The organism is Methylotenera sp. 1P/1 (assembly GCF_000384355.1).
Classification (GTDB): Bacteria; Pseudomonadota; Gammaproteobacteria; order Burkholderiales; family Methylophilaceae; genus Methylophilus.
The window spans coordinates 1,959,699-2,017,369 of the sequence record NZ_ARWC01000001.1; the positions used below are offsets into that span (position 1 = coordinate 1,959,699).

General features: G+C 46.7%; 56 protein-coding genes (2 of these 56 cut by a window edge). 27 read left to right on the top strand and 29 right to left on the bottom strand.

Annotation, left to right across the window (positions count from 1 at the left end):
* The 8 genes from A3Q3_RS0109345 to A3Q3_RS0109385 form a co-directional block, all read left to right on the top strand.
* Positions 1-2,310: the 3' portion of a chemotaxis protein CheW gene (locus tag A3Q3_RS0109345; RefSeq protein ID WP_020183328.1), read on the top strand. It extends 231 nt beyond the left edge of the window; the window shows 2,310 of its 2,541 coding nt (coding positions 232-2,541); its start codon lies beyond the left edge, outside the window; the stop codon is at positions 2,308-2,310.
* A gap of 397 nt (positions 2,311-2,707) precedes the next feature.
* Complete coding sequence (locus A3Q3_RS14165) at positions 2,708-8,674, top strand: tetratricopeptide repeat protein (RefSeq protein WP_020183330.1); 5,967 nt, start codon at positions 2,708-2,710, stop codon at positions 8,672-8,674.
* Complete coding sequence (locus A3Q3_RS0109360; RefSeq protein WP_020183331.1) at positions 8,671-9,609, top strand: GNAT family N-acetyltransferase; 939 nt, start codon at positions 8,671-8,673, stop codon at positions 9,607-9,609. The genes A3Q3_RS14165 and A3Q3_RS0109360 overlap by 4 nt, the downstream gene beginning before the upstream one ends.
* Positions 9,606-10,379, top strand: a complete 774-nt coding sequence (locus tag A3Q3_RS0109365) for a bifunctional 2-polyprenyl-6-hydroxyphenol methylase/3-demethylubiquinol 3-O-methyltransferase UbiG (protein ID WP_020183332.1) — start codon at positions 9,606-9,608, stop codon at positions 10,377-10,379. Before A3Q3_RS0109360 ends, A3Q3_RS0109365 begins: the two co-directional genes overlap by 4 nt.
* Complete coding sequence (locus A3Q3_RS0109370) at positions 10,379-11,839, top strand: FAD-binding protein (RefSeq protein WP_020183333.1); 1,461 nt, start codon at positions 10,379-10,381, stop codon at positions 11,837-11,839. The genes A3Q3_RS0109365 and A3Q3_RS0109370 overlap by 1 nt, the downstream gene beginning before the upstream one ends.
* 138 nt (positions 11,840-11,977) lie before the next feature.
* The gene (locus A3Q3_RS0109375; protein ID WP_020183334.1) at positions 11,978-12,391 is read left to right on the top strand and encodes an FdtA/QdtA family cupin domain-containing protein; all 414 of its coding nucleotides are present in this window, start codon (positions 11,978-11,980) and stop codon (positions 12,389-12,391) included.
* A 29-nt stretch (positions 12,392-12,420) separates the two neighbouring features.
* Entirely contained in the window at positions 12,421-13,518 is a 1,098-nt protein-coding gene (locus A3Q3_RS0109380; RefSeq protein WP_020183335.1) for a DegT/DnrJ/EryC1/StrS aminotransferase family protein, read from the top strand.
* 95 nt (positions 13,519-13,613) lie between these two features.
* Positions 13,614-14,360, top strand: coding sequence for a hypothetical protein (locus tag A3Q3_RS0109385; protein ID WP_020183336.1), 747 nt, complete (start codon positions 13,614-13,616; stop codon positions 14,358-14,360).
* An 8-nt stretch (positions 14,361-14,368) separates the two neighbouring features.
* Here A3Q3_RS0109385 and A3Q3_RS0109390 read toward each other — a convergent pair whose 3' ends face one another.
* On the bottom strand, positions 14,369-15,241 hold the full coding sequence (locus A3Q3_RS0109390) for a DUF3034 family protein (RefSeq protein WP_020183337.1): 873 nt from the start codon (positions 15,239-15,241) through the stop codon (positions 14,369-14,371).
* 154 nt (positions 15,242-15,395) lie between these two features.
* On the opposite strand from A3Q3_RS0109390, the gene A3Q3_RS0109395 reads away from it, so the two are divergent.
* Genes A3Q3_RS0109395 through A3Q3_RS0109405 form a run of 3 tightly spaced genes read left to right on the top strand, consistent with a single transcriptional unit; the run spans position 15,396 to position 18,841 of the window.
* Positions 15,396-15,821: a group 1 truncated hemoglobin gene (locus tag A3Q3_RS0109395; RefSeq protein ID WP_020183338.1), complete on the top strand. Its 426-nt coding sequence runs from the start codon at positions 15,396-15,398 to the stop codon at positions 15,819-15,821.
* Positions 15,821-16,456, top strand: a complete 636-nt coding sequence (locus tag A3Q3_RS0109400) for a methylamine utilization protein (RefSeq protein WP_020183339.1) — start codon at positions 15,821-15,823, stop codon at positions 16,454-16,456. The genes A3Q3_RS0109395 and A3Q3_RS0109400 overlap by 1 nt, the downstream gene beginning before the upstream one ends.
* A 6-nt stretch (positions 16,457-16,462) precedes the next feature.
* Positions 16,463-18,841: an EAL domain-containing protein gene (locus tag A3Q3_RS0109405; RefSeq protein ID WP_020183340.1), complete on the top strand. Its 2,379-nt coding sequence runs from the start codon at positions 16,463-16,465 to the stop codon at positions 18,839-18,841.
* A gap of 278 nt (positions 18,842-19,119) precedes the next feature.
* Here the strand turns inward: A3Q3_RS0109405 and A3Q3_RS0109415 are convergent, their stop codons facing one another.
* From A3Q3_RS0109415 to A3Q3_RS14590, 3 genes are all read right to left on the bottom strand, one after another.
* Positions 19,120-19,284, bottom strand: a complete 165-nt coding sequence (locus tag A3Q3_RS0109415) for a rubredoxin (protein ID WP_020183342.1) — start codon at positions 19,282-19,284, stop codon at positions 19,120-19,122.
* A 137-nt stretch (positions 19,285-19,421) separates the two neighbouring features.
* Complete coding sequence (locus A3Q3_RS0109420; RefSeq protein WP_020183343.1) at positions 19,422-20,909, bottom strand: catalase; 1,488 nt, start codon at positions 20,907-20,909, stop codon at positions 19,422-19,424.
* A 45-nt stretch (positions 20,910-20,954) separates the two neighbouring features.
* Complete coding sequence (locus tag A3Q3_RS14590) at positions 20,955-21,077, bottom strand: hypothetical protein (protein ID WP_255349036.1); 123 nt, start codon at positions 21,075-21,077, stop codon at positions 20,955-20,957.
* A gap of 114 nt (positions 21,078-21,191) precedes the next feature.
* Here A3Q3_RS14590 and A3Q3_RS0109430 point away from each other — a divergent pair, with 114 nt between their 5' ends.
* Positions 21,192-22,079, top strand: a complete 888-nt coding sequence (locus A3Q3_RS0109430) for a hydrogen peroxide-inducible genes activator (RefSeq protein ID WP_020183344.1) — start codon at positions 21,192-21,194, stop codon at positions 22,077-22,079.
* A 104-nt stretch (positions 22,080-22,183) separates the two neighbouring features.
* Here A3Q3_RS0109430 and pqqA read toward each other — a convergent pair whose 3' ends face one another.
* The 9 genes from pqqA to cutA form a co-directional block, all read right to left on the bottom strand.
* Positions 22,184-22,255: a pyrroloquinoline quinone precursor peptide PqqA gene (gene pqqA / locus A3Q3_RS14595; protein WP_123236554.1), complete on the bottom strand. Its 72-nt coding sequence runs from the start codon at positions 22,253-22,255 to the stop codon at positions 22,184-22,186.
* A 163-nt stretch (positions 22,256-22,418) separates the two neighbouring features.
* A complete protein-coding gene (locus A3Q3_RS0109435; RefSeq protein WP_026361862.1) occupies positions 22,419-23,306 on the bottom strand; it encodes a zinc-ribbon and DUF3426 domain-containing protein in 888 nt (295 codons plus the stop codon).
* 1 nt (position 23,307) lies between these two features.
* The gene (prmA, locus tag A3Q3_RS0109440; RefSeq protein WP_020183346.1) at positions 23,308-24,192 is read right to left on the bottom strand and encodes a 50S ribosomal protein L11 methyltransferase; all 885 of its coding nucleotides are present in this window, start codon (positions 24,190-24,192) and stop codon (positions 23,308-23,310) included.
* 3 nt (positions 24,193-24,195) lie between these two features.
* The gene (accC, locus tag A3Q3_RS0109445; protein WP_020183347.1) at positions 24,196-25,545 is read right to left on the bottom strand and encodes an acetyl-CoA carboxylase biotin carboxylase subunit; all 1,350 of its coding nucleotides are present in this window, start codon (positions 25,543-25,545) and stop codon (positions 24,196-24,198) included.
* A gap of 6 nt (positions 25,546-25,551) precedes the next feature.
* Positions 25,552-26,001, bottom strand: a complete 450-nt coding sequence (gene accB, locus A3Q3_RS0109450) for an acetyl-CoA carboxylase biotin carboxyl carrier protein (RefSeq protein ID WP_020183348.1) — start codon at positions 25,999-26,001, stop codon at positions 25,552-25,554.
* A gap of 38 nt (positions 26,002-26,039) precedes the next feature.
* A complete protein-coding gene (gene aroQ / locus A3Q3_RS0109455; RefSeq protein WP_020183349.1) occupies positions 26,040-26,477 on the bottom strand; it encodes a type II 3-dehydroquinate dehydratase in 438 nt (145 codons plus the stop codon).
* A 145-nt stretch (positions 26,478-26,622) separates the two neighbouring features.
* Complete coding sequence (locus A3Q3_RS0109460) at positions 26,623-27,156, bottom strand: TlpA disulfide reductase family protein (protein ID WP_020183350.1); 534 nt, start codon at positions 27,154-27,156, stop codon at positions 26,623-26,625.
* A complete protein-coding gene (gene dsbD / locus A3Q3_RS0109465) occupies positions 27,157-28,980 on the bottom strand; it encodes a protein-disulfide reductase DsbD (RefSeq protein WP_020183351.1) in 1,824 nt (607 codons plus the stop codon).
* Positions 28,981-28,987: 7 nt separating this feature from the next.
* Positions 28,988-29,314 (bottom strand): divalent-cation tolerance protein CutA, encoded by a 327-nt coding sequence (gene cutA / locus A3Q3_RS0109470; RefSeq protein ID WP_020183352.1) that lies wholly within the window; start codon positions 29,312-29,314, stop codon positions 28,988-28,990.
* A gap of 36 nt (positions 29,315-29,350) precedes the next feature.
* Here cutA and A3Q3_RS0109475 point away from each other — a divergent pair, with 36 nt between their 5' ends.
* Entirely contained in the window at positions 29,351-29,791 is a 441-nt protein-coding gene (locus A3Q3_RS0109475; protein WP_020183353.1) for an FxsA family protein, read from the top strand.
* Positions 29,791-30,816 (top strand): CDP-6-deoxy-delta-3,4-glucoseen reductase, encoded by a 1,026-nt coding sequence (locus A3Q3_RS0109480; protein WP_020183354.1) that lies wholly within the window; start codon positions 29,791-29,793, stop codon positions 30,814-30,816. The genes A3Q3_RS0109475 and A3Q3_RS0109480 overlap by 1 nt, the downstream gene beginning before the upstream one ends.
* Before the next feature lie 11 nt (positions 30,817-30,827).
* Here A3Q3_RS0109480 and A3Q3_RS0109485 read toward each other — a convergent pair whose 3' ends face one another.
* Both A3Q3_RS0109485 and hemC read right to left on the bottom strand, forming a co-directional pair.
* The gene (locus tag A3Q3_RS0109485; RefSeq protein ID WP_020183355.1) at positions 30,828-31,586 is read right to left on the bottom strand and encodes a uroporphyrinogen-III synthase; all 759 of its coding nucleotides are present in this window, start codon (positions 31,584-31,586) and stop codon (positions 30,828-30,830) included.
* A 1-nt stretch (position 31,587) separates the two neighbouring features.
* Complete coding sequence (gene hemC / locus A3Q3_RS0109490; protein ID WP_020183356.1) at positions 31,588-32,526, bottom strand: hydroxymethylbilane synthase; 939 nt, start codon at positions 32,524-32,526, stop codon at positions 31,588-31,590.
* Positions 32,527-32,667: 141 nt separating this feature from the next.
* On the opposite strand from hemC, the gene A3Q3_RS0109495 reads away from it, so the two are divergent.
* Positions 32,668-33,345: a hypothetical protein gene (locus tag A3Q3_RS0109495; protein WP_020183357.1), complete on the top strand. Its 678-nt coding sequence runs from the start codon at positions 32,668-32,670 to the stop codon at positions 33,343-33,345.
* 12 nt (positions 33,346-33,357) lie between these two features.
* Here the strand turns inward: A3Q3_RS0109495 and A3Q3_RS0109500 are convergent, their stop codons facing one another.
* Together A3Q3_RS0109500 and A3Q3_RS0109505 are read right to left on the bottom strand one after the other, a co-directional pair.
* The gene (locus tag A3Q3_RS0109500) at positions 33,358-34,104 is read right to left on the bottom strand and encodes a LytTR family DNA-binding domain-containing protein (protein ID WP_020183358.1); all 747 of its coding nucleotides are present in this window, start codon (positions 34,102-34,104) and stop codon (positions 33,358-33,360) included.
* A 3-nt stretch (positions 34,105-34,107) separates the two neighbouring features.
* On the bottom strand, positions 34,108-35,094 hold the full coding sequence (locus tag A3Q3_RS0109505; protein WP_020183359.1) for a sensor histidine kinase: 987 nt from the start codon (positions 35,092-35,094) through the stop codon (positions 34,108-34,110).
* 133 nt (positions 35,095-35,227) lie between these two features.
* On the opposite strand from A3Q3_RS0109505, the gene argH reads away from it, so the two are divergent.
* Together argH and A3Q3_RS14170 are read left to right on the top strand one after the other, a co-directional pair.
* Entirely contained in the window at positions 35,228-36,643 is a 1,416-nt protein-coding gene (gene argH, locus A3Q3_RS0109510; RefSeq protein ID WP_020183360.1) for an argininosuccinate lyase, read from the top strand.
* 11 nt (positions 36,644-36,654) lie between these two features.
* Positions 36,655-37,614, top strand: coding sequence for a hypothetical protein (locus A3Q3_RS14170; RefSeq protein ID WP_157355100.1), 960 nt, complete (start codon positions 36,655-36,657; stop codon positions 37,612-37,614).
* A gap of 36 nt (positions 37,615-37,650) precedes the next feature.
* Here the strand turns inward: A3Q3_RS14170 and hemW are convergent, their stop codons facing one another.
* The 7 genes from hemW to A3Q3_RS0109550 all read right to left on the bottom strand — a co-directional run bounded on the left by hemW (position 37,651) and on the right by A3Q3_RS0109550 (position 44,218).
* Positions 37,651-38,862 carry a radical SAM family heme chaperone HemW gene (hemW, locus tag A3Q3_RS0109520; RefSeq protein ID WP_020183362.1) on the bottom strand — a complete coding sequence of 404 codons (1,212 nt, stop codon included), beginning with the start codon at positions 38,860-38,862 and terminating at the stop codon, positions 37,651-37,653.
* A 95-nt stretch (positions 38,863-38,957) separates the two neighbouring features.
* The gene (recQ, locus tag A3Q3_RS0109525; protein ID WP_020183363.1) at positions 38,958-40,784 is read right to left on the bottom strand and encodes a DNA helicase RecQ; all 1,827 of its coding nucleotides are present in this window, start codon (positions 40,782-40,784) and stop codon (positions 38,958-38,960) included.
* Positions 40,785-40,809: 25 nt separating this feature from the next.
* The gene (locus A3Q3_RS0109530; protein WP_020183364.1) at positions 40,810-41,025 is read right to left on the bottom strand and encodes a hypothetical protein; all 216 of its coding nucleotides are present in this window, start codon (positions 41,023-41,025) and stop codon (positions 40,810-40,812) included.
* Positions 41,018-41,626, bottom strand: coding sequence for an RdgB/HAM1 family non-canonical purine NTP pyrophosphatase (gene rdgB, locus A3Q3_RS0109535; protein ID WP_020183365.1), 609 nt, complete (start codon positions 41,624-41,626; stop codon positions 41,018-41,020). Before rdgB ends, A3Q3_RS0109530 begins: the two co-directional genes overlap by 8 nt.
* Positions 41,626-42,342: a ribonuclease PH gene (gene rph, locus A3Q3_RS0109540; RefSeq protein WP_020183366.1), complete on the bottom strand. Its 717-nt coding sequence runs from the start codon at positions 42,340-42,342 to the stop codon at positions 41,626-41,628. Before rph ends, rdgB begins: the two co-directional genes overlap by 1 nt.
* Before the next feature lie 14 nt (positions 42,343-42,356).
* Positions 42,357-43,277 (bottom strand): PP2C family serine/threonine-protein phosphatase, encoded by a 921-nt coding sequence (locus A3Q3_RS0109545; protein ID WP_020183367.1) that lies wholly within the window; start codon positions 43,275-43,277, stop codon positions 42,357-42,359.
* A complete protein-coding gene (locus A3Q3_RS0109550) occupies positions 43,274-44,218 on the bottom strand; it encodes a serine/threonine-protein kinase (protein ID WP_020183368.1) in 945 nt (314 codons plus the stop codon). Before A3Q3_RS0109550 ends, A3Q3_RS0109545 begins: the two co-directional genes overlap by 4 nt.
* A gap of 103 nt (positions 44,219-44,321) precedes the next feature.
* Between A3Q3_RS0109550 and A3Q3_RS0109555 the strand changes: the two genes are divergently transcribed.
* From A3Q3_RS0109555 to A3Q3_RS0109580, 5 genes are all read left to right on the top strand, one after another.
* Positions 44,322-45,185: a YicC/YloC family endoribonuclease gene (locus A3Q3_RS0109555; protein WP_026361863.1), complete on the top strand. Its 864-nt coding sequence runs from the start codon at positions 44,322-44,324 to the stop codon at positions 45,183-45,185.
* A 178-nt stretch (positions 45,186-45,363) separates the two neighbouring features.
* Complete coding sequence (locus A3Q3_RS0109565) at positions 45,364-46,851, top strand: circularly permuted type 2 ATP-grasp protein (protein ID WP_020183371.1); 1,488 nt, start codon at positions 45,364-45,366, stop codon at positions 46,849-46,851.
* On the top strand, positions 46,845-47,789 hold the full coding sequence (locus tag A3Q3_RS0109570) for an alpha-E domain-containing protein (RefSeq protein ID WP_020183372.1): 945 nt from the start codon (positions 46,845-46,847) through the stop codon (positions 47,787-47,789). The genes A3Q3_RS0109565 and A3Q3_RS0109570 overlap by 7 nt, the downstream gene beginning before the upstream one ends.
* 22 nt (positions 47,790-47,811) lie before the next feature.
* A complete protein-coding gene (locus tag A3Q3_RS0109575) occupies positions 47,812-48,648 on the top strand; it encodes a transglutaminase family protein (RefSeq protein WP_020183373.1) in 837 nt (278 codons plus the stop codon).
* Between the two features lie 139 nt (positions 48,649-48,787).
* Positions 48,788-49,489: a PEP-CTERM sorting domain-containing protein gene (locus A3Q3_RS0109580; protein ID WP_020183374.1), complete on the top strand. Its 702-nt coding sequence runs from the start codon at positions 48,788-48,790 to the stop codon at positions 49,487-49,489.
* Positions 49,490-49,605: 116 nt separating this feature from the next.
* Here A3Q3_RS0109580 and A3Q3_RS0109585 read toward each other — a convergent pair whose 3' ends face one another.
* Genes A3Q3_RS0109585 through A3Q3_RS0109605 form a run of 5 tightly spaced genes read right to left on the bottom strand, consistent with a single transcriptional unit; the run spans position 49,606 to position 52,560 of the window.
* Positions 49,606-49,935 (bottom strand): thioredoxin family protein, encoded by a 330-nt coding sequence (locus tag A3Q3_RS0109585; RefSeq protein ID WP_020183375.1) that lies wholly within the window; start codon positions 49,933-49,935, stop codon positions 49,606-49,608.
* 12 nt (positions 49,936-49,947) lie between these two features.
* On the bottom strand, positions 49,948-50,667 hold the full coding sequence (gene arsH, locus A3Q3_RS0109590) for an arsenical resistance protein ArsH (RefSeq protein WP_020183376.1): 720 nt from the start codon (positions 50,665-50,667) through the stop codon (positions 49,948-49,950).
* A complete protein-coding gene (locus tag A3Q3_RS0109595) occupies positions 50,668-51,141 on the bottom strand; it encodes an arsenate reductase ArsC (RefSeq protein WP_020183377.1) in 474 nt (157 codons plus the stop codon).
* Positions 51,142-51,157: 16 nt separating this feature from the next.
* Entirely contained in the window at positions 51,158-52,225 is a 1,068-nt protein-coding gene (gene arsB / locus A3Q3_RS0109600) for an ACR3 family arsenite efflux transporter (protein ID WP_020183378.1), read from the bottom strand.
* A gap of 8 nt (positions 52,226-52,233) precedes the next feature.
* Positions 52,234-52,560, bottom strand: a complete 327-nt coding sequence (locus A3Q3_RS0109605; RefSeq protein ID WP_020183379.1) for a helix-turn-helix transcriptional regulator — start codon at positions 52,558-52,560, stop codon at positions 52,234-52,236.
* A 261-nt stretch (positions 52,561-52,821) separates the two neighbouring features.
* On the opposite strand from A3Q3_RS0109605, the gene A3Q3_RS0109610 reads away from it, so the two are divergent.
* The 5 genes in view from A3Q3_RS0109610 to recG are tightly spaced (at most 50 nt apart) and all read left to right on the top strand, a layout consistent with a single transcriptional unit that may run on beyond the window.
* Positions 52,822-53,556 carry a proteasome-type protease gene (locus A3Q3_RS0109610; RefSeq protein WP_020183380.1) on the top strand — a complete coding sequence of 245 codons (735 nt, stop codon included), beginning with the start codon at positions 52,822-52,824 and terminating at the stop codon, positions 53,554-53,556.
* Between the two features lie 3 nt (positions 53,557-53,559).
* Positions 53,560-54,171 carry a guanylate kinase gene (gene gmk / locus A3Q3_RS0109615; protein WP_020183381.1) on the top strand — a complete coding sequence of 204 codons (612 nt, stop codon included), beginning with the start codon at positions 53,560-53,562 and terminating at the stop codon, positions 54,169-54,171.
* 50 nt (positions 54,172-54,221) lie between these two features.
* Positions 54,222-54,434, top strand: a complete 213-nt coding sequence (gene rpoZ, locus A3Q3_RS0109620; protein WP_020183382.1) for a DNA-directed RNA polymerase subunit omega — start codon at positions 54,222-54,224, stop codon at positions 54,432-54,434.
* 16 nt (positions 54,435-54,450) lie between these two features.
* Positions 54,451-56,688: a bifunctional (p)ppGpp synthetase/guanosine-3',5'-bis(diphosphate) 3'-pyrophosphohydrolase gene (locus A3Q3_RS0109625; protein ID WP_020183383.1), complete on the top strand. Its 2,238-nt coding sequence runs from the start codon at positions 54,451-54,453 to the stop codon at positions 56,686-56,688.
* 9 nt (positions 56,689-56,697) lie between these two features.
* Positions 56,698-57,671, top strand: the start of a protein-coding gene (gene recG, locus A3Q3_RS0109630) for an ATP-dependent DNA helicase RecG (RefSeq protein WP_020183384.1). Its footprint extends 1,084 nt past the window's final position; only the first 974 of its 2,058 coding nucleotides appear in the window; its start codon is at positions 56,698-56,700; its stop codon lies beyond the right edge, outside the window.

The window sequence follows — 57,671 nt, forward strand, 5'->3', positions numbered from 1 at the left end:
GTATCGACGGTGCTAGAAGAAATTGGTACCAAAGCCCATTACGTGATTGATATTCTCGTGAGGAATTTATACGAACGAACCGCGGATGTTGGGTTTCTAGCCACAGACAATGAGCTATGTGCGTTTGTTGCTGGCCTGCAAGGTAATCAAGATGCCACTCGCTTAAGATTGCGCGCCTATGCGAGTAAATATACGGTCTATGACGAGATTATATTGCTGGATACCGACGGCAATGTGCTTGTACAGATTAACAATGAAACGCCGATTGAAGGCAGTACCGACCCACTGATTAAAGCGACACTTGAAACAGAGGGTTATGTGGAAACGTACCGTGCCACTGATTTGCGGCCCAACAAAGACAAAGCGCTGATTTACTCCAAGCGCATGCATCACCCAGAAACCGGTGCGGTGATTGGTGTGCTGTGCTTGTGCTTTAATTTCACGCAAGAAATGGCTGGTATTTTTCAGTCGCATGGCGATCCTACAGGCCGCTCAGTGATGCTATTGGTGGATGCCCACAATACTGTGATTGAGTCGAGCAACCATCGGTGGATTGCCAAAGGCAGTGAGATTACGAGCTGTGACCATCAGCAAGGGGCTATTGTTGTCTATTGTGGCCGCCAGTACCTAGCGTGCTGTTTCTACGCAGAGCAATATCAAGGCTACCAAGGGCCACCCGGCTGGCGGGGCATGGTGATGTCACCTATTGATATCGCATTTACCTCGCAAGAGACGGAAGCGTTAACAGGCTTGAACCCTATTATTGCAGAGGGTTTGTTATCGCACGCCAAATCATTTTGTCCGCCATTGTATGAAATTATCAATGCGGCAGAGGCCATTAAACGCGTGGTATGGAACGGACAAGTCACCACGGCAGGCCAGGGTGAAGATTCTTCCAGATTAAAGACCATTTTGGATCAAATTAGCGAGACCGGTGTGAGAAGCAATGAGTTGTTCTCGCAATCCATCAACGAGCTTTATGAAACGGTATTGGCTTCTAAGTTACAAGAGTCGGAGTTCGTGTCTACATTGCTGGTGGATCTGCTGGATCGTAACTTATATGAGCGATCGAATGATTGCCGCTGGTGGGCGCTGACGCCAGAGTTAAAAACTGCACTTTCTTCTGAGCAGATCAATCCCGCCGAAGTTGAAAAAATCACAGACATATTGGAATACATTAACCAGCTGTATACCGTGTACACCAGAATATTTGTCTACGATAAGACCGGTACCATTATTGCCAGCACAGGCAAAGCAAAAGAACATAAGTCGGTAGTTGGCACAACAATAGACGAGCACACATTAGACAATGTGCTGATGCTGCGACAAGAACAACAATATGTGGTGACTGCGTTTGAAGCATCGGACTTATACAACCAAGCGCCCACCTATGTGTATCACGCAGCCATTCGTGCGCCAGAAAATACTGCGGTGGTGGGCGGGATTGGCATTGTGTTTGATTCCACGCCAGAGCTATTGGCAATGCTGAATTCTGGCTTTAAAAGCAGCGATGTAGTCAGGGGCTTTTACGTCGATAGCACTGGAAAAATTATTTCGAGCACAGATCCAACGCGCCCCGTCGGCAGTCAATTGGCGATGGCACCGGAACTATTGACGCTAAAAAATGGTGAGAGTGCTTCTAAAATCATTGTGCATGACGATCACTATGCCATCATGGGATGTAGCGTTTCCAATGGATACCGAGAGTTCAAAGTATCGGATGGCTATCAAGAAGATGTCATCGCCGTGGTGATTTATATGCTGGGAGAGGAAAAAGAATTTAACGAGCAGCATGCCGGGCTCATCATTCAAGGCGCAGCCTCTAAAAACCAAACCATGGAATTTGCCATTTTTACGGTAGATGGCAGCTTATTTGCATTAGAAGTGGAATATGTATTAGAGGCCATCGCCGCGTCAGAAATATCGATGGTGTCACTGGGTGCAAGTGTAGAGCGTGTAGGCCTGTTGCCCACAGATACACAATCGGAAAGCAGTTATGTATGGGTCTATGATTTGGGCTATTTACTGACAGGGGTGCCAACGCAAATTAGCACGGCCAGCCAAGTGGTGGTGGTGAAGTTTGAAGGTCAGAAAATTGGTTTGTTGGTAAATGCTTTAAACTCAGTCACTGCGTTTGATATGAGCCAAATCTCTACTTCACCGCTTATTGCCGATGGTAAGCAAGTATTGATTAAAAAGATCATTCAAGCCAATCAAGGCAATGTGCTGATTCAATGGTTGGATATGCGTGTGCTGTATACATTTTTAAGAAACCATGTCGTCAGCACGGCTGTTGAATCAAGCGATTAAACAGACTGAACTATTGGTAAGCAAAAAGGCGCAAATTGCGCCTTTTTTTGTTGCCATTACTTGATAAGCTTTGCTGCGGTAATAAGCAAAACACCAATCACCGCGCACACTAATAACAATGTCCAAATGCCCCCTGCACCTAAAAAATCCATATTAACCCTCCTAAACAGTCTGTTTGACAAGCTAATAATTGTTTCTACTGCGCTTTAAGCATAGCACTAAGTGGTTGTTGCGCAAATCATTTTCTAGCTTTGTGTGGCATGAGATAACGTTAAATTAAGCGCGTTTTATCCCTCTTATTCATCAATGATTTACCCTCAAGTTTTTTGATAATGCTATAAGCGCAGGTTTGCCTGCCATTTGCTAACCACAATACTAACCATAAGCAAGGCTGTTGATGATTACCACACAAGAGCAACCCATGACATCCAATACGATGACGCCACACACGCTGACAAATCAGCCGATGGCTGCTGCAGGCAAATCAAAAGGTATACCTTCTTCTGTGGTATTGAATCAGCTCATTCAGCACTTTAATCAAGGCGCGCAGGTAGAAGCGCAAACCTTGGCGTTAGCGCTGACACAAGAATATCCCAAGCATGGCATGGCCTGGAAAATATTAGGGGTGATATATCAACAAGTGTCGCAATTAGAGGCTGCCGAGCAAGCCTTGAAACATGCTGCAGAATTGTTGCCCAAAGACCCAGAAGCGCAATACAACTATGCCAATTGCTTGTACGACCTCCGCAAATTACAAGCGGCACAAAGTTATTATCAAAAGGCCATCAAGCTGGCACCACAATTTGTACAGGCACTGTTTAACTTGGCCGATGTGCAAAAAGAACTCAAACAATGGGCGTTGGCAGAAGCCAATTACCGCAAAGCGTTTCACTTAGCGCCGCAACATGTACACATGCATTTTAATTTTGGTGTGGTGCTGCAAGAGCAGAGCAAGCACAAAGAAGCCATTAAACAATATGAAAAAGCACTGAATGCCGATGCTGACAATGCGTCGATTCACCTCAATTTAGGCGCTGCCTACAAGGCGCTGGGTGAACTAGCGCTAGCTGAGCAACATTACCGCACGGCCATCCGTTGTAATCCAGCCCATGTCGGTGCGCATAACAACTTGGGCATTGTGCTCAAAGCATTAGAACGTAATGACGAGGCGGAACAAGCCTATTTACAAGCCATTGCCATCGATGAAAGCTATTTACCTGCCTATAAGAATTTAGGCATGTTGTACAAAGAAACCGGCCAAGTGCAAGCCGCAGAACATTGCTATATCAAGGCCTTGAGTTTAGAGCCACCTACCGCAGAAACCCTCAACAATATGGGTGTAGTGATGATGAACCAAGGGCGATATGCAGAGGCTGAGGAAGCGGTGCGTAAAGCATTAGCAATTGCACCTAAGCTGGGGGATGCTTGGAATAATTTAGGCCTGATTTTACAAGCCAAAATGGTCAATGTGGAAGCCGAACAAGCCTTTGAACAAGCTTTAAAATTTCAACCGAATGATGCAAGAACGCTGAGTAATTATAGTGTGACGCTTAAGCTGTTAGGCAAGCTTAGCCAGGCAGAGGCATGTCTGAAAAAAGCCATTAGCAAAGACCCTCATTATGCCGATGCCTATTTGAATTTAGGCAATATTTATCTCGATCAAGGCATGATTGCAGAAGCCATTGCCAGCACGCAGCGCGTATTAGCGATTGCGCCAAACAATGTGAGTGGACATGACAACTTGTTGTTTGCCATGACGTACAGTGATGACTTTACGCCAGAAGCGCGTCTAGAAATTGCGCATCAGTATGGTCAGCTGACTAAATCGCTGGCACATACCCCTTATGCACAGTGGAATGTCAGTGCCCAAGACCAACGTTTACGCGTGGGATTGGTATCGGGCGATTTGCGTCAACACCCTGTGGCCTACTTTTTAAAAGCGTGGCTAGCCCATGTAGACCCCAACAAAATCGAGTTGTTTGCTTACTCTACCGATGGGCGTGAAGATGCCACTACCGCCACACTCAAACCGTATTTCGCTCATTGGCAATCGTTGGCTGGCCACAATGATCAAGCAGCTGCAGCCATGATTCATGCCGATCAATTGCATATTTTGTTGGATTTATCCGGCCATACCGGCGGTAATAAATTGCCATTGTTTGCATGGCAACCAGCACCAGTGCAAGCCAGTTGGCTAGGCTATTGGGCCACCACAGGCATACAAGCCATGGATTATGTGCTGGTGGACGCAGTGGGTGTACCCACCGAACATCAAGCCCAGTTTACGGAAACGATTCAATACTTGCCGGATACGCGCATGTGCTTTACCGCACCGGAACAAGCGCCAGAAGTGGCAGCATTGCCAGCATTGCACAATGGCTATATCACCTTTGGTTGTTTTCAAAACATGACGAAAGTGAGCGACGACGTATTAAAAGTGTGGGCAGAGATAATGCAAGCCTTGCCTACAGCCAAATTGCGTTGGCAATCCAAATCATTTGCCGATGCGCACATTGTGGCTGCCGTGCACAAACGCTTACAACAATGTGGCATTGCACCAGCACGCGTGACTTTACTGGGTAAAGTGAGTCGCCAAGACTATTTGGCCGGTTATGCGGATGTTGATATGGTGCTCGATAGCTTTCCATTCACCGGTGGCACCACCACGTGTGAAGCTTTATGGATGGGTGTGCCTACACTGACATTAGCGGGCAGTACTTTAATTGCGAGACAAGGCGCAAGCATGATGAGCGCAGCAGGTTTGGTGGATTGGGTAGTGAGTACGCCAGCGCAGTATGTGCAGCAAGCATTACACCTTGCAAACGATACCAGCCAATTATCTCAACTCCGAGCAGGGTTGAGGGCGCAGGTACAGCATTCTCCTCTCATGGATGGCCAACGTTTTGCCCACCATATGGAGACAGTATTGCGTGGCATGTGGGAGAGCAAAGCGCCGCAGTTGGCAAAATCTGCACAGATTAGTCATGTGGCTAGCGCAGCTGCACAAGATGATAAGCAAGCACTTACTTCTAATGTACAGCTTACTGTGGAAGTGATCAGCGCAACGCGCATGACAGAACAAGCGTTTTGGCAAGCATCCGCCCTTGGACAATCACTCAAGACGCATATGGCCAATGACAGCCGCATTGCTGTGCGTGTGGCGTATGAAAATAGCCGTGGCCTACCAGAGATTTTTAACACATGCATTGCACAAGCGGACGATGATGCCGTATTGGTATTTGTACATGACGATGTCTGGCTAGATCAGCCAGATTTTGTAGAGGCCGTATTGGCAGGTCTGCAACATTTTGATGTCATTGGCGTGGCAGGTAATAAACGTAGATTACCCAAACAACCGGCATGGCCGTTTATCAATACCCAGTTTGTATGGGATGACAGCAAATACTTAAGCGGTAAAGTTGGGCATGGCCAGCATGCCAATGGTGAAGTTTCAGATTACGGAGTGGTCCCTGCGGCTTGCGAGATGATGGATGGTGTATTTTTTGCCACCAAAAAAGCAACGTTAGCTAAGCACCAAGTCGCGTTCGATACGCAGTTCGATTTCCATTTTTATGATTTAGATTTTTGCAGAAGCGCACGCAATGCAGGCATGACCTTAGGCACTTGGCATATCCAACTTACCCATCAAAGTGGCGGTGCGTTTGGCAGTGAATCTTGGCAACGCCATTACCAAGGCTACTTACAAAAATGGCAAGAGCAGGATTTGCCGGACAATGATGTGGCTGCAGCATTGGATATTCATACGTTTGAATTGACGACGGTGGATGACACGGTGAAAGCATTCAAGGCAACGCAGCTTTACCCAGCGGCGGAATACACCACGCAGATTATCCCCATATTTGGTAAACCTAGCCCCAACCCGTTGGTGCAGTCTACCCACGTGTTGCAACACCCACCCATTTATATGGCAGAAGTCACTAACTTTAAAGTGATTGGCAGTGCTGCGTTTCCGATTGTGCAAGATAAGTGCATTCAACCGCAGAACTTTACGCCAGAGACTTGGGAAACCGCAGAGCAAGGCTTGGGCTATTGCAGTGTGCGTACCGATATCAATTTAGTGGGTTATGCCAACTTGGGTGAGCTTGTTGACCATGATTGCAAAGTGATTAGTTTAATTGGCAATGGCGCTATTAATTATGCGCATTGGCTGACTGAGTTTTTGCCACAAATTGTGGTGTTGCAGCAGGCTGGTGTGGACATATCTCAATATCATATCTTAGTGGATGCACAATCGTATCCAAGCCAGCTGGAGTCATTGTATTTGTTAGGGGTCAGCCCTGAACAACTTATCATGGTGGCGCCATTTTCATTGCATCACTTTCCACAAGCGATGTGGCTTAGCCCGATTGCCAATGTGGTGTTTCAACGTCCCGAAGCTTCTCAGGGGGTGGGCAAAGACATTACTTCGGCGCCAGACCGTGCGATTTATCATCCGGCTGCTTTATTGGCATTACGCAACGCCATGCTGGATAAAGTGAGCACTGAAATACGCACTACGCAACCACAAAAAATATTCATTCGGCGTACACGCGGCAATACTATTAATGCACGCTTGCTGGTGAACGAACAAGCAATAGAAGCATTATTGGTCGCGAATGGTTTTGTGGGTATTGACCCTAGTACATTAGGGTTTTTAGAGCAAGTTACCGCATTTAGTAATGCCAAATATATTGTGGCGGCCTCTGGTGCAGCCATTTTGAATATGTTGTGGGCACCGGCCGATGCGCACGTCTTGGTGATGATGAACGACACACGCTATGCCAACTACTGGTACTTTGGCAATGTGGCCTCGCCGATTGGGCAAACACTTACGTATATCTTGGGTGAAACGTTAGAGGCGCAATTGGACGCCGATGTTGTCCACTCTAATTTTAAGATAGACCCGCAAGCCGTGCTGGATGCATTGCAATACAGAGGCCTTACCGATGTCGTCCACCCAGCACAATCCCTACACGATGCGTTGCAAGAAGTATTGGATTTGGCGATAGAGCAACAAAACGCTGGTGATCTGGTGATGGCAGAGCAGCTGTATCAAGAAGTATTAAAAGTACAACCGCATCATGCGGAAGCCAACCACAATTTGGCAATCATTGAAACACATACTGAACGTTTAGCAGAAGCTATCCCTAGATTTGAGTTAGCCATTGCAGCCAATCCAGCGCATGAGCAATATTGGGTGAGCTATGTCGATGCATTGATGCTGGCAGGCAATGTGGATAAAGCCGTCAAGACTTTAGAAATTGGTCAGCAGTTTGGATTAAGTGCTGAGACAGCACAGCAACTGGCCGCAGAATTTGTTGCACAGTTAGAAGCACAACCACCGCAAAATGATTTCGTTTCTGGCGGGCAAGCAAAACCGATATTAGCGACCTTAGTCCCGGCCTATAAACATGCGTTTATTCCACAGCTACTAGTCAGTTTAGCCACGCAAAGCTACCCGGCTGGCCAAATCATTATTTCGGATGACAGTCCTAATGGCGAAGTCAGTCAAGTGATTGCAGACCCGGCGCTTGCGCATATCGTAGAAAAATTAGACATCACCATTATACCTGGGCCTAAGCAAGGCACCATGTCTAACGTGGTGCATTTGCTAGAGCACTGGCAACAATCTAGCCAGTTAGTACATATTTTGTTTGATGATGACATTTTGTACCCTACGTTCTATGCAGAGCATGTGCAAGCGCATACGCAAGAGGCTATTGGCGCATCGGTTAGCTATCGTTGGTTTACCAATGAGCTAGGGCAGCCGTATGCCGCCAGCGCAGTACCCGCTTTTGTACAGCAAAGTACCAATCAAATTGATTTCATTGGCGCAGACCAATTGTTTGCATCGGTAGTGCCAACTTGCGATAACTGGTTAGGTGAGTTCTCGAATACCGTATTTAGTGCCGATGCCGTACAACTATACAAACGCTCCCGCCTAGAAGACATTGCATACTATGGCTTAGGAGATGTGGGTTTGCTATTGGAAATCTCGCTACATACCAAAGTAGCCGTGATTAAAAACTACCTAGGTGGTTTTAGGCAAAATGCGCAACAAAACACCGTCAATTATGATTCACCCGTGTTCAAGTGTGGCACAGTGGCTTGGGTGGCGCTGGCGCTGGCTTCTTACAAGCTAGGCAAAATCAGCGCGCAACAATTGCAACAGTCCGTGCAGTTGATTCAAGGTGCGGTCAATGCACGTTTCCAGCAATCTGCAGACATGCAAGGCTTTATCCAACTGTTTAATACCCATGCGCCAGACAGTGCAGCATTTGAGCAAAATTTCTTGCCGTTATGGCAACAATTGTTAGCATGCAAAGATTGGCTGCATGCACAACAGATAGGGCAATTTGCATGAGCTTTACATTCAAACCTTACCGCCCCGAAGACTTAGAGACCTGGAATCGTTTCAACCAAGCCAGCCGTAACGGTACGTTTTTGTTCGACCGCGGCTATATGGATTACCACGCAGACCGCTTTACTGATGCCTCTTTAATGATTGAAAAAGAAGGGCAGTTGGTCGCTATGCTGCCTGCCAGTCGCGATGGCGATACCGTGGTATCGCACGGCGGGCTCACCTTTGGCGGACTTATGTTGGCGGATAAAACTGGCGCGGCGGATGTGAAAACCATCTTCGAGCAACTCAAAGATTGGCTCATTGCCGCCGGTGTGCGTAAATTAATTTATAAACCAGTCCCGCATATTTACCACCGCGTGCCTAGCGAAGAAGACTTATATGCATTACACCGCTTAGGTGCCAACACCACGCGGGTGGATGTATCAACCACCATCCAGCAATCTGCACGTTTGCCATTGGCCAAAGGTAGAAAACACGCCATAGGCAAAGCCAAAAAAGCGGGCATTACCGTACAAAAAAGTGAGGATTACGCCAGTTTTTGGCAAATGCTCACACAGAATCTGGAAGACCGGCATGCGGTAAAACCTACGCACAGCTTGCAAGAAATGCAGCTGTTGGCGTCACGTTTTCCTCAAATCCAATTGTATTTGGCTTACCTTGCTGACCAGCCGGTAGCAGGCGTAGTGGTGTACGACTATGCCGAGGTCACGCATACCCAATACATCGGCTTAACCGATGCGGCACGTGAAAACGGTGCTTTGGATGCGTTGCTGGAGCATTTGATTTCAGACGCCTTTGCGCATAAACCCTATTTTAATTTTGGCATTTCCACCTGTAACCGCGGCTTATCTTTCAATGAAGGCTTAGCGGCACAAAAAGAAATGTTTGGCGGCAGAACCACTATTTTGCAATGGCTAGAATTGGAGTTGGCATGAGTTTGACCACCAAACAGCAAGAGATCGAGGCATACCAAAGCGCGTATTCCGCCAGCAATTTTGAGGTGATACAAGCGCAGTATCGCAAACGCTTATTGTTGGAGTTATTAGAGACACATCAACCCAAACGTATCTTAGAAGTGGGTTGCGGCTGGGATACCATTGCCAATAGCTGGCAGGGCTTTGAGCATTTATGCATTGTGGAGCCTGGTAGTGAGTTTGCCGAAAAAGCCAGACAAGACATGGCGCAAAACAACAAGGTAAAACAAAACAATAAGGTAAAAATAGTACAGCACTTTTTGGAAGAGGCTACCGAGCAGTTGCAAGGTGATTACGATTTGATTTTACTCAGTAGCTTACTGCACGAAGTACCCGACGTTGAAGCGCTAATGCTCAGTGCCAAAGCGTTATGTTCTCCACGTACGCTGGTGCATGTGAATGTACCGAATGCGAAATCCATGCACCGCCTATTGGCCTTAGAAATGGGCTTGATTGATACACTGTACGCGCCTTCAGAGTTGCAAAAAACGTTTAAACAACCCCGTATTTTTGATTTGCAAAGCCTCAAGACATTGGCTGACCTCACTGGGTTTACAGTGGTGTCAGAAGGCTCATTTTTTATGAAACCGTTTACCCATGCACAAATGCACACGCTGGCGCAAACCGGTTTTGCCAACCAAGCCATGTTGGATGGCTTATGGGCATTAACCAAGCATTTTCCGGAAAACGGCTCCGAAATTTACATTAACCTTCAACGTAAGGAATCCTAATGATGACTAACCACACAGTAATTGTAGGCAATGCATTGGCCGGCATGATTGCCGCATTAGAGCTGGCAGAGCAGGGCAAACAAGTGACGCTGGTGAACCCGGGCGGCCCATTGGGTGGCTACTTTGCTGGTTTGCAGATTGATGGCGTGATGTTTGATGCCGGTTTGGTTAAGTTTGAGTTGGATGGGTATTTGAACCAAGCCAAATGGTCTGAGCTGGCAACCTACGATGCTACGGTACGCAACGATGTGGGCCGCTTTTTAAATATCGTGCATGAGTGGGCACTCAAGTACAGCACGCTCAATCAATTCAGCATGCCCAAAATGATGGTGGATGGCGCCGTGTACGACGACGTGATTTTGAGCAACGCTTACAACAGCTTTAGCCAGTTTCCTTTTGCAAAAGATTGTATTGCCGAATTACAGCAAGCGCAGCCAGAAGCCTCTATCCATGCGCGTCAAAAATCGAATGGCGATGCCTATGAAACCTTGGATTATGCCACGGCTTCCATCGCCAACCATGGTAAAACCATGCATGAAAAAATCATTGCGCCTTACTTGCTGAAAGCACAAGGCGTAACGGCAGATCGTATGCTGGCACGTTATCATCGTGTGGCATGGTTGCCCTTGTTTTATCCGGAAACCCTGTTGGAGAGCTACCAAGGTAAACCAGTGAACTTGGCACCTACCAAATTCCATTATCCAAAATTAAGCAGTGTGGGTGCGATTGTGACCCAAGTAAAAGCAGAAGTGCTGGCACACAAAAACATTCATTACGTGACGCAAGCCGTGCAACAAGTGACTAAAACAGAAACCGGCTGGCAAGTGCGTTGTGCTGACTCTGAACTCAATGCAACGGATTTGGTATGGACCTATCAGCCATCGCAGCTATTGAAATGCTTAGGCTTGCAACCTACACCAGTGCAGGAAACAAAGTCTGCCATTGCCGTGTCATTCTTCCGCATTAAAAAAGCCGATATCCGCAATGTGTACACGCTACTCAATGTGGTGGACTTGAATTGCAGCTTGTACCGCATCACCAACCAAACCGCTTGCGCGGAAGACCATGGCGACTTTATGAATATCGCGGCTGAATTTAATAGCGACTATTTCCGCAAGTTGTATGGTGATTCAACCGATGATGCATTCATCATTGAGAAACTATTGGCTGAGTTAGCGCATATGGGACTAATTGCAGCAGATACCGTACCTGTCATCGCCGCCATCAAACGTATTCCCGGTGGCTTTTTGGTGCCGGATGCTGCAGCACGTGACGCTTGGGAGCTCGACCAACGCACGATTATCCAGCACTACCCAGAGATTGCGTTGCTGGCCATGTCGAGTGGTTTCTTTGCGACTTCACTCAATGACCAAGTGGTGCAAGGCCTGCATTATGCTGCAACGAAACAGCATATCTTGCCAGTCGATATTTCTGAACAAGCATTGGCCATAAGTGCATAAATGCAAAAGCGAAATTTGACGGGATAAACGCCTTCTGATTACTAAAAAGTAGCGCTTGCACGTATGGCATGATGCAAACATAAGCCAAAGCCTATTGATATGTTGAGAAAGCGCGTTACACGCTGAGATGGAGTACCTATGCCACTAGAAGATTGCAGAATTATTGAATTGCCTAAAATTCATGACCCACATGGGAATTTAACCTTTGTGGAAAACAGCTCGCAAATTCCGTTTGAAATGCAGCGTGTCTATTACGTCTACGATGTACCAGGTGGCGCAGAACGTGGCGGTCATGCGCACAAAGGCTTGCACCAGTTTATTGTCGCCATGTCTGGTAGTTTTGACATCACCTTGGATGATGGCAAAAACAAACGCAAATTTCATTTAGCGCGCTCTTATTACGGCTTATATGTATGCCCGATGATTTGGCGCGAAATTGATAATTTCTCTTCCGGCTCTGTGCTCATGTGCCTAGCCTCTAACAAATACAGCGAAGAAGACTACTACCGTAATTACGATGATTTTATGCGTGCACGTTGGGCTGCAGCTTAATTCCGCACTATTGATTAGATATTACTGAAGTGATTCCCTTTTTAGATTTAAAAGCCGCTTATCATGCGCTGGCCAAAGAGCTGGATGAAGCGGTATTACGTGCCAGCCGCTCCGGTTGGTATATTGGCGGCCCTGAGGTTGAAGCCTTTGAAGCTGCCTTTGCACAATACACACATACGCAACATTGTGTAGGCGTGGGCAATGGCCTAGATGCGTTAACTCTGGCTTTGCGTGCGCTCGATATTGGGCCAGGCGATGAAGTGATTGTGCCTTCGCACACCTTTATTGCAACTTGGCTGGCAGTGAGTGCAGTAGGCGCCACGCCCGTCCCGGTAGAGCCTGCCTCTGGACAATATATTATTACCGCCACAGATATCGCGCCATATATTACCAGCCGTACCAAAGCCATTATGCCGGTGCACTTGTACGGCATGCCCGCAGACATGCCAGCCATTTGTGACTTGGCAAAACAACACGGTTTGTATGTGGTAGAAGATGCCGCACAAGCACATGGTGCAGCAATTCAAGGCCAACGTATTGGCAGCCATGGTGACGTAGTGGCATGGAGTTTTTACCCAGGTAAGAATTTAGGTGCCTTGGGTGATGGCGGTGCGGTGACTACACAAAACCCAGCTATAGCCAAACGTATCCGCCAATTAGGTAACTACGGATCCGCAGTCAAGTATTACAACGATGAGTTGGGTGTGAACAGTCGCTTAGATTCCATCCAAGCAGCCGTATTAACAGTTAAGTTGAAATACTTAGACGCATGGAATGCACGCAGACAAACCATTGCCGCACGTTACCAAGCTGCATTGGCTGATTTGCCGTTAACATTACCGATAACACCAACCGGCGCAAACCCAGTGTGGCACTTATATGTGGTGGCGACTGCGCAACGCGCTGCCTTACAACAACATCTCACACAATCTGGCGTACAAACCTTGATTCATTATCCAGTACCGCCACATAAGCAACAGGCATATCAACATAGCCCAGTGGCGCAAACCAATTACCCTTTGGCTGAGCAATATGCACAGCAAACACTCAGCTTACCTATCGGCCCTCAACTATCAGATGCCGAAGTAGAAACTACCATTGCTGCAGTCCGCGCTTTTTTCGCTTAAATAAGCACGTTTCACCCCTACTGTTTTTGTAATCGTATAGAACTCGCACCTATAGGCTTTGTCACATACGCAATTCTTTATAAGTGAGCTGATAAATGCGTATCAAACGTAGTATTTGGGTAGTACTGTTCAGTGGTTTATCGCAATTATCAGATGCCGCTTGTTTAAGTGCCTCTCAATTAAATTTGCTCGCTCAAAACGAGCAGACATTTTTGCTTAACCGTATTCCACCTGCATTTGCTCATGCCGTGAGTGATCAGCAAGTCAAATTCAACGTCACCGAGGTAAGCGCAGACTCATGCACCGCCGTGTTGGCATTGAGCGTACCGGCTCAACATCTGGATGAAGCCAACGCTATATTAGATGCCGACCCTGCAAAAAAAATCATGTTATCTGCGCAGGGCTATGTGATACCCAGAACTACCAATATAGAAGCAACGTTCAAAGTAGATCCTGCTACCTTGCATATTCCGGCAACAGAAACGCTGCAAACTTCAGCTTTAGGGCAGTTGCGTGCAAGTGTGGAAATGTTGTATTCGCTGATTACACAATCGCGAGCCAACATCACAGACAGCACAAAAAATACAACGCCATGGAGCGCTACCTATCAGCAAGCAAGTGTAAATCGTTGTACAGAAAAGTTGGTTGCACAAGCTGGTCAAGAGATTGCAACAGCTTGTGCCTGCCGTGTAAATCAATTGTCAGCGCAAGTGAGTGAGCGGCAAATGGCTTATATTGATTATGTGAGATCGAATCCGTATGCAGTCGCTACGGGTAGCAGTCAACGGTATGCCAGTTTAGAAAACCAAGCTAACGCGGCTTGCGGTTTAACTGCTAAATAAAGTGTTGATTAATAGCTGAATTGGCCAGATAAATACCAGGCCGTTTGATTGGTTTTATCTGCCACATCGCCCAAATCCACTGCCGCAGCTGTGATAGATAGGCGCTTGTGCGGAAACCAAGTCACAAACACATCTTTGGCATCATTTTCATTGAATGCAGATAAATTGTCGGGTTTGTAGCGGTACTCCAAGCCTAGCAGCAAGTTATCCGTCAGCATCACTGCAGCTGAGTACGAAGGCTTGATTTGATAGTCATCGCGTAAGTCGCCACCAAACCCTAGCAAGCCAAATTGATTGGCTTTGGTGGCAATCAGCGTGGTGCCTAAAATAATATTCCTACCAAACAGCGCATCTAAATACAGTTTAGACGCTGCTAAATAGTAATCCACGCCAGTGGCATCTTTTGCCCCAATCAGCTGGGGTACAAAATCAAAATCTTCATTGTGTTTAATCAGCGCGCCTACTGCCACTTGCGGCACCCAGCTATCTTGCTCATAAATAGCATCGCCAAACAAACGCAGCTTGATGCCCAGTGTGTTCAAGCGAATCGATTCATGTGGAATCGTGTTGCCTAGCTCAAATTTGGTTTGGCTCACGCTGAGTTCGATGCGATTGTAAAATCCCACCGCAACGCCGCCGGTATTCAATTCAAAAGCATCTTGTGTTCTGGCATGGGTATAAAAGGCGGAGCCGCCAATTTGGTCATCGGTACCATAGCCCGCAATTAGCGCCCAAGGCGTTAAACCACCGCCACCTGCACCTTCAATTTGCGATACGCCACCTGTTGCCAGTAAGCGATCGCCCGCATGTGCAGTCAATGCGCTTAAGCCAAGTATGCAGCTCAGCACGAATGCAGGTGATGTTAAATAAAAAATTCTCATGACAAATATCCTAAACCGATGCTATGTTTCAATTGTGAATGATTAATGCGCAAACTATTTGTAAGAGCTAAGCAATTATTAGGCCTTAGTTTGCGTCAATGAATTGCAGCTAATAGGCATAAGATGCCAATATCAGAAAAGTCTGGAGCACCAAATGAAAGCACATTGGTTATGGTTAAGCCTGTTACTTTGCATCACTGCCTGTAAAACAACCCATACGCAGGATGCCAGTTTGTACAGCCGCATTGGCGGTAAAGAAGTGTTGTATAAAATCTCTGCGCAAACGCTAGACATTGTGGCGACAAACCCAGCAACCAAGCGCTCTTTCGACGGTATTAAGATGCCTGCATTGAAACAATCATTGGCTGATTTTTTGTGCGTAAAAACCGGTGGCGATTGTGTCTATGAAGGTGAAACGATGAAAAATTCGCACGCTGACTTGCATATCACCACGGCAGAATTTGAGCTGATGGTACAAGCCTTGCGCGATACTTTGGACGCCAACCACATTGGCACGCGTGAAAAAAACGAATTACTGAAAATTTTAGCGCCAATGAAGCGTGATGTGGTGGCGAAATAATGACAACACTGGCTGACTATCGCACACTCGTTCCATGGGCGTTCCTTATCTTATGCGGCGTGCATCAAGGCCATGCCGCAGAGTTATTGGTAGAAGTACAAGACAGCAAAGGCGCCAAGCTAAAAGATGCGGTGGTGTTTGTTGAAAATACCAAGACCGCGGGCATTGCACCAACTGCCGGGTATGAGCTAGAACAAAAGTCCAAGCAGTTCAACCCGCAAGTATCAGTAGTGCAAGTGGGTACTAGTATCAATTTCCCTAATCGCGACAAAGTAAGACATCACGTCTATTCTTTCTCACCTGCCAAAAAGTTTGAGCTCAAGCTCTATTCAGGCGTACCTGCGAACCCGGTGTTATTTGACAAGGCAGGCACAGTGGTACTTGGCTGCAATATTCATGACACCATGCTGGCGTATGTTTATATTGTGGATACGCCCTATTTTGCTAAAACCGATAGCAATGGCGTAGCCAAGCTGGCCAACGTACCAGAGGAAAATTACACACTTAAGGTGTGGCATTACGCCTTGCAGCAAGAGAACAAGGTGGTTGAGCAGTCTGTTTCTGTCAAATCCTCTAATAAAGCCATCCCGGTAAAATTAGAGATTAATCATGCGAACCTCATTCAAGGGGAATAGCGCGCCATGAAATTCAGCAGCCTAAAACAGCAAATTATCGTCATTTTCTTGACGCTGATTTTAGGCATTCAGCTGGCCGGATTGATACCCATTCAGTACAGCGTGGATAAAAATGTACGCAAATTGGTGGGTAAAGAGTTAGACGTAGGTGAAAAGGTGTTCTTAAACCTATTAGAAAGCAATACAGAAAACATCACCAATGGCGCCAAAATTTTGGCAGCAGATTATGGATTTCGCGAAGCCATTGCCTCAAACGATCAAGAAACAATACTCTCCGCCTTAAATAACTTCCAAAGCCGTATCCATGCCGATATCGCCATCTTTTATGGGGTACAGAATGACAGCATGACCGTCTCTGGCAACCTGACTGAGCAGGAAGCCAAACCGGTGGTGAATCATTTGATTGACACACATTCGGCCTCGGCAAAAAAAATTGATTTTGAGATTTTTAATGATATGCCATACCAGCTGGTGGCGGTGCCCATTAAAGCACCGATTATTATTGGCTGGATGGTGGTTGGGTTTGAGATAGACGATGCGTTGGCTGAAAAACTGAATAAATTAAGCAGCTTGCAAGTCACGTTTTTGCAACGCGCAGAAAAAGGTGCATGGCTATCTAGTGCGTCTACCTTGAGTCGGGATGACCAGTTATCACTGATTGATTATTTTGAACATAAAGCAAAGCCAGACTTGGCCAACAATGAAGTACGTATCAATGATGACGTGTTTGATTCTAAAACGCTGACCTTGCATCACGATAGTGACAACATGCTATTGGCGGTATTACAGCGCTCTATTACTGCTGAGATTTCCAACTATCAAACCCTTAAATACACCCTGCTTATCCTCACCATTTTTGGGCTTGGCGTGTTTACTGTGGCCATTATTTATGTGTCTAACTATATTGCAGCGCCCATTGCAAAACTGTCAGAAACCGCCAAACAATTAGAGCAAGGCAATTACGATCTGACGATACAGACCGATCGCCATGATGAGATTGGTGATTTAAGCAAAGCCTTTAACTCCATGCGCGATGCGATTGCAACGCGAGAAGCCAAAGTCGCTCGTCTAGCATTTTGGGATGATGTGACTAACTTGCCGAATCGGGTTGCATTTATTAAACATCTGGGCGAAAAGATTGCAGCGCACCAACAACGTGGTTTATCGCTCACCATCATCGTGTTGAATCTGGATCGTTTTAAAGAGGTCAATAAAATTTTGGGGCGCGATTTGGGCGATGAGTTGCTTAACCGCGTGGCACAAAGCTTAAAGGCCATGGTCAGAACCGACGATATGGTGGCGCGGTTGGGCGCAGACGAATATGGCTTGTTGCTTGCCTCCGCTGGATTAGAAGAAGGCTTGGCGGTAGCCCATAAATTGCAAAAAATCTTTGATACAGCCATAGATCTGGCTGCGCAAAAAATTGATGTGACAGCAGGCATTGGGCTGGCAGTGTATCCGCAACATGGCGACAGTGATGAACAACTGCTGCACAATGCAGAGACTGCATTGCATGTCTCCAAAAGCAAACATTCTGGCGTAGTGCTCTATGACGCTGCGTTTGATTTAGGCATTCAAGAGAACTTGAGCTTAGCCAGCGAACTGAAAACCGCGATTCAAGGGCGCCAGTTAGCTTTGTATTTGCAACCTAAAGTCAATCTTAAAACCAAGCGTGGCTACGCGGCAGAGGCGCTGGTACGTTGGATTCATCCGGAAAAAGGATTGATCTTTCCGGATCAGTTTATCCCATTTGCAGAGCAGACCGGGTTGATTAAAGACATCACGCTGTGGATGTTGGAAGAGGCTTGCCGGGTGCATACAGAACTGAAAACAGAAGGTATTGAACTCACCATTGCCGTCAATATTTCTACACGCGATTTGATTGACTCGGATTTCCCCGACAAGGTAGAAGCCATTTTTAAACGCTTTAATATTGCGGAAAATGCGATCTCATTGGAAATCACCGAAAGTAGCATCATGGATGACCCAGTACGGGCGGAAGCCACATTGCATCGACTAGCGAACATGGGGTTGAAAATTGCGATTGATGATTTTGGTACAGGGTACTCGTCGCTTGGCTATTTAAAACGCTTACCGGTAAAAGAGCTCAAAATTGATAAATCGTTTGTGATGAACATGGAAAAAAATGATAACGATACGATTATTGTGCGCTCTACCGTTGATTTAGGGCACAACCTCAATTTGAAAGTGGTGGCAGAGGGTATTGAAAATATTGAAGTGTGGAATATTTTAGCCAAGATGGGCTGTGATTACGGTCAAGGCTATTTTATGGGCAAACCGATGCCGGAAAAAGACTTCAAAAGCTGGCTAGACAAGTGGGAGGCACAATCGCAAGACATGGCGCCTAAAAAATTGTCTGCATAAAAAAAGGCGCTGACGCGCCTTTGTTTTGGATAGCCTTAATCTTATTTGACTACTTTTACGCATACATAGAGTAATGCGCCAATGACTACCAATATACCAATCAACGTATAAATACCCACTGCACCTACCATGTCCATTTATCCTTAATGTAAAGTTAAAAAATTACGCATCTGCGAATAATAGAATATTCTGCGAGCAGCATTTTAACGGATTCAGCCATAATCTCAATAACGGAATCATCGCTTTGTGTAATACCACTTGCATCTCACTTGCAATTTCTAGAATTCAACCATTTCAAATTCTGCTTTACTCACACCGCACTCTGGGCATACCCAATCCGCAGGCACGTCCTCCCAGCGAGTGCCCGGGGCAATACCATCTTCTGGCCAACCTTTGTCTTCTTCATAAATCAGGCCGCATACGGTACACATCCATGATTTCATTATCGATTCCTTTCACGTTATATGGCATAAGCACGACATTGTTCTAATGTCGCTCTATGAAGAGAATCATTACACAAAGACGAAAAAAAAGCCCGCATAAAGCGGGCTAAAGGGAGGAGCCAACAACTAAACCTTCACTAAATTTTGCTGAGAGCTTGTTTCACACCTTCTGCATATGCCGGGTCTGCTTTGGCAAATTGCGCTAACATCCGTGCTTGAATATCTGCATTGGCTTGGGATAAACCACCGGCAATATTATTAAATAATTGCTGTTGTTGGCTATCGTTCATAATGCGGAACAAAGCACCTGCTTGTGAGTAATAGTCCTCCTGACTTTGGTCGTGGTAACCAATCCATGCGTCTTCCAATACTGGCATCGGCGGCACTGCAACTTGGGGTACCGGTACCGGTGCACCTTGGCCAACTCTATCGTTAGGATAGAAATTCGATGCACTCACATGGCCAGCAGCGTTGGCGTAGTTTGTATCGCCAGCACTATGTCCCACTGGGCATCCCATTCCCGCAAATGCGCCATCACGTTGATAATGATTGACCGGGCATTTGCCTGCATTGACCGGAATCTGGTTGAAGTTAGCACCAATACGATAACGGTGCGCATCCTGATACGCTAACAAGCGTGCTTGCAACATTTTGTCCGGTGATGCGGCAATGCCAGGCACAAAGTTGCTCGGTGCAAATGCCACTTGCTCGGTTTCGGCAAAGTAGTTATGCACGTTTTTGTTTAATTCCAACTGACCAATCTCTACCACCGGCACCTCTTTGTAAGGCCACACTTTGGTTAAATCAAACGGGTTGATGTGGAAGCTACGTGCTTGTGTTTCTGACATGATTTGCACTTGCACCGTCCAACTTGGAAACTCGCCACGGTGAATGGCATTCACCAAATCTTGTTGCGCACCATGTGCAGGCATCTTGGCCGCTTCTTCATTGGTCAAGGTTTTAATGCCTTGATTGGTTTTAAAGTGCCATTTCACCCAATGACGCTCACCTTTGGCATTATAAAAACTCAAGGTATGGCTGCTAAAGCCATGCACATGGCGGTATGAAGCTGGAATGCCACGGTCCGACATCAAAATCGTCATTTGATGTAAGGATTGCGGATGATTGGCCCAGAATTCAAACGCATTGGCTGGGTTGGGCGTATTGGTACGCGCATCTTTCTTCTGGCTATGGATAAAGTCCGGGAACTTGATCGGGTCATTTAAAAAGAACACCGGCGTATTGTTGCCCACCATGTCCCAGTTGCCTTGTTTGGTATAAAACTTTACGGCAAAGCCACGTGGGTCGCGTCCGTAGTCGCTAGAATCCTGCCCGCCACCTACAGTTGAAAAGCGCAAAAACACTTCTGTTTGCTGACCAACCACTTGAAGGAAGTCAGCAATCGTGACATCTTTTAAGCTCTTAGTGACCATAAATGTGCCGTAAGCCGCAGTACCACGCGCATGCACCACACGTTCTGGGATACGCTCGCGGTTAAAGTGCGCTAATTTTTCAAATAAATAATGGTTATCAAACGTCAATGGGCCGCGTGCCCCTACGGAAATACTATTGTTGTCATCGGCAACAGGTGCGCCAGCAGAAGTGGTTAATACAGTGTTTGTCATTGGTTGTTTTCCTTTAAGTCGTCTATGAGTAATATTTCAATGGTGTTAGTGGCTTAGTGCGTAGCCAGCTAGCAGTTCAATCACCACTTGACGATTCAGTTGTTGGCTGCCGATTCGATAGATGGTTTGCATTTTCTTCTCCTTAAATATGTCGTTGTCGCAACGCATGAGAAGCATTCTAAAAAGAAGGCGCTTATTTGTATAATTGTATGTTTTGATATTGTTGATAAATTAAACTTATCAGTTTATGATAAGTCATCTTCAATCATCACTAAGCCAGCAATGACACTCATCGAGCTCAAGTTTGTAGTCGCGGTGGCACAAGAACGTAACTTTCGGCGTGCGGCCGAAAAGTGTTTTGTGACGCAACCCGCCCTAAGTTTGGGTATTAAAAAGCTAGAAGAAGAGCTAAATGTCTCTATTTTCGAGCGTAGCCGTTCAGAAGTAACACCAACCGAAATTGGCGAAAAAATTATCGAGCAAGCCAATGTGGTGCTTGAGCAAGCCTCGCGTTTAAAAGAATTGGCTAAGCTTGGGACGAACCCCTTACATGGCCTGTTCAAATTGGGCATGATTCATTCGGTAGGGCCTTATTTGTTACCGGAGATTATTCCTATTTTGCGTGTTTCAACGCCGGATATGCCACTGGAAGTAGAGGAAAACCTCACGGCTAATTTAGAGACGCAATTAAGAAACGGGGTGATCGATGCTGCGATTATCGCGTTGCCGTTTGATGTGCCCGGGATTCAAGTGCACAGCCTATATGATGAGGAGTTTAAAGTGGTGGTGCCTTCAGACCACCATTGGGCTACACGCAAAGAAATCGATCCTGCCGAGCTTTCCGATGAAAAGGTCTTGTTATTGAACAGTGGGCATTGTTTTAGTAACCAAGTGACGCAAGCGTGTCCGGAACTATCGCGTAAGGGTGAGGTGCTGCAAGGTAACTCGTTGGAAACCATCCGCAATATGGTGGCCTCCAATTTGGGTATTACCGTATTGCCTGCTTCGGCTACCGTCGAGCGTTACCAAAACCCATTGGTAAAAGTGGTGCCATTTATTAAACCAGCGCCGATTCGCCGGATTGCCATTGCTTGGCGTAAAAGCTTTGTCAGGACGTCTGCCATCGAAAAACTAATCGAAGCGATTGAGTTAGCCAATCAAAGAATGTAGATGTCAAAGCGTGTGGGTGAGTGAATTTCGGCCCGGCAAGGTCTGTATTCAGCCAATAAAAAAGGCGCTGATAAGCGCCTCTTTTTACGAACACGTTAATTAGATTAACGGTTGCAAACGTACATGGTCACTTCAAAGCCAAAACGCATTTCTGTAGCTGCTGGTGTAGTCCACATCATCATTCTCCTTAAAAACTCACTTAGTTAATTCACTTTGGGTTCAAACTATGTATACAGTGTATAACGCAGCTGAATATTTAACGTATGGGTAATGCGCAAATTGATCTCAAGAAAATCATGAGAGTCAGTAGCGGATAGTGTAGAGGTTGTGGGAAATCGATTAGGGGTAGTGAAGTGCAACGCGATAGCCAGCTACGGCAATGTCGCTGGTATTCAACAGAAGCTTGATGCGCACCTCTTCTTTTGCTGCAATGCCGCTATCAGTGCTCGCCGCCTGATGAATATAATCAGCGGGCTTGAGTGTGCGCCTTAACACGGGCTCATCATCCACATTGGTCAAGGTCAGCTCGATGTTCGGGTAGGCTTGTGGAAAATCGGCATGGTTAATCAAGGTACTAGTGAACACCAGCACTTGTGCATAAGTGAGGTGTTCTTGCATGTCCGAATCATCAATGGTGAGTAAATCGATATTGTTTGGCAGGGCAATCGTGCATTTTGCATATTGGCATGCTTGTGTGAGCCACGGCTTGGTTTGCGGGTAATACGCAGCAATTTCAGTACGTTTAAAATAAATGCCTTGTACCAGCAATACCAAGAGCAGAAATAAGCTCAAGCCAAACAGCGGCCAGCTAAACGGTACGCGGCGTAGCGGCTTGGCAACAGGTTCATCAATCGCCAAGTCATTCAAAAAGCTAGGGGTATGTGCGGTGCCAGTAGCGGCTTGAGTTTCGGCAGTCGTATCTTCTTGTGTGGCAGGTTCGATTGGCGCGTCTTGATTGAACTGTGCCTGGAGCGCATCAGGTGCAGTCATTTCAATATGTTCGGTCGGTAGTGTTTGTGTATCGGGGTTGAGTGAAATATCGCTCAATACTGCTTCTACTTTGGTAGGCGTTACTTTTTTACTGCGGGATTGTTTAACCAGATATTCTTTTGCATTGAACACATGCTGGCATGTACCGCAGCGCACTTGCCCATCGTAAGCTTTAAGCTGTTCTTTTTTAACAACAAATTGCGTATTACATTTAGGGCAAGATGTAATGAGTGGCATGTTATCTTTTGGTTCCAGTGAGTAATACCCATCCATCTTTCACAACGGGGGTGTCGACATCAAACCACTCACTATACTGCGCTGTGAGTGCTTCTTTCTGGGTTTCAAGAATACCAGACAACGCCATTTTGCCGCCGGACTTACAAGATTTAGCAATGACGGGTGCCAACACCATCAGTGCACTGGATAAGATATTGGCGACCACAGTATCGTACTCATGATGTAAATACGCATTTGAATCATAAAACGCAATGTCGACTTGATTGTTTTCTGCATTGTATTTGCTGGCAATCACTGCCTGCGGGTCAATGTCTACGCCAGTCACTTCGCTAGCACCTAGCTTTTTGGCAGCAATGGCCAAAATACCAGAGCCGCAGCCGTAATCCAGCACGCGTTGTAAGGTAGGCTGTTGCGTTAACCAAGCCAGGCATAAGTGTGTGGTGGGGTGGCTGCCAGTACCAAAAGCCAAACCAGGGTCTAGGATAATGTTAATCGCATCCGGTGTCGGTGCTTCGTGCCAAGTGGGGACAATCCACAATTTGGGTGTGATCTGAATCGGCTCGAATTGCGCTTGGGTCAAGCGCACCCAATCTTGCTCTTCAATGGTTTCGGTGCTGTAGCTAAAGCCAGATATTTGTGTTTCTTGCTCCAGTGATGTCAGTAACTGCATCACATCGGCATCAGCTTCCAGCATAGCGGTGACCACGTTTTGATGCCAAATACCGGGAGGCGGATCTCCCGGTTCACCAAATATCGCTTGCTCGGCTTGCGTTTCAGCATTGGCATCTTCAATGCTTGCTGAAAGCGCTCCTAACTCCATCAATGCATCGCTAATCGCGTCGGCATTGGTGTCGTTCGCCTGAATTTTAAGTAATAGCCAACTCAAGATTTACTTACTGTGGATGCCCAGTTTTTGCTCTAGATAATGGATGCTGGTACCACCAAGGTGGAACGCTGCATCCGCCATCAAATCAGCATGCAATGAAATGTTGGTTTTAATGCCTTCCACATACATTTCCGATAAAGCAATGCGCATACGCGCAATGGCTTGCTCACGGGTATCCCCATAAGTAATCAACTTGCCTATCATAGAGTCGTAATGTGGGGGGACGATATAACCACCATACGCATGTGTGTCGATACGTACGCCTGGTCCGCCCGGCATATGGAATCGGCTGATGGTGCCAGGAGATGGTACAAAGTTGTAAGGGTCTTCCGCATTAATACGGCACTCAATGGCATGACCGCGCAACTGCACATCTTTTTGACGGAATTGCAGTTTCTCACCGGCGGCTACAAAAATTTGCTGTTGTACCAAATCAATGCCGGTAATCATTTCGGTCACCGTATGCTCTACCTGCAAGCGGGTGTTCATCTCAATAAAGTAGAACTCACCATTCTCATACAAGAATTCAAATGTACCAGCGCCACGGTATTTAATTTTGCGGCAAGCTTCGGCACAGCGTTCGCCAATCTTGTCGCGCAACTTAGGGTTTAATAAAGGTGAGGGCGCTTCTTCAATAATTTTTTGATGGCGACGCTGCATCGAGCAATCACGGTCACCTAAAAATACGGCGTTACCATGCTGATCTGCCAAAATTTGAATTTCAATATGACGTGGATTCTCTAGAAACTTCTCCATGTACACCATGGGGTTGCCAAACGCCGCTTGCGCTTCTGCTTTGGTCATGGATACCGCGTTAATCAAGGCTGCCTCGGTATGCACTACACGCATGCCGCGACCACCACCACCGCCCGCCGCTTTAATAATGACAGGGTAGCCAACTCTTTTGGCGGTTTTAATGATCTCGACAGGGTCATCGGGTAGTGCGCCCTCTGAACCTGGTACGCAAGGTACGCCCGCTTTACGCATCGCATCTTTGGCCGACACTTTGTCGCCCATCAGGCGAATCGTCTCAGCACGTGGGCCAATAAACACAAAACCGCTTTGTTCTACGCGCTCGGCAAAGTCGGCATTTTCAGATAAAAAGCCGTAGCCGGGATGAATGGCTTGCGCATCTGTCACTTCAGCTGCGCTAATCACAGCGGGAATATTTAAGTAGCTTTGACTAGAAGGCGCTGGCCCAATACATACGGATTCATCCGCCAATTTGACATATTTGGCTTCGCGGTCTGCTTCAGAATGCACGGCGACAGTACGGATGCCCAATTCACGGCACGCACGTTGCACACGTAGCGCAATCTCGCCGCGGTTGGCAATAAGGATTTTTTCAAACATAAGTCATTAACCAATCAAGAATAAAGGTTCACCGTATTCAACAGGTTGGCCGTTTTCAACAAAGATTTTCTTCACAACACCTGAGTATTCGCTTTCAATCTCGTTGAGTAGCTTCATTGCTTCAATGATGCACAACGTTTCGCCAGAAGAAACACTGGAGCCGATATCCACAAAAGACTTGGCATCTGGAGAAGAGGCGCGGTAGAACGTACCGACCATTGGAGATTTTACAACTTGACCTTCTTCGACTACTGGCACTGGTACAACTGGGGCACTTGCAGCTGGCGCAGCAGCAGCTTGTTGTTGGGGCGCGGAGACATAGTGCGTCACAGGTGCAGCGCTATGCATCAACGCTCGGCTAATGCGTACCTTCTCTTCGCCTTCTGTGAGTTCCAGCTCAGAGATGCCAGATTCCTCGACTAGATCAATGAGTTTTTTGAGTTTGCGTAAATCCATATAGACCTCGGTATTAACTGAATATAATTATAATAATGTTATGGTTTTGTGATGTAACGGTAGGCAGCAAAGTAACCTTCGGCGCCTAACCCGCTGATAACGCCAATAGCAATGTCGCTAAAAAACGAGTGATGTCTAAATTGTTCTCGTGCATATACGTTAGAGAGATGTACCTCAATAAAGGGAATGTTCACTGCTGAAATAGCATCTCGTATGGCAACAGAAGTGTGCGTGAATGCGGCCGGATTAATAATCAGGGCATCCACACGATTCACCATTAAGGATTGAATCTTTGTCACAATCTCAGCTTCGGCGTTGCTTTGAAACGCTTCCAGCATATGACCATCTTGTTTGGCCATCTGTGTTAAAGCCGTGTTGATATCCAATAAGGTCAGCGTGCCATAATGCGCAGGTTCACGCGTACCTAACATATTGAGGTTAGGCCCATGAATGACTAAAATGGATTTAGCCGACATTTGATACGCTCAAACAACAATGTAGACAGTTTTGCATAGCAGCAAGTTTGCCGAAGTTATGATTCTTTGTCCAGCTAAATCACAGCATTTGAGCGAAGATAGGCATTAAAAAATAGTTAACTTATTGATTGTTTTGGCTAAAGCATTACAGAAGCGGCAGCAGCGATTTTTCTAATAAATCTTTCGAAATACGCCCAAAATAGGTTTTGTGGACGGTGCCATCGGCCTTAATTATCACGGTATATGGCAGTACCCCTTTATTATTGCCTAAGTTGGAGGCCAACTCCATGCCCGCCATGTCGGCTGCAAACAATGGGTATTTCACTTGAGTCTGCTTGGTAAACTCGTTAATCGCGTTCACGTCATCAATCGCAACACCCAATACCACCACATTTTTATTGGCATAGGCCTCGTGTAATGTGGAGAGCTCTGGCATTTCTTCACGGCATGGCTCACACCAAGTTGCCCAAAAGTTAAGTACTACAATCTTGCCTTGATAAGCGTTAAGCGGCTTGTTTTCACCATGCTCATTGGGAAAGCTGGCCGCAAATAATGGGGCTGTCGATTGCTGTTGGCCGTTTTTTACTTCTTGCTTGTTTAAAAAAAAGTGAAATATCGCAAACCCTAAACTTGCAATGAGTATCAGGTAGATAAGGGGTGTTTTGAGCTTTGTAAACATTTAGGGTTGTACCGTATTGAGAATAGCTAAAAATTCATCGGCATTTTTATAGCCAACGACTTGGGCAGGGTTTTTTTTGCCATCTTGATTAAAAAACAAAATACCTGGTGGGCCAAATAATGCAAAGCGTTTTAATAGGGCAGCGTCGTCTGCATTGTTGGCGGTTACATCTGCTTGTAGTAATACGGCTTGTTTTAATTTGGATTGTACACGCGGGTCAGTAAACACAAACTGTTCGTATTCTTTGCAGGAAACACACCAGTCTGCGTAAAAATCAAACATGACATATTGACCTTTGGCTGCTTGAATCGCTTGGTCAAGCTCTGCCACGGAGCGTACGCGCTTGAAGTTTAATGCGTGCTGTGCGGATGATGCATTGGTGTTGGCAAGCACGCCACTTAATGGTTGTAAGGGCGATTTAGCACCAGACAGCGCGCCAATGAGCAGAGCAATGCCAGTAATGAGCATCATGATTGCCACGCCTTTCCACAATTTGAGGATCGGCTTGGCATCGCCTGGCAAGTTGTCCAGTGCATGCATATAGATGGCGGGGACAATCAACAAAGCTGCCCACAGTGCCAATTGTAGATTCATCGGGATAATGGGGCCAATCAACCATACAGCCACGCCTAACATCAATACGCCAAATAATTGACGCACAGCATTCATCCACGCGCCCACACGCGGAAGCAATGTACCGGCAGATGCGCCAATCAGCAATAGAGGGAAGCCCATGCCGAGTGACAGTGAGAATAAGGCGACACCGCCTAGCACCACATCATGGGTCTTGCTAATATAAAGTAGTGCGCCAGCCAATGGCGCAGCGACACAGGGGCTGATAATGAGCGCAGATAATACGCCCATTAAAAAATCGCCAAAAAATTGACCACCTTTAATACGATTACTTAGATTAAAAATACTGTTTTCTAAGTGGCTAGGCAATTTCAGCTCATAAAAGCCAAACATCGATAGTGCAAGTAACACAAAAACAATGGCGCCAAAGCTCAATGCCCATGGGGTTTGTAGCGCATTGCTCAATAGTTGGCCAGATAAGCCAGCTGCAATGCCCAATAAGGTGTAAGTGAGACACATCCCCAAGGTGTAAGCGAGTGAAAGATTAAAGGCATGCAGGCGTGAAACATGTGCGTTCTTGCCAATGATCATGCTGGATAAAATCGGAATCATGGGGAATACGCAGGGGGTAAAGGCAAGCAAGAGACCTGCACCAAAGAACCCTAATATAATCAACCACCAATGGCCGCTTTTAAGTAGATTGGAGGCTTGGCTGTCATCGCCACTTTCTGCAATAGGCTCAGCTCCGATTGGATTTGGTGTGGCAGCAGACGCATCATTCACCACACCAAAGGTGAAAGTCTTGGTTTGTGGCGCATAACACAGCCCCTTTTCACTACAGCCCTGATAGGTGACTTTAACCGCTAAGTTTTCGGTGCTAGAAACACCTACTTTGGTTGAAAAGTCATGGTGATAGACTTCCTGTTTACCAAAGTTTGGGTCGTCTTTAATTTCACCAGCCGGTAAATCCATTGCAGTAATCAGTGCGGTTTCTGGTGATTCCACATTCAATTTAATGCGTTGTTTGTATAAATAATAGCCGGGCTCTACTTTAAAGTTTGCCTGTAGCGTTTGTGCATCTGTAGGCGCAATAGTTACTTGGAATGCAATGTCTGGAGATAAAAAATCGTCTTCGCTGGTTTCTTCCGTAAATAGGTTTTTGATCGCGCTGCTGGTATTGCCAGCAACACTCATGGGCGAAAGCAGGGTAATCGTCCAAAAACTTATCAGGGTAATCAATACTCTTAGCATGGTGCTCCTAGTGCGGGATTTGTGCATTTACCCATTGTAAATAAGCAGGTAAACCACCATCTACATTGAGACATAGAATGTCAGGAAGTTCGTACGGGTGATGTTTTAAAATACAAGACTCAACTTCTGCATATTTTTGACGAATTGTTTTAATGGTCACAGGCCATTCGGTGGTGTGTTCAACCACGTTGTTCCATGCATATACCGATTGGCAAGGGCTTTGAATGTTAACACACGCTGCCAGTTGATGTTGAATGAGCATCTCCGCAATTTTATTTGCGCACGTTTCATCTGGCACATGGGTCAACACGATTATAATTTCGGCATTATCCATGGTGTGCGAAAGCGGTCTCCAATTAAAGGGTTAATCATGCGTTTATTTATTACGCTTATTTTACTTGCTTTTCCAATTGCAGAAATAGTGCTGTTGATCAAGCTCGCTGACCAATACGGTTGGTGGTTATTATTGTACTTAGTCGTCATCGGCTATCTTGGCTTACAACTGATTCGCGGTGAAAAAGTACTGATGGCGCCAAAAATGATGCAGAGCTTGGCTGGCGGCAATCCTGTTAAAGCCTTGTTGGGCACAGCCCGCAATATGGTGGCAGGTGTGTTATTGCTAATACCTGGTGTGATCAGCGATGTCATTGCAGTAGTATTATTGTTAATTCCCATTGAACAAAATAAGCCGCCAGTACAAGAAGAGGTTAGTGGAAAAGCTTATCGTAAGCCTCGCTATCAGCAATCCGCCAATGATGATGTGATTGAAGGTGAGTTCACGCATATTAGAGAAGATCTGGAAAAGAAATAATGAGCTTAGTAAATCATCCTACCGTGACCATTCAAAACAGTGGTCACCAATTCCCAGTACGCCCTAGTCAAACCGTACTAGAAGCCGCGATTGAAGCGGGTATTAACTTGCCATACGGGTGCAGGAATGGCGCCTGTGGTGCCTGTAAAGGTAAGTTGATCTCCGGCAAGCTGATGCATGATGATTTTCAAGGCAGCGCCATGACCGATGCTGAATTGGCGGCGGGTCAAGCGCTGTTTTGTTGTGCGCGACCGTTGGAAGACTTAGTGATTGAGTGTCGTGAACTGAGCGGTATCAATGGCATTAAACCTAGAATATTGCCTGTGCGTGTGCAGAAAAAAGTACAACTCTCTGGTGATGTGATGGTGTTGTTTTTACAATTGCCGGCGACCGAGCGTTTACAGTTTGTGGCCGGGCAGTATCTGGAATTTATTCTTAAGGATGGCAAGCGCAGAGCGTTCTCTATCGCCAATGCCCCGCATGATGACGCGCTGATTGAGCTGCATTTGCGACTAATCGCAGGCGGCCAATTTACACAATACGTGTTTGAAGAAATGCCAGAAAAAGCCATTTTGCGCATTGAAGCGCCCCTAGGCACCTTCTATTTGCGCGAAGAATCCAATAAGCCGCTAGTGTTTGTGGCTGGCGGCACAGGCTTTGCGCCGATCAAAGGCATTATTGAGCATATGATACATGTGGGTATGCAACGTGAAGTAGTGCTATACCGTGGCGGACGCACACAACAAGATTTGTACATGGATGATCTCTGTCGGCGTTGGGCAGCGTTTTTGCCTCATCTTAAATATATTCCAGTGCTATCAGAAGAGCCGGTAGACACAGATTGGCAAGGTAGAAGGGGGCTGGTCCATGAAGCCGTATTGGCGGACTATGCGGATTTAAGTGCACACCAAGCTTATGTATGTGGCGCCCCTGGCATGGTAGACATTGCGCATAAAACCTTTGTAGAACAAGGATTGAAAGCAGACGAATTTTTCAGTGATGCGTTTACGTTTGCGCCTAAGTAAACAAGCGCGAGTTAATGGAATGCGCTAAGTAACAGATTGAGCATGGCGTCATCACCAGGCGCATCTGCAATCGACACATGCAACCCCATGGCTAATGGTTGCTCGGCAATCCTTGCATGATTCACACAGATCGTTATATGTTTTAACCAAGTAGTATCCCGCGCTAAATCCAGCAAATGACGCATGGCCTCGGAGCTGGTGACCACTATTGCGTGTAGTTGTTGATTTAACCAAGCTTGGGTCAACACATCCACATTACGTTGAGGGTTAATCCTTTGATAACATTCCGCAAACGTGACGGACGCGCCACGTGATTTCAATGTATCTGCCAGCACTTCACGCCCGCCAATTCCGCGGACTATCATCACTTTTTTGCCCTGCATATCATGCATTTCTGGCAAAGAGAGTAAAGACTCACTATCAAACCTGCTCTTTGGGATTAACACTTCTTGAATGCCAAATTCCTGTAGCTCTTTGGCCGTGACCGGACCTATGGCAGCAAATTTCAAATGGCTGGGCAGTGTTTGTGTTAGTAGGCGTGGCATGCCATTCTGTACTGCGTTACTGCTGATAAAGATAATCCAATCGTATGCAGCAATATCGGCAATCACGTGTTCAAAGTCGCTGTAATTATCAAGAGAGGCAATTTCAATCAGCGGAAATGGAATGACGTGGCCACCCGCGGTTTCAATCAATTGCGAGAGTTTTTTGGCTTGATCGCTCGGTCGTGTGATGGCTATGCCGATGCCTGCGAGCGTTGGTTCCGACATGTTATTTGATGTGATCTAGCGCTGATAATATTTTATCTGCGCCCAGGCTGACCAATTTATCCGCCAAGGCTTTACCTACAGCCTCAGCATCCGTCAGGTTGCCTGTAATTTGCTGACGCAACATTTGTTGGCCATCCACGCTGGCCACAAAGCCCGTCATATGGATCTGCTCGCCGACCCGCGTAGCATACGCACCTAAAGGCACCGTGCAGCTGCCAGCTAATGCACGGCTAAAGCCACGCTCTGCTTCTACACATAATTGCGTATCTAAATGATTGAGTGGCGCTAGAATTTCAATCAAATCGGTTCTGTGCGCGTTAATTTCGATACCTAACGCGCCTTGCCCAACCGCTGGAATACTGTCTTCTGGCGCAATAAAACCGCGAATTCTATCGCCTAACCCTAATCGAATCAGTCCGGCGGCTGCCAAAATAATGGCTGCGTATTGGCCTTCGTCTAATTTGCGTAAGCGCGTTTGCACGTTGCCACGTAGAGACTCAATTTTGAGGTGCGGGAAGCGCGCCTGAATCTGGCTTTGACGACGTAAGCTAGAAGTACCAACTATGCTGCCATGGGGCAATACGGCGAGTGAATCAAACTGGTTAGATACAAAGGCATCGCGTGGATCTTCGCGTTCGCCGGTGGCTACTAAAGCAAAGCCCTCTGGCAAGTTCATCGGCACATCCTTCATGCTATGTACCGCTAAATCGGCACTGCCATTTTCAAGCGCAGTTTCTAACTCTTTCACAAACAAACCCTTACCACCAATCCGTGCTAGAGGTGAATCTAAAATCTGATCCCCTGTGGTGGTCATGCCCAATATCTGCACATCGCATTGTGGGTACAATGCTTGCAACTTGGCTTGAATATGTTTGGCTTGCCACATGGCAAGTGCGCTTTCACGCGAGGCGATGACGAGTTTTTGCGGTGCATTTTTCATAGCTTAAATTTTAGCACATGCGCTTATGAACCAACATTTGGATATGACTTTGCATTTGGAGTTAAGCTTATTTCTAAGTTATTATCCAGTGTCCTAGTGCTGAAAAGTGAAGTGTTGTATTACCAATTATAGGAGGTTACTATGCAATATCAGGTCGATATTTTTCTCGCATCTCTCAATCAATTTTGGCTACAACTGGTAAATTTTGTGCCACGTTTGTTAGCGGTATTGGTGATTCTATTTTTTGGCTGGATTATTGCCAAGCTTGTAAGAAGCGGCGTAAAACGTTTGCTAGAGTTGATGCAGTTTGATCAATTTGCGCGTAAATCTGGCTTAGAAGCCTTTATGAATAGTGGCAATATGCACGTAACCTTGAGCGGCATCATTAGCCAAGTCGTCTACTGGTTAGTCATTCTACTGTTTGTGATTACAGGTGCAAATGCGCTGGAATTGAGCGCAGTAGCTGGTTTGTTACAACAGTTAGCGGTGTATCTACCGCATATTATTGTGGCGATTCTGATACTGGTGTTTGGTACTTTACTAGCGCGCTTTATGAATCGTATTGTGTTTGCCTGGTTGCATAGCATTAAATTTCCTGAGGCTCTGGCGGTGAGCACTTCTACCGAGTATGGCATTCAAATTTTGGCGGTGTTTGTGGCGCTAGAGCAGTTGGGTATTGGCATGCAGCTCATTTACTCATTGTTTGTGATTGTATTTGGTGCTGTGTTCTTAGCGCTGGCGATTGCATTTGGTCTGGGCGGTAGAGATTGGGCCGCCAAAGTCATTGCGGACATGAGCGAAAGAAAAAACAAATATTGAAGCGTGGCGTTGCTAGATTGTTTTGATAAGGTGTTGCTGACGCCGGCTCACGGCTACTGTTTCCGGCACGCCTTTTAAAATAGCCACCCATTGTTGTTCCATTTGCGCATCATCGTTGACGATGGTGCGCTTTTCAAACCCTGCAATAAACGGCTTGGCCACCAAGCAGTTACGGTGCAAACGCAATAGCAGTTCACCAAACTCCACTTCTAGTTGTGTTAACGATTCCTCTACCAAATATTCGCGTACGGCAGTGCGCACGGTGACGTATTTTTGCTCTGCGCGGAAATAAATAATCTCTTGAATCGGCACCAGTAGTACACGTCCGCGCTCATGAATACTCAAATGTGAGCGCGTAGGTTGTAATGGCTTGATCGATGCTAGCTGTGCAGGTTGTAATGCGCGTACTTTATTCAGCGCGGTTTCTAAGCGTTCTTGGCGGATGGGCTTCAGCAGATAATCAATGGCGTTCAACTCAAACGCCTTAATTGCATAAGCATCATAGGCGGTAGTGAAAATCAACTTGGGGACTTGGGCTAGCAATTGCAGATGCTGCGCTGCTTCAATGCCATCCATCACCGGCATACGTATGTCTAACAATACAAGGTCTGGGCTATGCTCAGCCGCAAGTTCTATGGCCTCTTTTCCATTTTGCGCTTCAGCCACAACGCTGACATTGGCGATGTCGCCAAGCAAATCACGCAGACGGTTGCGCGCAGGTGTTTCGTCGTCGGCAATGATGATACGGAGTGTGGTCATGGTTTATTGATGTGGCACGCGAATATGCACGGTATAGTATTGTCCGGCAATGTCTGTTTTAAGCGATGCTTCTAAATCAAAGTGTAACAGGAGCCGTTCTTTAATATTTTTGAGCGCCATTTTGTTACCCGTATGGTGATGTTTATCGGGATTAAAAGGGTTGCTGATGCTCATCAGCACTTCTTTATGCTTACACACAATCTGAATAGTGATTTCGCCGCCGTCTGCCAACGGCTCTATGCCATGGTACACCGCATTTTCTAACAAAGGCTGCAAGATCAGGGGCGGAATCATTGCGTCGGGCGGCATGTGCTCTATTTGCCAATTCACGTTTAGACGATCTTCCAAGCGTAATTTTTCCAATGCTAAGTATTGGCGGCTCAGCGCAATCTCTTGTGCGAGCGGCACTAAATCGCGGTTATCCGCCATTAACACGCGGAACAAATCTGCCATGTCTTCCAGCGCGGTTTCAGCACGTTTGGGTTGGCTTCTGATGAGTGAAAGTACGGCATTGATACTGTTAAATAAAAAGTGCGGGCGAATACGCGCTTGGAGTGCTTGCAAACGTGCTTCGGCAATGGCGGGCGAGTAGGCGCGCTGTTGCAAGTTAAAGTAATACAACACAATGGCTGTCACGATGGTGGTGAGCAGGCATGCACGTGGAATGTCTGGAATGAGCTCCGGCGAAAAATACGGGCTGACTAAAGAAAAAGCCAAATAGGTGATGCCAATTTCTAGCAATATGATGACGGGCACACTAGCGCGATAATCCAGTTTATTGAGCCATGGATATAGGCCGTACAAACACAATAAGCTAATGATTAAGATGGGTTGAACCGCCGTAGAGAGCTCTGTAAACACATTAAAGAACTGCGATAACGGATGGCTTAGCAAAAGCGCCGCCAGCACTGCGAACAGGTTCACAATCAGCAAGATACGTAAATGAATGCCAAAATTATGTAAATTTGGAAGGCGGCTGTTTTTGCGCACGACATATAGTTAGTTATAATGATGCGATAAGTATATTATTATTAAAGAAAATTTTCATAAAAACTCTGCAGGCCGGAACATCATTGCCAGTAGAAAATGAAAAAGAACGACTACCAAAGTAAAAGGGATTGCAGTGCAAGCATCAGACGACAAAAAAACCTCATCACTTAACCATAAATCAGAAGCATGGTCTGGCCGCTTTGACGAGCCAGTGGCGGAGCTGGTGAAACGCTATACCGCCTCGGTCGATTTTGATAAGCGGTTAGCGCGTGTTGATATTCAAGGCTCTATTGCCCATGCGCGTATGCTGGGTGCACAACAGATTATCAGCTTGCAAGATGTGGCCGCTATTGAACAAGGCTTGGGTGAGATTCTGCAAGAAATTGAAGCGGGTAGCTTTGAATGGCTGTTGGATTTGGAAGATGTGCACCTGAATATTGAAAAACGGTTGACCGATAAGATTGGCGATGCAGGTAAGCGCTTACATACTGGCAGAAGTAGAAACGATCAGGTGGCGACAGATGTGCGCTTGTGGTTACGTGCCACTGTAGACGATGTACTGAGTGGCATCAAAGCGCTGCAATTATCCATCATAGACCTAGCGGAACAGCACGCAGATACCATCATGCCCGGCTTTACGCATTTGCAAGTGGCGCAGCCGGTGACGTTTGGTCATCACCTTATGGCGTATTTTGAAATGCTCAAACGCGACGCTGAACGTTTTGCCGATGCGCGTAAACGCATTAATCGCTTACCGTTGGGCGCTGCGGCATTGGCTGGCACCAGCTATCCTATTGATCGTAACATGGTGGCCGCCTCACTTGGTTTTGATGGCGTATGTGCCAATTCATTAGACGCAGTGTCTGACCGTGATTTTGCCATTGAATTTAGTGCAGCAGCTTCTGTGCTGATGATGCATTTGTCACGTTTTTCAGAAGAGTTGGTGTTATGGAGCTCACCACGCTTCGCCTTCATTGATATCGCAGACCGTTTTTGCACAGGTTCATCTATCATGCCGCAAAAGAAAAACCCTGATGTGCCGGAGTTAGTGCGCGGTAAAACTGGCCGTGTATTTGGACACTTGATGGGCTTGCTCACGCTGATGAAAGGCCAGCCATTGGCCTACAATAAAGACAACCAAGAAGACAAAGAGCCGCTATTTGATACAGCCGATACCATTGTCGTCACGCTGCAGATTTATGCAGATATGATGCGCGGTATTCGTGTCAATGCAGACAATATGCGACAAGCCGCGCTAGAAGGCTTTGCTACAGCCACTGATTTAGCGGATTATCTAGTGAAAAAAGGCATGCCATTTAGAGATGCGCATGAAGTCGTGGCGCTGGCAGTAAAGCATGGGGTGAATACGCAGCAAGATTTGGCCGATATGGCGCTGACGGAGTTACAACAATTTAGCAAAATGATTACAGAAGATGTATATTCTGTTTTAACATTAGAAGGTTCGGTGGCAAGCCGTCATCATGTGGGGGGCACTGCACCCGCACAGGTCCGCAGTGCCATACAGCAAGCAAGGGCAGCACTCAAATAAAAAAGATAGGCTTGAGTTTAAAGGGAAACTGGGCATTACTTTGTGTAGTGTTGTGCCTACTTTGCCCTTTTGCCTTAGCGCAATCTGCAGATTTACCCATTGAAACCAAACTCGATACGCTAGCAGAATCAGCACTCAGCACTAGCGCAGCGGAGTCAACGTCTCCCCCCGAAGTACCTGAAAGTATACCTGCGCAGACAGAAGACGGCCAATTGCTTTGGCCGATGATGCCACATGAGACTTTAGCGCAATTGGCCAAGACGTTTTATCCTGATAGCCCGATTCTAGAGCAGCGATTTATCCAGAAGACCATTCGTTTAACTAAGGCGTTGGGGGTCACGCTATTGCCAGATACGCCATTTAAACGCGTGCAAGTGATTGCGATTCCGGATGAGAAAGAAGTGCGTGCGATGACGCACCGTATCAAAAAGATGGAAGAAATCACGCATGCACAAAGTCAGCTTAAATTAAGTTATCAGCTGAAGTTAAGCGACCAACTCAAAAAAATTATTCCATCTGCACCCAAGCCAAGCAAAACCATTCCACACCATCCACAAGCACAGGCTAAATCTGTTTTGATTAAGCCGACATTGCCTGCGCCGGGGACTTCTTCGCAGTGGGTGCATATGTGGCAACAAACACAATCAACGGTGTCATCATGGGTAGTGACGGCCAAGACCTATTGGATGGTAGAAACCCCTAGCTGGATGCAACAATTGCATCATCCTCAATGGCGAAATGGCTTGTATCTCACGCTGTTGTTACTCATGGGGCTTGGGCTCTGGCGTTTACAAAAGCGTTATATGCGTCGGCAGATTGCGCTTTTGAATACCATCACGACAACTTTGGAAGATGCTGACTCAGATGCGCTATCGGAAACTGCGGCAGCAGAAGTACAGAATGCAGCAGTGTCCATGCTCACGCCATATCATCAGCACACACATGAAGAAGATAGATCCGCGGCTGCTTAGTGCCAATACTTAGCTTACTAATGCTTAGCTATCCGGCTAATCGTCCAGAAAAATTTCCAGTAAATTATTGAGAAAGCGGCGCCCTTTTAGCGTAGGTGCTATGCGTGATGATTGATGCGTGACTAGCCCTTGCTGAATAGCATCGGCGAGTGATTTTTCAATGCTGATCAGTGGTAAGCCGGTGCGTTGTTGAAATAAGTCTGTGGCAAATCCATCATGTAGCCTCAGCGTGTTCATCATAAACTCAAACCCCAGTGCCTCTTGTTCAATCACCCATTCTTGGTCAACCGCTTTGCCCTGTGGCACAAATTCCATATAGCGTTTGGGGTGTTTGTGGCGCGCTTGGCGAATCAGTTTGTCATGAAAACTCAGCTTGGAATGTGCGCCTGCGCCAATGCCTAAATAATCACCAAATGTCCAATAGTTTAGGTTGTGTTTGCACTGCATGCCAGGCTTAGAAAAAGCAGAGGTCTCGTAGTTAACATACCCCTGTTGCGCCAAATACTGCTCAATCTCTTCTTGCATAGTGGCGCTGGTGTCATCGTCCGGCAGGCTAGGTGGGGTGCGGTGGAACGGGGTATTGGGCTCTAAGGTTAAGTGATAAAACGATAGGTGTGCCGGGTTGAGTGCGCAGGCCATTTTTGCATCACTCAACGCGTCTTCCAGTGTTTGTTCTGGCAAGGCGTACATCACATCTAGGTTTACACGCTCAAACGTTTCTATGGCCAGAGCCGCGGCCGCTTGTGCTTGTGCCGTGTCGTGAATGCGCCCCAGCGCCTTCAGGTAGCGATCATCAAAACTTTGAATACCCAGTGAAACACGGTTGATCCCTGCATCTCTGTAGGCCTGAAAATGCGCAGTATCAACTGTGCCAGGGTTGGCCTCCAGTGTAATTTCTGCGCCATACTCTAGCGGTGTGAGCATACGTACATGACTTAGAATTCTGTCGATGGACTCGCCCGAAAATAGGCTGGGCGTACCACCACCAAAAAATACGCTGTGAATTTTTCGTCCCCAAATCAAAGGCGTGGCTTGCTCCAAATCTTGAATCAATGCATCCACATAGGCTGCTTCTGGAATCTCTTGTTTGGCCTCGTGCGAATTAAAATCACAATACGGACATTTACGCACGCACCAAGGAATGTGGATATAGAGAGATAGCGGTGGCGGGTTGCTCAGGCCGCTTAACGTCACATTGCCTTGTAGCGGCGCAGCACTCAAACTATTGGCAGGGTAGATTGGAATCATGCGGGTATTTTAACGGAATGTATTCACTATCACGTGTCGTTTTTATTGGCTATTACGCAAAGATGGAATAAGTCGCCGCAACAAAAAATGTATTTTCAAGCCATTTCCTCTAGTACCTGCAAAAACGCATCTCCATATTTCTGCAGTTTCGCCTGACCTATCCCGCTAATTTGCCCCATTTCATTTAAGGCTTGGGGTTTGCGGTTATGAATTTCCAACAAGGTACTGTCGTGGAAAATCACATACGGTGGCACGCCTTGTTCTCTTGCCAGTTCTAACCGTTTGGCTTTGAGCGCTTGCCAAAGTGGGTCGTCGCTAGCGCCTGCAAATGCTTCTTTGGCACGGGCACTACGTTCGGCTTTACTCATGCGTTTTTCTGGTTCGGCATCACGGCGTAGCCAGACTTCTTGTTCGCCTTTTAGCACTGGCCGCGCGGCTTCAGTCAGTTGTAAGCCGCCGTAGGCAGCCATATCGGCTTCCAGCAATCCAGATGCAATCAATTGGCGATACACACCGCTCCATTGGGCTTGATTGAGGGGTTTTCCTATGCCGAAGGTGCTCACTTTATCGTGATTAAAACGTTCGACTTGTGGTGTGACTTTCCCGGTAAGCACATCAATTAAATGGCCGACGCCGAATCTTTGTCCGGTGCGGTACACACAGGAGAGTGCCATCTGTGCAACTTGTGTCGCTTGCCAAGTTTCTACCGGATGCAGGCAGTTATCGCATTGGTCGCAGGCGCCGGGGTGGCTTTCGCCAAAGTAGCGCAAAATGGTTTGGTGACGGCAAGCGGTGGATTCGCAATAGCCGAGCAAGGCATCTAGTTTTAAGCGTTCCAGCCGTTTACGTTCTTCAGAGGCTTCGCCGCTATCCAACATCTGCCGCATGGAGACGACATCACCCATGCCGTACACCATCCAAGCGTTTGCAGGCAAGCCATCACGGCCAGCGCGGCCCGTTTCCTGATAATAACCTTCCATACTTTTGGGCAGATCTAAATGCGCAACAAAGCGCACATTGGGTTTATCGATGCCCATACCAAATGCGATGGTCGCCACCATAATGATGCCTTCTTCACGCAGAAAGCGGCGTTGATTGTGCTCACGCATTGGTGCAGGCAGACCAGCGTGATAGGGCAATGCAGACCAGCCTTTTTCGACCAAGAAGGCTGCTGTTTCTTCCACTTTTTTGCGTGATAAACAATAAATAATGCCAGCATCGTCAGGGTGTTCGCGCTCTAGGAATGCTTGCAATTGCTGGCGTGCATTGTGTTTGATACCAACATGGTAGCGAATATTCGGGCGGTCAAAACTGGAGACAAACTGGCGTGCGTTTTCGAGATTGAGCTGGCTGATAATCTCGGCGCGTGTCGGTGCATCCGCAGTCGCAGTCAATGCGATGCGTGGTACGTCGGGAAAGCGCTCATGTAATACGGTGAGCTGCCGATACTCCGGCCGGAAGTCATGCCCCCATTGCGATACGCAATGCGCTTCGTCAATGGCAAACAGCGCCAAGCCGACATGCTGGTGGATTTCATCAAGCAGACTTAAAAAGCTGCCAAGCATCAAGCGCTCGGGGGCGACATACAATAGTTTAATTTCACCACTGACCACCTCGCGAGTAATGCGGGCATTGTCTTCTGCGCTTAAACTGGAATTTAGAAAAGCAGCGTTGACACCAAGTTGCTGCAAAGCCTCAACTTGGTTTTGCATCAAAGCAATTAAGGGTGAGACAACGATTGCTAGACCTTCACGGGCCAAGGCCGGAATCTGGTAGCAGAGCGATTTTCCGCCACCCGTAGGCATGAGTACCAGCGCATCGTGTCCGCCAATTACATGCTCAACGATGGCTTGCTGCTGGTGGCGAAACTGGGTATAACCAAAAACCTGCTGAAGGATATGTTGCGGCGAGAGGCTTGCCATGCTTTAGATGAACAGTCCGACCAGCCTAGATTTTGTTGTATGGGTTAATGAGGCTATCCACCAGCGCATGTAATGCTTCACGCATTTGTGTCTCACTGACTTCCATCAACAAGCCATCTTCAAATGCGTCTTGCGTGATTTGCTTAATTTCATCAAAATTTTCGGTCATGACTTTGACTTTTTCTGTGCATGAGACGACCGAGCTATCATCACGCAGCCAAATGGGCCATGCTTTACTCATCATTGAGCCTTTCTAACTTTTGTAACAGTTTGGACATGGCGTGTCCGCGGTGGCTGATTCTGCTTTTAATCTCTAAAGGTAGTTCAGCAACTGTTTTACCTGTTTTCGCATCCAAGAATAACGGGTCATAGCCAAAGCCATCATGACCACGATACTCTTTTAAAATTTCTCCAACCCATTGCCCTTCAGCAATCAAAGGTTCTGGATCTTGCGCATAGCGCACCAGCACCATCACACAATAAAAGTGGGCGTTACGGTGAGGTGTGTCACCTAATACAGCGAGCAATTTTTGATTGTTCATTTCGTCTGATTTGGGCTCGCCAGCATAGCGTGCGGAGAGCACGCCTGGCGCACCCTGCAAGCTATCCACACACAAACCAGAGTCATCGGCCAATGCTGGCAAGCCAGTATGTTGACTGGCATGGCGTGCTTTGGCCAGCGCGTTTTCTATAAATGTGCAGTAAGGCTCATCGCATTCAGGTACGTTGAGGGCAGACTGCGGAATGACCTCCAGCGCAAGTGGCGCCAGCAGGTGCTGGATTTCCCGCAGTTTGCCTGCGTTACCCGTGGCAATCACCAACTGTTTAAACGGCAGGGCCATTATGCGCTCAATACTGCGTGCTGTTTCGCAGTCAATTGTTGAATACCTTCTGCCGCCAGATCTAACATCGCATTCATGGTGTCGCGGCTGAATGGCTCACCTTCAGCCGTGCCTTGAATTTCTACAAAGCCGCCGCTACCGGTCATCACCACGTTCATGTCGGTATCGCAATCCGAGTCTTCAATATAGTCCAAATCTAGTACCGGTGTACCTTGATACACGCCGACTGAAATGGCGGCAACTGTATCGGTGAGTGGCGAGCTGGTAATCAGCCCTTTTTCCAAGAGTTGATTAATGGCATCTTGCAAGGCGACAAATGCACCGGTAATACTGGCAGTGCGGGTGCCGCCATCAGCTTGAATCACATCACAGTCAAAGTGGATGGTACGCTCACCGAGTTTCTCCAAGTCAATCACCGCGCGTAAGCTGCGGCCAATCAAGCGTTGAATCTCTTGTGTACGTCCAGATTGCTTGCCTTTAGCAGCCTCTCTATCCATGCGGCTGCCGGTAGAGCGTGGCAACATGCCATATTCTGCGGTCACCCAGCCTTGGTTTTTCCCCTTTAAAAATCCAGGGACTTTTTCTTCCACACTGGCGGTGCAGATCACGTGCGTATCGCCAAATTTGACGAGTACAGAGCCTTCGGCATGTTTGGTGTAATGACGGATAATTTCTACGGTTCTTAAAGCGTTATTGGCGCGTTGGCTTGGTCTCATGGCTTGCTCACAACTTAAAAGGTTTTAGGTTTAGTCAATGCTGCTTGAATCTCAGCAATGGTTTTTTCAATCTCATCATCGGTTAAATCGTCCGGCGGTGCGCCCGGTAATTTGGCTGGACGGGTAGTGGGGTTCATAATCGTGGTGGTTTGATCCAGTGGCATGGTAATGGTGGAAACCGCTTGTGGATTCTGCTGACGGTCACCCCACTGTAAGCCAATCACACTCATGTTGTCACCGGTTTGGTCACTGTTCTTTTCTGCCATGTCTAACAAATGCACGACTGTTTCATCGATGACACCGGAGATTAAAATGTTTTTGATTTCGCGGTCATCAATCTCGTTCCAAATACCATCAGTACACAACATAATGATATCGCCATCCATCATCTCGTGGCGGTCGGCCAAATCAATTTGAGGGATGTTATCTCCCCCTAAGCAATTATAGATTTTGTTGCGGTAAGGATGCGTCGCCATTTCTTCTTTGCTAATCAATCCTTTACGGTACATGGATTGCACAATCGAGTGGTCTTCTGTTCTGAATAATAAATGACCGTCTCTAAAATGATACAAGCGTGAATCGCCCACATGTGCGCAATACAAGGTGTTGCGTTGAATAATCGCTGCCACGATCGTGGTGCGTGGCGATTCAATCAAATCATCCATTTGCCGTTTGTTTTCGATCATGTCATGGACTTGCTGAATATGATCGGTCAGAAATTTGGCAGGGCTAGGCAATGTTGGTAGTGCTAAGCGCTGAAACGCTTCGGTCAGTGTTTTGACCGCGAGTTGTGCCGCCACCTCACCATGGCGATGTCCACCCATGCCATCGGCCAACACCATCAACAGCGCGTCTTTACTGTAAGAGTACGCTAAGCGATCTTGATTGTAGGCGCGTGGACCTTGTCGGCTGCTTTGATAGATGGTGAATTTCATAATGGGGTATTCAGTACTTTTTTAATCTTGTTAACAATACTATTTTTGGGGCCGTCTTGCGCCGGGCTCAAGGCCATGATTTTCTTTTGTAGTGAAAACACACTTTGTGGCCTTGCCAAAAAGTCCATCTTCAAGCATTCATCAATCAACTCCAAAAGCTCGGGTGAGTAAATATTGTTGCCTAGCGATTTAGCGGGTTCTAAATTGTCTTTGGTCGCCCGTAAATTAGATGCTTGCGGCGTGGCGCGATACAAACAAGCGTACATGCTAGCGCCAATACTATAAATATCACTCCACGGGCCTAAATTCTGACGGGTGTAATATTGTTCCGGCGGCGCGAATCCAGGGGTGTAACTCAATGGAATGTTCGACTTGCTCTCAGACAGGGTTTGTCTGGCCGAGCCAAAATCCAACAGCACAGGCGAACCATCCAAACGAATATAAATGTTCGCAGGCTTAATATCCAAGTGCAGTAGCTTGTGCGTATGTACTTCTCGCAGGCCATTGAGCAACTCGGCAAACACACGGCGCACAAAGTTCTCGGAGATAGGCGCTTCATGCGCCAAAATGTATTCTTGCAACGATTTACCACGCTCATATTTCATGACCATGTACACTGTATTGTTGGCTCTGAAAAAATTGAGTACGCGGACAATGTTTTTATGGTCAATTTTAGCGAGCGATAAGCCTTCCTCAAAAAAGCTTTTTAATCCTTGCTTAAACACTGCGGAGTCACCGTGGTCATCTAATTGTACCGTCGCACCTTTATCACGTAAGGCCAACCCAGTCGGCATGTACTCTTTAATAGCCACTACTTTTTTGTTAGGGTCGTGTGCTAAATATACAAAGCTAAACCCACCAGAGCTCAGCACTTTGGTAATGGTGTAATCGTGTAATTTAAAGCCTATGTCGAGCGCTTGGTTTTTGTTGGTGACAGCCATTAAAAATGATCTTTTACCCAAACGGTTGAAGGTGTGGCTTTATTTTCTCATATTAACAGGTGCATTTGATACAATTGTTGAAGATTAGACGAGAGTAACCCCTATGATTTTAAGCATGACTGGCTATGCATCGCATGAGCTGAATACCCAATATGGTGTGTTGATGATCGAATTAAGGTCGGTCAATCACCGTTATTTAGAACTGCAATTAAAGCTAGATGACCACTTAAGAGTATTTGAAACCAGCGTACGTGAGCAGATGCAAGCCAAGCTGGGACGCGGCAAAGTAGACTGTCGCATCCATTTAAAGCAGGAGAATCTCACCACACAATTTGCAGCCATTAACCATCAGGCGATTCAGCAAATTGCTGAAAGCTTGCAAGCCGCTTCACAATACTTTGACGCGGTGCAACCGGTCGATGTGCTAGAGATTTTACGTATTCCTGGCGTGACGCAATCGGCCAAGGCTGACCATGACGTATTAGAGACGACGATTAAATCGACGCTGAGTGACGTGTTGGATGCACTGATTCACGCGCGGCAGCGTGAGGGCGAAAAACTAAAAGACGTCATATTGGCACGCCTGTCAGAAATTAACGCCTTGGTGATTCAGGTGAAACCTATGCTGCCAGTCTTGATTCAAACCTATCAGGATAAGCTCACCCATAAACTTAAAGAAGCGCTAGTGGGCGATGACGAGCGTGTGCGACAAGAGATTGTGTTGTATGCGCAGCGTATTGATGTGGATGAAGAGCTTTCTCGGTTGGATGCGCATGTCCATGAAGTGAGCCATATCCTTGCCAAAGGTGGCGCTGTAGGCAAAAAGTTGGATTTCTTGATGCAGGAAATGAACCGGGAAGCCAATACGCTGGGGGCAAAATCTGTTGCGATTGAAACCACGCAAATCTCAATGCAGCTTAAGGTGCTGATTGAGCAAATGCGTGAGCAAATTCAAAACATTGAGTAGATGCCTACTTTCTGTGCGTGATGGCTTTGGTGGTTGAATCAAAAGCGCAAGGTTGCACTTTTTTAGTGCGTTCTCAAACAGTGCAGACTTTGCGTATTTGTAAGATGCTGATTTAATTGATTTTTTAAATTGGTATGCAGTTTGCTTTTAATCGTATTATTAACGAAAGAATAAAAGCATGGCACACTCCGTCGAACAGTTTTTTGATGAAATGCAAGCCAATGTAGGTGATGTACGCAGTATTTACAAAGCCTATCAAAATTGGTTGAAAAATGTACCTACACAGCAATTGGCGGCTAAGCGAGCGGAAGCTGAGTTATTGTTTCGCCGTGTGGGCATCACCTTCAATGTGTATGGTGAGGCGGATGGCGCGGAGCGTTTGATCCCGTTTGATGTGATTCCACGCTTAATTTCGAGCAAAGAATGGGCGCATTTGTCTGCCGGGGTCGTGCAGCGCGTGCGTGCGCTCAATATGTTCTTGCATGATATCTATCACAAGCAAGAAATCATTCAAGCCGGTATTGTGCCGTATACCATTTTAAGTAATCCGCAATATCGCCCAGAGATGTTTGGTGTGGATGTGCCGAATCAGATTTACGCGCATATTGCTGGGGTGGATCTGGTGCGCACCAGCGAATCGCAATTTTACGTGTTAGAAGACAACTTGCGTACGCCTTCAGGTGTCTCGTATATGTTAGAAAACCGCAAAATGATGATGCGGCTGTTCCCGGATTTATTCCGGCAATATTCTGTTGCGCCAGTTGAGCATTACCCCCAAGTCCTACTCAATAATCTACGCTCTGTTGCACAATCTGGCGTGCAAGATCCAACCATTGTGTTGCTGTCTCCCGGTGCTTATAACAGCGCCTATTTTGAGCATGCGTTTTTAGCGCAGCAAATGGGGATCGAGCTGGTAGAAGGCCAAGATTTATTTGTGCGCAATAATGCGGTGTATATGCGCACCACGCAAGGCCCAAGGCGGGTAGATGTGATTTACCGTCGTATTGATGATGATTTTATCGATCCGCTCGTATTTAAACCAGACTCTATGTTGGGTGTGCCGGGCTTGCTGTCGGTGTATCGTAATGGCGGCGTGACCTTGGCCAATGCCGTGGGGACAGGCGCGGCCGATGATAAAGCTACCTATATCTACGTGCCCGCCATGATTAAATTCTACTTGGGCGAAGAGCCGATTCTGCAAAATGTGCCCACTTACGAGCTAAGCAAAGAAGATGATTTGACGTATGTATTAGACCATTTGGACGAGCTGGTGGTGAAGGAAGTGCAAGGCTCTGGTGGTTATGGCATGTTGGTTGGCCCTGCAGCAACCAAGCAAGAGTTGGCTGAGTTCAAACTGCGCATTCTATCCAAGCCTTCCAGCTATATTGCGCAGCCCACATTAGCACTTTCTACCTGCCCAACGTTGGTAGAAAAAGGCATTGCGCCACGCCATGTAGATTTAAGACCGTTTGTGCTGTCCGGCAAAACCGTCAGTGTGGTGCCAGGTGGCTTATGCCGCGTGGCATTAAAAGAAGGCTCGCTGGTGGTCAATTCATCACAAGGTGGTGGCACCAAAGACACTTGGGTGTTAGAGCGTGACGACACGCAGCCTGAAAAAGTCGCGCAATCGAATAAACAAGTAATGAAAGAAGAAGTGGCATGTTAAGTCGTACAGCAGATCACCTTTATTGGATGGCGCGTTATATTGAGCGCGCGGAAAATACGGCGCGTGTATTGGATGTGACCTACAACATGTCGCTGGTGCCCACCGCGACTGGCGACGATGCAGACTTATGGCAAGCCGCGATTGAAATTTCTGGAAACACCGAAGCGTTTGAACGTGATTATGGTCAGGCCAATGCAAAAAATACGATTCAGTATTTGACGATGGACAGTAATAATCCTTCCAGTATTTACAATGCGTTGCGTAGTGCGCGTGAGAATGCACGTGCAGTACGGGTGACCATGACGACCGAAACTTGGGAAAATATCAATGCGCTGTGGTTGGAGTTTGATCAGTTTTTGCGCAAAGATTTAACCGTAGAAGGCTTAAGCGAGTTTTGTGACTGGGTAAAAGCCAGATCGCACTTATTTAGAGGTGTGTGCTTTGGCACCATGTTGCGTGACGAAGCTTTTAGCTTTGTGCGTTTGGGTACCTTTATTGAGCGTGCCGATAATACGGCGCGCTTGCTCAATATTAAGTACGATTTCCTCATGCCGGTGCAATACCAAATGGGCGGTGCGGTAGATTATTACGAATGGAGCGCAGTGCTGCGTTCGGTCTCTGCCTTCCAAGCCTATCAAAAAATCTATAGTGATGCGATTGATCCGCTACGTGTGTCCGAGCTGCTGGTACTAAGGCACGATATGCCGCGCTCGCTACATGCTTGTTACGATGAGATCATGCCGATTATCGAGCAGGTGGCGGCTAATCGCCAAGGTGAGACCAGACGCTTGGCAGGCGAGCTGCATGCCAAGTTACATTATGGCAAAATGCAGGACATCTTTAAGCATGGCTTGCATGAGTTTTTAGAGAGCTTTATTCATTCTAACCATGTATTGGGCGAAGAAATTCAACGTAGTTTCTTGAGCGCAACCGTTTAATAGGTGTAGAGTAGCAAGCATTATGCGCCTTAATATTCAGCACCAAACACAATATGTGTACAGCGAAATGGTCACTTACACCATTCAACAATTACGCCTCACGCCACAAAATGGCTTTGGTCAGCATGTGCGGCATTGGGATATCAAAGTCAATGGCCAGTTGCATGAGGTGCAAGATACCTTTGGCAATATCGCACACACATTAGTCATCGATAATCCACATCACGAGTTGTACATTTCCGTATCGGGTGAAGTGGAAACAGGTGTGGGTGATGTAAGCCAGCATGAGGCATTGCCGATGCCTATTTACCTGCGCGAAACAGAGCTCACAGCGCCCAGTGTAGGCATTACTGAATTTGCACACGCATTCAAAGCGAAGCCGCTTGAAGAAATGATGCATGCATTGCGTGACAAAATGCAATATCTGAAAGGTGCCACACAGGTAGACACCACGGCAGCACAAGCTTTTGCGCTAGGCCAAGGTGTATGCCAAGATCATGCCCATGTATTTATTGCTTGCTGTCGTAGCTTAGGTTATCCGGCGCGCTATGTCAGTGGCTATTTGTTTACAGAAGATGGCAGTTTGATGCAAACCCATGCGTGGGCAGATGTGTGGTTGGATGATCGTTGGCAAAGCTTGGATGTCTCTAATGGTTGCGTTACTAATGAAACGCATATTCGGCTGGCCGTTGGATTGGATTATCGCGGCGCCAGCCCAGTAAGCGGCATGCGTATTGGTGGTGGGGAAGAGGGGATGGCCACCAGCGTTATCGTCAACCAGAATGGCGGACAGTTGCTGCAACACCAAAAAGTCAGCACAGCCACCTTGTTACAGCAAGCACAACAAGCACAGCAATAGCTTCCAAAACTAACTTTTCTTTAGCAGTTTCTACTGCTTTCGGACTATATTTTTTCAAACCTCTGCCATATGCAAAGCGTAATTTGGCTGCGTTAGATTACTGTTCTAACCACTACATCGCCAAATTAAAGGAAAAATCATGCCCCAATCATCGTTTAAGTTAAAAGTACTTGCCGGCCTGCTGTTGGCCTTCGCAGGTAGCGCCTCTGCCACCACCTACACCAATGTGCCATCTGGCGCCAACGCCAATCTACCATTTGCTTACTTTGGTAATGCAGCTAACCCTAGCGGCGATTCGCCGATGGTAGGTCAAGTGTTTGCTCTGACGCTAGATAGCCTGCTGTCATCCTTCAACTTCTATGCAGTCGGTAACACGTCAGCAACTTTTCAGCTGAATGTTGCGCAGTGGAACCCTAGCACAAACGCACAGAACCAAGCAGTCAATACAGTAGGTAGCAACCTGTTGCCTAGTACCTTTACAGCTGTTGATACCTATAACTCGACTGGTAATTACACCACCATCTCGTTTGACAATCTAGGCTTGAACCTCAACGCCAACACTAAGTACATTGCCTATCTGACCAGTAGCGATTCAACCGTGACAGGTGTTCAACTGTCACGCACCCAGACCGCGCAAGATGTTTCTGGCTTTGGTCTTGGTCATGCCTACCTGAGCACCATTCCTGGTCAAGGCTGGCAGCTTCCATTTAACGGCAACGGCTTCCTCAGTCTGCAATACACGGCAGTGACGGCTGTGGTGCCAGAGCCAGAAACCTATGCGATGTTATTTGCTGGTTTAGCGTTGGTTGGTGCAGCAGTTAAGCGCCGCAATGCTGTGTAACTTTAATCATCGCTTGATGTAAGAAACGACGGGGGCTTATGCCTCCGTTTTTGTGTGAAATAGCCATCTTTAATAGCGTGTGGTTCTCTGTCTAAATGCGGTAGATGGCACTTTGCCTAACTGCGCACGGCTGTTGTAATGATGATGAATGCTGATGCAATGTCTTTTGGATTGATTTGTCTCACTAAACGCTTAAGCTCAATCCCATCTTTCATAAAAATCAACGTTGGCCAAAGTTTAACGGAGAATGTCCTGCCAAGTTTGCGACCCTTGCCGTCTTCAATCTTGATATGGTGAATGTCAGGGTGCAATTTAAGTGCAGATGCAATAATGCTTTGTGCTGCTTGGCAGTGCTCGCACCACTCAGCTCCAAATTCCAGCATCACAGCACCTGTGAATTGATGGATTTCTTCGCGTGTAAGCTCTGATGTATGTTGAATGCTCATCTGCTTTAAGGCCTAAATAGACTGTTGATTCACACGTTTACTAAGCAACTCAGCTGACTCTTTGCGTTCACTGTATCGGTCAACCAGCAAGCTAGAAATATCTCGTGTTAATAACGTAAATTTAACAAGCTCTTCCATCACATCAACCACTCGGTCATAGTATGCAGATGGTTTCATTCTGCCATCTTCATTAAATTCTTGAAAAGCTTTGGCGATAGATGACTGGTTTGTGATGGTAATCATCCGCATCCAACGCCCTAATATTCGCATTTGATTGACTGCGTTGAATGATTGAGAGCCGCCTGAAACCTCCATGACAGCAAGTGTCTTGCCCTGTGTTGGTCGAATTGCCCCCATGGTTAAGGGTATCCAATCAATTTGCGCCTTCATGATGCCCGTCATTGCACCATGTCTTTCTGGTGAGGACCACACCATCCCTTCAGACCATAACGTTAGTTCTCGTAATTCCTGTACTTTAGGGTGGGTCTCTGGCGCATCATCAGGCAATGGCAAGCCATGCGGGTCAAATATCCTGACCTCACCACCTAATGCTTCCAGCAATCTAGCAGCTTCAAGTATCAGTAATTTACTGTAAGCACGTTCTCGTAAAGAGCCGTACAACAATAAAAAACGAGGCGCATGCGTAGATGGAACGTAATTGGTAAGGGTCGAAAGGTGCGTTCGGCTTAGTAGTGCACTGTCAAGGTTTGGCAAGCTGGCAACTGTTTCCATTTACCTAATCTCACCAATTGCATTGAGTTGAGCTTGAATGGCATTTTTATCTTCAAATGCTGCTGCTGGTAATTTCATAAATGCTTCAATACGTTTACGTAGTATTGAATAAGCCAATTCAAATGCAGCATCAATTTCAGCATCGGTCCCTGTTGCTTTTGCAGGATCTTCAACACCCCAATGCGCTCTTATCACTTTGCCTAAATAAGCCGGGCAAGTTTCTCCCGCGGCATTACTACAAACAGTAATCACAATGTCGGGTGTTACTGGTAGATTATCCCAAGACTTACTAACATAGCCTGCGGTTGCAATGCCTTTGGACGCTAGCAAAGCAATGGAATTTGGATGTACATATCCAGCCGGCTGGCTACCTGCACTCATGGCTTTCATGCCACTAGGTGCTAATGCATTAAATGTCGCTTCGGCTATGATGGAGCGGCAAGAGTTGCCCGTACATAAAAATAATATGTTCATTCATTGCTCTCAAAAATCAATTAGTTTCATACCAATGTTTACTACGATTGACGATAGATACCACAGACAGCATTACAGGCACTTCGATCAGCACACCGACAACAGTGGCAAGCGCTGCACCTGAGTTAAATCCAAATAATGCAATTGCGGTGGCTACCGCTAGCTCAAGGAAATTTGAAGCACCTATTAATGCTGATGGTCCCGCTACGCAATGCGCTACTTTAAGTTGCTTATTTAACCAATAAGCCAGCATTGAATTGAAGTACACCTGAATAGTGATTGGAATTGCTAGAAGTCCAATAATGATAGGCTGAGCCAATATTTGCTCACCTTGAAATGCAAACAATAGAACTAATGTAATGAGCAATGCTGAGAGTGAGATTGGGTGTAAGTGTTTTAACAAGTTGTCCAATGTACTCGGGCCTCTGGATAGTAGTAACTTACGTACTGCCTGACTCATTGCTACGGGCACAATAATATACAAGAATACGGATACAAATAGCGTAGCCCAAGGCACTGTGATACTTGATAAGCCAAGCAGCAAGGCTACTAATGGAGCAAATGCAAACAACATGATGGCATCATTAATTGCCACTTGAGAGAGCGTAAATTTAGGTTCACCACCGCATAGACCGCTCCATACAAACACCATCGCAGTACATGGTGCCGCGGCTAGTAGAATCAATCCTGCAACGTAGCTGTCAATCTGTTCTACAGGTAACAAGCCAGCAAATAAATGGCGTATAAATATCCAAGCAAGTAATGCCATAGAGAATGGCTTCACCACCCAGTTGATAAACAGCGTTACTCCTATCCCTTTGCGATGTGTTAGGACTTCCTTCATTGCACTAAAGTCAATGTTAAGTAGCATCGGAATAATCATCAGCCATATCAGCACTGCTACTGGAAAATTTACTTCTGCAAACTTTATGTTGCCTACTGACTGGAAGAAACTTGGAAAGACTTTGCCTAATGCGATGCCCACTACAATACAGCCAAGCACCCACCAAGTAAGATTACGTTCAAAAGTACCCATTGTTGGTTTGGTGATTTGCAATTCGCCAGACGCTATTACTTTATCCATAGTCTTTCCTACGCAGTTGGTTTGCATGTAGATAAAGGGGCGCATTCTTTTGTCCCCGCACAACAATTCTCAGTGAGATAAGCTAGCAAGCCATCCATAGCCTCATAGTTTGCTGAATAATAAATGTAGCGACTTACTTGGCGTGAATGAATCAATCCGGCATGACTTAACTCTTTAAGATGGAATGAAAGCGTGCTGGCTGGGATTTGAAGTGTTTCGCCAATATTTCCAGCAGACAGGCCTTCTGGCCCTGCCTGAACAAGTAGTCTGAATATCTCTAAACGCGCCTCTTGGGCGATAGATGAAAGTTGCAATACTGCTGATTTAATGTTCATATGATCTATATTTCCATAAATATAGAAATATAGTCAAGTGATATATTGCATTACGCGAAAAAACGTTTGGCCGATTGCTGAAGCCTGAAAAGATAATTGGAACGTAGGGTTGCTCTCAAGGCAGGTATCCATTTAAGACATACTACAGCTAGCCATAACGGTTGGCCCGGCATTCGTTAATTTTGGTGATGCAATACGCTTTTTTCTGCCGCAGCGCATGCCTAATGGTATGATTTCACCATTCATAAAATTGAGTTTTCCATGACTTATTGTGTCGGACTATTATTAGAGCAGGGCTTGTTGTTTGCCTCTGATACGCGCACCAATGCGGGTGTAGACCAAGTAGCCATTGCGCCCAAAATGCATGTGTTTGAACAAGCCGGCAAGCGTGTGATTGTGCTGTTAACCGCAGGCAATTTAGCCATTACCCAATCTGTGGTCAACCTGCTGACGGCACAACTTAAATCCAAAAGTAAATCGGCAAAGCACCTGTATAACGTAGACAGCATGTTTGATGTGGCGGGTTTAGTGGGCGAGGCCATGCGTACCGTGCATGAGCGTGACGGTGACCATTTACAAAAGCATGGCATAGAGTTTAGTGCTAGCGTGTTGGTGGGTGGGCAAATTGAAGGGGAGCGTCCACGCTTATTTAATGTATACGCCGCAGGCAATTTTATTGAGACCTGTAGCGAAACGCCTTATTTCCAGATTGGTGAAACCAAGTACGGCAAGCCGATTATTGACCGCGTGGTGAAACACAATAGTGAGATGATGGACGCGGTGAAGTGTGTGCTCATTTCGTTTGACTCTACCATCCGCAGTAATATTTCCGTGAGCGCACCGATTGATTTAATGATTTATCGTACCGATAGCCTGCATGCCGATTGTAAAAAACGGATCACCGAGCAAGACCCTTATTACGCAACAGTGCGCAAAGGTTGGAGCGAAGGGTTAAAATCCGTCTTTTCTGCATTACCTAGTCCGGATTGGTGTTAAACAATGTCACAAGGCAATTTATTTATTATTACCGCTGCTTCTGGCGCAGGCAAAACTAGCTTGGTGAAAGCCTTGCTGGCAAAAGATGCACAGATTAAGCTTTCCATCTCCCATACCACGCGTTTACCTAGGCCGCTAGAGCAGCAAGGGGTGCATTATCATTTTGTAGAGGATGCTACTTTCTTGACCATGCTGGAGAATGGTGAGTTTCTGGAATCAGCGCATGTGCATGGTGCACGATACGGCACTTCGCAAGCTGGTGTAGATGTGGCGCTGGCGTCTGGCCATGACGTGATTTTGGAAATTGACTGGCAAGGCGCTGCGCAAGTGCGTGAGATTTACCCAAGCGCCATCAGTATTTTTATACTGCCACCTTCAGTGGAAACCTTAGCAGAGCGTTTAAATAACCGCGGGCAAGACAGTGCGGAGGTAATTGCCAAGCGCGTGGCGGCGGCGCGTGAGGAGATGCGTCACTTAGTCGAGTTTGATTATGTTACAATCAACGATGATTTTGATGTAGCACTGCACGACTTACTGGCGATAGTGCGCACGCAACGACTAAAAATGACAGCGCAAGTCACGCGCTATCAAGCATTAATTCAAAAACTCACCTAAACTTACCCTGAGTTTGGGGTGGCTAACGTACATTTCTAAGAGGTTACATTATGGCGCGTATTACAGTAGATGATTGTTTAGATAAAATTCCAAACCGCTTTCAATTGACATTGGTGGCAGCTTACCGTGCACGCCAATTGGCCAATGGCTCTGATCCATTTGTGCATGGTTCTGCGCAAAAAGACAAGCCGACTGTATTGGCTTTGCGTGAAATTGCAGCAGGTAAAGTGGGTGTGGAAATCTTAAATCGCGGTCATTCGTAATTTAAGCATGTAGCCTATGGTCACCACCGCTAATTATCTTAAGGCGGAATCTCCAAAACGCAAATCTGACACCCTATTAGACGTGCCGGATTTGCTTCCTGCAGACACCGAGCACTCCCCGCTTACCGTTCTGCTCAAGCAGTACCTGACTCAAGACGAAATTGAACAAGTGTGGGCGGCATATCGCTATGCCGATAACGCACACCAAGGACAAACCCGTAAGACGGGTGAGCCTTATATTACGCACCCGGTTTCAGTCGCATGCATTCTTGCTAAATTACACTTAGATATCCCCACTTTGCTGGCGGCTTTGCTGCATGATGTCGTAGAAGATACGGGTGTAGTGAGTGCTGAAATTGGCGAAGTATTTGGCAAGCAAGTGGCGGATTTGGTAGATGGTTTAACCAAGCTCGATAAAGTCGAGCTACAAACCGCAACGCAGGCGCAGGCCGAAAACTTCCGTAAAATGTTGTTGGCCATGAGCCAAGACGTGCGTGTAATTTTGGTGAAACTGGCAGACCGTTTGCACAATATGCAGACGCTGGATGCAATGAAGCCGGAAAAGCAAAAGCGAATCGCGCGCGAAACCTTAGATATTTACGCGCCAATTGCTAACCGCTTAGGCTTGAATCCAATCTATCAAGAGCTGGAAGATCTAAGTTTTAAATACCTATACCCTACGCGATATCATGTGATTAACAAGGCTGTTAAGGCCGCGCGTGGTAATCGTAAAGAAGTCATCACCAAGATTTTAAACGCGATTGAAGATCAGTTAAAAGAAGCAAAACTAGAAGCGGATGTGATTGGCCGAGAAAAGCATATTTACAGTATTTATAAGAAGATGACGGGTAAAACCGTAAAATTGTCGCAAGTTAATGACATTTACGGATTTAGGATTATTGTAAAAGACACCGCCTCTTGTTATCTAGCATTGGGTGCTTTGCATGCGTTATATAAACCGATTCCCGGTAGATTCAAAGACTATATTGCACTTCCTAAGGTCAATGGTTACCAATCGTTACATACAACTTTGTTTGGGCCGTTTGGTACACCGATTGAAGTGCAGATCCGCAGTGAAGAAATGCATAACATCGCCGATGCCGGTGTGGCGGCACATTGGCTATACAAAACAACCGATGCGCATTTGACCAAACTGCAACAGCAAACGCATCAATGGTTACAGCGGTTGGTAGAGATTCAAACCGAGAGTGAAGACAGCTACGAGTTTTTGGAGCATTTTAAAGTCGATCTGTTTCCAGATGAAGTCTATGTGTTCACACCTAAAGGCAAAATTTTGGCTTTGCCCAGAGGCTCCAGCGCGGTGGACTTTGCCTATGCTGTGCACTCCGATGTCGGGAATAGCTGCGTTGCGGTGAAAATCAATAATGAGCTGGCGCCACTGAGAACGGAAATGCGTAATGGTGACAATGTGGAAATCATTACCGCGCCTTTAGCCAAACCTAATCCTGCTTGGTTGAACTATGTGGTGACAGGCAAAGCGCGTTCCCATATCCGCCATTATTTAAAGACGATTAAAGTGGAAGAGTCCGCGCATTTGGGCGAACGTATGCTCAATATAGCTTTGCGCGCACTGCATGTAGAGCCTAGTGAAGTGACCGATAAGCACTGGCAAAAAGTGATGCGTGACTATGGTGTGCAAACCAAAGCGGCTATTTTGACGGACATTGGCTTGGGCAAGCGTGTTGGTTTGATGGTGGCGCACCAGTTGCTTTCCAACAATAGTGAAGGCGCCGAGACAGAAAAAGAAAAAACCAGCAAACCATTAGACACGATTACCATTCGCGGCACCGAAGGTATGGCAGTGCAATTTGCGCAATGCTGCCGACCGATTCCGGGTGACCCGATTTTAGGCTTTATCAATAAAGACAAGGGGCTGGTCATTCATACGCACGATTGTCCGGCTATCCGCAAATTCAAGTTGGATCCAGACAAATGGCTGGATGTGGATTGGGATGCTGACAATAAAAAACTGTTCAAAGTGAACCTGCGCATTGCGGTAGCCAATCAGCGCGGTATGCTGGCAAAAATCGCCACGACCATTGCCAATGCAGAATCCAATATTGATAACGTCAGCGTGGAAGAGTCAGATGGCAGTCAATATACCAATGTCAATTTCACTGTGCAGGTGCACAATCGTGTTCATTTAGCAGAATTAATCCGTAATTTGCGTAAGATTCCTGATGTGGTGCGTATTAATCGCGTTAAAGGAAATCACGCCGAGCAAAAAATCTAGTGTATTCAGTTGTCTTCATTTTCAACACATCACTTATTAGCTGAGCAAAAAGGATTTACCCCTGCGTTGGTCAGCCATTTGGCCAAAATAGGTGTGCGTACCTTGCATGACCTGATTTTGCATTTGCCGTTGCGCTATATTGACGAAACCCGCATTACGGCAATACGTGATTTACGTTTGGGTGATGAGACGCAGGTACAGGGCGAGATTGTGCATGCAGAAGTCACGTACAAGCCACGCAAAGCATTGATTGCACGCTTGCAAGATGAAAGTGGGCAGCTCACGTTACGCTTTTTGCATTTTTATCCCAGCCAAATCACGCAGCTTAAAGAAGGTGCAAAACTGCGCATTTATGGCGAAGTGCGCCACGGATTTTTTGGTTACGAGATGGTGCATCCGCAATGCAAAGCGTGGCGCGAGGATACACCCATCAATGCAGTATTAACGCCGGTTTACCCCACTACCGCAGGTTTATCGCAAGCGCATATTCGTAAAGCGGTAATGCTCGCTTTGCAGCGCGATCTTCTATTTGAAACGCTACCGGCGTCCATCTATGCCGAGCATCGCTTGCCTAGTTTTGCCGAAAGCATACGCACCTTACATCAACCCAGTCCGGATGTTTCACTGGAGGCATTACAGGCACGTCGGTTGCCAGCGTGGCGTCGATTGGCGTTTGATGAGTTGCTGGCGCAGCAACTTTCCATGCGCAAACATCACGCAAAAAGGCGTAGTTTGGATGCACCCAGTGTCGCTGCATCCGTGAAGTGGGTGCCAGCACTGCTCAAGCATTTGGCGTTTCAGCTTACTGCAGCACAACAAAAAGTCACTGCGGAAATCGCGCACGATTTAGCACAACCGTACCCTATGCAGCGATTGCTACAAGGCGATGTGGGTAGCGGAAAAACCATTGTGGCATGTATTGCGGCACTACAAGCCATTGAGCATGATTGGCAAGTGGCCTTGATGGCGCCGACAGAAATTCT

Excerpts from the sequence above, each read along its gene's own strand:
- A3Q3_RS0109415 (WP_020183342.1), bottom strand. The coding sequence starts at position 19,284 with ATGAAATCATGGATGTGTACCGTATGCGGCCTGATTTATGAAGAAGAC.
- A3Q3_RS0109385 (WP_020183336.1), top strand. The coding sequence starts at position 13,614 with ATGCGTATCAAACGTAGTATTTGGGTAGTACTGTTCAGTGGTTTATCG.
- A3Q3_RS0109430 (WP_020183344.1), top strand. The coding sequence starts at position 21,192 with ATGACACTCATCGAGCTCAAGTTTGTAGTCGCGGTGGCACAAGAACGT.
- A3Q3_RS0109475 (WP_020183353.1), top strand. The coding sequence starts at position 29,351 with ATGCGTTTATTTATTACGCTTATTTTACTTGCTTTTCCAATTGCAGAA.
- A3Q3_RS0109605 (WP_020183379.1), bottom strand. The coding sequence starts at position 52,560 with ATGAACATTAAATCAGCAGTATTGCAACTTTCATCTATCGCCCAAGAG.
- cutA (WP_020183352.1), bottom strand. The coding sequence starts at position 29,314 with ATGGATAATGCCGAAATTATAATCGTGTTGACCCATGTGCCAGATGAA.
- A3Q3_RS0109575 (WP_020183373.1), top strand. The coding sequence starts at position 47,812 with ATGCGCCTTAATATTCAGCACCAAACACAATATGTGTACAGCGAAATG.
- A3Q3_RS0109360 (WP_020183331.1), top strand. The coding sequence starts at position 8,671 with ATGAGCTTTACATTCAAACCTTACCGCCCCGAAGACTTAGAGACCTGG.
- A3Q3_RS0109460 (WP_020183350.1), bottom strand. The coding sequence starts at position 27,156 with ATGTTTACAAAGCTCAAAACACCCCTTATCTACCTGATACTCATTGCA.
- dsbD (WP_020183351.1), bottom strand. The coding sequence starts at position 28,980 with ATGCTAAGAGTATTGATTACCCTGATAAGTTTTTGGACGATTACCCTG.
- accC (WP_020183347.1), bottom strand. The coding sequence starts at position 25,545 with ATGTTTGAAAAAATCCTTATTGCCAACCGCGGCGAGATTGCGCTACGT.
- A3Q3_RS0109480 (WP_020183354.1), top strand. The coding sequence starts at position 29,791 with ATGAGCTTAGTAAATCATCCTACCGTGACCATTCAAAACAGTGGTCAC.
- A3Q3_RS0109555 (WP_026361863.1), top strand. The coding sequence starts at position 44,322 with ATGATTTTAAGCATGACTGGCTATGCATCGCATGAGCTGAATACCCAA.
- A3Q3_RS0109405 (WP_020183340.1), top strand. The coding sequence starts at position 16,463 with ATGAAATTCAGCAGCCTAAAACAGCAAATTATCGTCATTTTCTTGACG.
- A3Q3_RS0109610 (WP_020183380.1), top strand. The coding sequence starts at position 52,822 with ATGACTTATTGTGTCGGACTATTATTAGAGCAGGGCTTGTTGTTTGCC.
- A3Q3_RS0109500 (WP_020183358.1), bottom strand. The coding sequence starts at position 34,104 with ATGACCACACTCCGTATCATCATTGCCGACGACGAAACACCTGCGCGC.
- rph (WP_020183366.1), bottom strand. The coding sequence starts at position 42,342 with ATGAGACCAAGCCAACGCGCCAATAACGCTTTAAGAACCGTAGAAATT.
- recQ (WP_020183363.1), bottom strand. The coding sequence starts at position 40,784 with ATGGCAAGCCTCTCGCCGCAACATATCCTTCAGCAGGTTTTTGGTTAT.
- A3Q3_RS0109390 (WP_020183337.1), bottom strand. The coding sequence starts at position 15,241 with ATGAGAATTTTTTATTTAACATCACCTGCATTCGTGCTGAGCTGCATA.
- A3Q3_RS14590 (WP_255349036.1), bottom strand. The coding sequence starts at position 21,077 with ATGCGTTGCGACAACGACATATTTAAGGAGAAGAAAATGCAAACCATC.
- A3Q3_RS0109585 (WP_020183375.1), bottom strand. The coding sequence starts at position 49,935 with ATGAGCATTCAACATACATCAGAGCTTACACGCGAAGAAATCCATCAA.
- rpoZ (WP_020183382.1), top strand. The coding sequence starts at position 54,222 with ATGGCGCGTATTACAGTAGATGATTGTTTAGATAAAATTCCAAACCGC.
- A3Q3_RS14165 (WP_020183330.1), top strand. The coding sequence starts at position 2,708 with ATGATTACCACACAAGAGCAACCCATGACATCCAATACGATGACGCCA.
- arsB (WP_020183378.1), bottom strand. The coding sequence starts at position 52,225 with ATGGATAAAGTAATAGCGTCTGGCGAATTGCAAATCACCAAACCAACA.
- A3Q3_RS0109565 (WP_020183371.1), top strand. The coding sequence starts at position 45,364 with ATGGCACACTCCGTCGAACAGTTTTTTGATGAAATGCAAGCCAATGTA.
- A3Q3_RS0109570 (WP_020183372.1), top strand. The coding sequence starts at position 46,845 with ATGTTAAGTCGTACAGCAGATCACCTTTATTGGATGGCGCGTTATATT.
- A3Q3_RS0109375 (WP_020183334.1), top strand. The coding sequence starts at position 11,978 with ATGCCACTAGAAGATTGCAGAATTATTGAATTGCCTAAAATTCATGAC.
- A3Q3_RS0109625 (WP_020183383.1), top strand. The coding sequence starts at position 54,451 with ATGGTCACCACCGCTAATTATCTTAAGGCGGAATCTCCAAAACGCAAA.
- A3Q3_RS0109545 (WP_020183367.1), bottom strand. The coding sequence starts at position 43,277 with ATGAAATTCACCATCTATCAAAGCAGCCGACAAGGTCCACGCGCCTAC.
- arsH (WP_020183376.1), bottom strand. The coding sequence starts at position 50,667 with ATGGAAACAGTTGCCAGCTTGCCAAACCTTGACAGTGCACTACTAAGC.
- hemC (WP_020183356.1), bottom strand. The coding sequence starts at position 32,526 with ATGAAAAATGCACCGCAAAAACTCGTCATCGCCTCGCGTGAAAGCGCA.
- aroQ (WP_020183349.1), bottom strand. The coding sequence starts at position 26,477 with ATGTCGGCTAAATCCATTTTAGTCATTCATGGGCCTAACCTCAATATG.
- gmk (WP_020183381.1), top strand. The coding sequence starts at position 53,560 with ATGTCACAAGGCAATTTATTTATTATTACCGCTGCTTCTGGCGCAGGC.
- A3Q3_RS0109550 (WP_020183368.1), bottom strand. The coding sequence starts at position 44,218 with ATGGCTGTCACCAACAAAAACCAAGCGCTCGACATAGGCTTTAAATTA.
- hemW (WP_020183362.1), bottom strand. The coding sequence starts at position 38,862 with ATGATTCCAATCTACCCTGCCAATAGTTTGAGTGCTGCGCCGCTACAA.
- A3Q3_RS0109595 (WP_020183377.1), bottom strand. The coding sequence starts at position 51,141 with ATGAACATATTATTTTTATGTACGGGCAACTCTTGCCGCTCCATCATA.
- A3Q3_RS0109530 (WP_020183364.1), bottom strand. The coding sequence starts at position 41,025 with ATGAGTAAAGCATGGCCCATTTGGCTGCGTGATGATAGCTCGGTCGTC.
- accB (WP_020183348.1), bottom strand. The coding sequence starts at position 26,001 with ATGGATTTACGCAAACTCAAAAAACTCATTGATCTAGTCGAGGAATCT.
- A3Q3_RS0109495 (WP_020183357.1), top strand. The coding sequence starts at position 32,668 with ATGCAATATCAGGTCGATATTTTTCTCGCATCTCTCAATCAATTTTGG.
- A3Q3_RS0109485 (WP_020183355.1), bottom strand. The coding sequence starts at position 31,586 with ATGTCGGAACCAACGCTCGCAGGCATCGGCATAGCCATCACACGACCG.
- A3Q3_RS0109395 (WP_020183338.1), top strand. The coding sequence starts at position 15,396 with ATGAAAGCACATTGGTTATGGTTAAGCCTGTTACTTTGCATCACTGCC.
- A3Q3_RS0109435 (WP_026361862.1), bottom strand. The coding sequence starts at position 23,306 with ATGCCACTCATTACATCTTGCCCTAAATGTAATACGCAATTTGTTGTT.
- A3Q3_RS0109580 (WP_020183374.1), top strand. The coding sequence starts at position 48,788 with ATGCCCCAATCATCGTTTAAGTTAAAAGTACTTGCCGGCCTGCTGTTG.
- A3Q3_RS0109400 (WP_020183339.1), top strand. The coding sequence starts at position 15,821 with ATGACAACACTGGCTGACTATCGCACACTCGTTCCATGGGCGTTCCTT.
- A3Q3_RS0109420 (WP_020183343.1), bottom strand. The coding sequence starts at position 20,909 with ATGACAAACACTGTATTAACCACTTCTGCTGGCGCACCTGTTGCCGAT.
- rdgB (WP_020183365.1), bottom strand. The coding sequence starts at position 41,626 with ATGGCCCTGCCGTTTAAACAGTTGGTGATTGCCACGGGTAACGCAGGC.
- A3Q3_RS0109370 (WP_020183333.1), top strand. The coding sequence starts at position 10,379 with ATGATGACTAACCACACAGTAATTGTAGGCAATGCATTGGCCGGCATG.
- A3Q3_RS0109365 (WP_020183332.1), top strand. The coding sequence starts at position 9,606 with ATGAGTTTGACCACCAAACAGCAAGAGATCGAGGCATACCAAAGCGCG.